This is a genomic window from Streptomyces sp. NPDC079020, assembly GCF_044542225.1.
Lineage (GTDB): Bacteria > Actinomycetota > Actinomycetes > Streptomycetales > Streptomycetaceae > Streptomyces.
This window is the reverse complement of sequence record NZ_JBITUB010000001.1, coordinates 624,691-680,899: the sequence shown is the minus strand read 5'-3', so window position 1 is coordinate 680,899 and position 56,209 is coordinate 624,691. Positions and strand designations below refer to the sequence as shown.

General features: G+C 70.5%; 53 protein-coding genes, 1 tRNA gene and 3 pseudogenes (2 of these 57 running past the window's edge). 28 read left to right on the top strand and 29 right to left on the bottom strand.

What is annotated here, in order from left to right:
- A protein-coding gene (locus ACIGJO_RS03095) for a MarR family winged helix-turn-helix transcriptional regulator (protein WP_399951193.1) crosses the window boundary here: on the bottom strand, positions 1-156 show its 5' portion. 282 nt of this gene lie to the left of the window's left edge; only the first 156 of its 438 coding nucleotides appear in the window; its start codon is at positions 154-156; its stop codon lies off the left edge, out of view.
- 137 nt (positions 157-293) lie between these two features.
- On the opposite strand from ACIGJO_RS03095, the gene ACIGJO_RS03090 reads away from it, so the two are divergent.
- The 4 genes from ACIGJO_RS03090 (at position 294) to ACIGJO_RS03075 (ending at position 3,441) form a co-directional block, all read left to right on the top strand.
- Entirely contained in the window at positions 294-1,313 is a 1,020-nt protein-coding gene (locus tag ACIGJO_RS03090) for an NADP-dependent oxidoreductase (RefSeq protein ID WP_399951190.1), read from the top strand.
- Positions 1,314-1,477: 164 nt separating this feature from the next.
- Entirely contained in the window at positions 1,478-1,906 is a 429-nt protein-coding gene (locus ACIGJO_RS03085; protein ID WP_399951187.1) for an organic hydroperoxide resistance protein, read from the top strand.
- Between the two features lie 81 nt (positions 1,907-1,987).
- Entirely contained in the window at positions 1,988-2,818 is an 831-nt protein-coding gene (locus ACIGJO_RS03080; RefSeq protein ID WP_399951184.1) for an EI24 domain-containing protein, read from the top strand.
- A gap of 14 nt (positions 2,819-2,832) precedes the next feature.
- Positions 2,833-3,441, top strand: a complete 609-nt coding sequence (locus ACIGJO_RS03075) for a LysE family translocator (protein WP_399951180.1) — start codon at positions 2,833-2,835, stop codon at positions 3,439-3,441.
- Between the two features lie 33 nt (positions 3,442-3,474).
- Here the strand turns inward: ACIGJO_RS03075 and ACIGJO_RS03070 are convergent, their stop codons facing one another.
- From ACIGJO_RS03070 to ACIGJO_RS03060, 3 genes are all read right to left on the bottom strand, one after another.
- Positions 3,475-5,457, bottom strand: coding sequence for a flavin monoamine oxidase family protein (locus ACIGJO_RS03070; RefSeq protein ID WP_399951177.1), 1,983 nt, complete (start codon positions 5,455-5,457; stop codon positions 3,475-3,477).
- A 164-nt stretch (positions 5,458-5,621) separates the two neighbouring features.
- Positions 5,622-6,653, bottom strand: coding sequence for an aldose epimerase family protein (locus ACIGJO_RS03065; RefSeq protein WP_399951174.1), 1,032 nt, complete (start codon positions 6,651-6,653; stop codon positions 5,622-5,624).
- A gap of 11 nt (positions 6,654-6,664) precedes the next feature.
- On the bottom strand, positions 6,665-7,588 hold the full coding sequence (locus ACIGJO_RS03060) for an SGNH/GDSL hydrolase family protein (protein WP_399951171.1): 924 nt from the start codon (positions 7,586-7,588) through the stop codon (positions 6,665-6,667).
- A 372-nt stretch (positions 7,589-7,960) separates the two neighbouring features.
- Here ACIGJO_RS03060 and ACIGJO_RS03055 point away from each other — a divergent pair, with 372 nt between their 5' ends.
- The gene (locus tag ACIGJO_RS03055; RefSeq protein ID WP_329943410.1) at positions 7,961-8,455 is read left to right on the top strand and encodes a DUF3145 domain-containing protein; all 495 of its coding nucleotides are present in this window, start codon (positions 7,961-7,963) and stop codon (positions 8,453-8,455) included.
- A gap of 69 nt (positions 8,456-8,524) precedes the next feature.
- Here the strand turns inward: ACIGJO_RS03055 and fabF are convergent, their stop codons facing one another.
- The 5 genes from fabF to ACIGJO_RS03030 form a co-directional block, all read right to left on the bottom strand.
- Positions 8,525-9,787, bottom strand: coding sequence for a beta-ketoacyl-ACP synthase II (gene fabF, locus ACIGJO_RS03050; protein WP_399951167.1), 1,263 nt, complete (start codon positions 9,785-9,787; stop codon positions 8,525-8,527).
- 79 nt (positions 9,788-9,866) lie between these two features.
- Positions 9,867-10,115 (bottom strand): acyl carrier protein, encoded by a 249-nt coding sequence (locus ACIGJO_RS03045; protein ID WP_399951164.1) that lies wholly within the window; start codon positions 10,113-10,115, stop codon positions 9,867-9,869.
- 63 nt (positions 10,116-10,178) lie between these two features.
- Positions 10,179-11,180: a ketoacyl-ACP synthase III gene (locus tag ACIGJO_RS03040; protein WP_399951161.1), complete on the bottom strand. Its 1,002-nt coding sequence runs from the start codon at positions 11,178-11,180 to the stop codon at positions 10,179-10,181.
- Between the two features lie 13 nt (positions 11,181-11,193).
- Positions 11,194-12,108, bottom strand: coding sequence for an ACP S-malonyltransferase (locus ACIGJO_RS03035; RefSeq protein ID WP_399951158.1), 915 nt, complete (start codon positions 12,106-12,108; stop codon positions 11,194-11,196).
- Positions 12,109-12,197: 89 nt separating this feature from the next.
- On the bottom strand, positions 12,198-13,397 hold the full coding sequence (locus tag ACIGJO_RS03030) for a PucR family transcriptional regulator (protein WP_399951155.1): 1,200 nt from the start codon (positions 13,395-13,397) through the stop codon (positions 12,198-12,200).
- A 58-nt stretch (positions 13,398-13,455) separates the two neighbouring features.
- Here ACIGJO_RS03030 and ACIGJO_RS03025 point away from each other — a divergent pair, with 58 nt between their 5' ends.
- Positions 13,456-14,112 (top strand): pirin family protein, encoded by a 657-nt coding sequence (locus ACIGJO_RS03025; protein ID WP_399951152.1) that lies wholly within the window; start codon positions 13,456-13,458, stop codon positions 14,110-14,112.
- A gap of 126 nt (positions 14,113-14,238) precedes the next feature.
- On the opposite strand, the gene ACIGJO_RS03020 is transcribed toward ACIGJO_RS03025, so the two are convergent.
- Positions 14,239-14,577, bottom strand: a complete 339-nt coding sequence (locus tag ACIGJO_RS03020; protein WP_399951149.1) for a DUF397 domain-containing protein — start codon at positions 14,575-14,577, stop codon at positions 14,239-14,241.
- Positions 14,537-15,386 (bottom strand): annotated as a pseudogene (locus tag ACIGJO_RS03015) (Scr1 family TA system antitoxin-like transcriptional regulator). Before ACIGJO_RS03015 ends, ACIGJO_RS03020 begins: the two are co-directional and overlap by 41 nt.
- An 85-nt stretch (positions 15,387-15,471) precedes the next feature.
- On the opposite strand from ACIGJO_RS03015, the gene ACIGJO_RS03010 reads away from it, so the two are divergent.
- Positions 15,472-15,954, top strand: a complete 483-nt coding sequence (locus ACIGJO_RS03010; RefSeq protein WP_399951146.1) for an ATP-binding protein — start codon at positions 15,472-15,474, stop codon at positions 15,952-15,954.
- On the opposite strand, the gene ACIGJO_RS03005 is transcribed toward ACIGJO_RS03010, so the two are convergent.
- Positions 15,920-16,735, bottom strand: a complete 816-nt coding sequence (locus ACIGJO_RS03005; protein ID WP_399951143.1) for a serine hydrolase domain-containing protein — start codon at positions 16,733-16,735, stop codon at positions 15,920-15,922. The two genes, ACIGJO_RS03010 and ACIGJO_RS03005, sit on opposite strands and share 35 nt — an antisense overlap.
- A gap of 221 nt (positions 16,736-16,956) precedes the next feature.
- Between ACIGJO_RS03005 and ACIGJO_RS03000 the strand changes: the two genes are divergently transcribed.
- A complete protein-coding gene (locus ACIGJO_RS03000; protein ID WP_399951140.1) occupies positions 16,957-17,418 on the top strand; it encodes a MerR family transcriptional regulator in 462 nt (153 codons plus the stop codon).
- Complete coding sequence (locus tag ACIGJO_RS02995; RefSeq protein WP_399951137.1) at positions 17,418-18,431, top strand: aldo/keto reductase; 1,014 nt, start codon at positions 17,418-17,420, stop codon at positions 18,429-18,431. The genes ACIGJO_RS03000 and ACIGJO_RS02995 overlap by 1 nt, the downstream gene beginning before the upstream one ends.
- A gap of 119 nt (positions 18,432-18,550) precedes the next feature.
- Here ACIGJO_RS02995 and ACIGJO_RS02990 read toward each other — a convergent pair whose 3' ends face one another.
- The 7 genes and pseudogenes from ACIGJO_RS02990 to ACIGJO_RS02960 all read right to left on the bottom strand — a co-directional run.
- Entirely contained in the window at positions 18,551-19,759 is a 1,209-nt protein-coding gene (locus ACIGJO_RS02990) for an acyltransferase (RefSeq protein WP_399951134.1), read from the bottom strand.
- Positions 19,756-20,907 carry an alpha/beta hydrolase gene (locus ACIGJO_RS02985; protein WP_399951131.1) on the bottom strand — a complete coding sequence of 384 codons (1,152 nt, stop codon included), beginning with the start codon at positions 20,905-20,907 and terminating at the stop codon, positions 19,756-19,758. Before ACIGJO_RS02985 ends, ACIGJO_RS02990 begins: the two co-directional genes overlap by 4 nt.
- Before the next feature lie 340 nt (positions 20,908-21,247).
- Positions 21,248-21,937: a response regulator gene (locus ACIGJO_RS02980; RefSeq protein WP_399951129.1), complete on the bottom strand. Its 690-nt coding sequence runs from the start codon at positions 21,935-21,937 to the stop codon at positions 21,248-21,250.
- Positions 21,934-23,265, bottom strand: coding sequence for a sensor histidine kinase (locus ACIGJO_RS02975; protein ID WP_399951126.1), 1,332 nt, complete (start codon positions 23,263-23,265; stop codon positions 21,934-21,936). Before ACIGJO_RS02975 ends, ACIGJO_RS02980 begins: the two co-directional genes overlap by 4 nt.
- Before the next feature lie 117 nt (positions 23,266-23,382).
- Positions 23,383-24,351 (bottom strand): DUF4429 domain-containing protein, encoded by a 969-nt coding sequence (locus ACIGJO_RS02970; protein ID WP_266930381.1) that lies wholly within the window; start codon positions 24,349-24,351, stop codon positions 23,383-23,385.
- 87 nt (positions 24,352-24,438) lie between these two features.
- Positions 24,439-25,650: an alpha/beta hydrolase gene (locus ACIGJO_RS02965; protein ID WP_399951123.1), complete on the bottom strand. Its 1,212-nt coding sequence runs from the start codon at positions 25,648-25,650 to the stop codon at positions 24,439-24,441.
- 245 nt (positions 25,651-25,895) lie between these two features.
- A pseudogene (locus tag ACIGJO_RS02960) lies at positions 25,896-26,543 on the bottom strand (TetR family transcriptional regulator); the annotation flags it as partial.
- A 256-nt stretch (positions 26,544-26,799) separates the two neighbouring features.
- On the opposite strand from ACIGJO_RS02960, the gene ACIGJO_RS02955 reads away from it, so the two are divergent.
- Positions 26,800-28,296 (top strand): MFS transporter, encoded by a 1,497-nt coding sequence (locus ACIGJO_RS02955; protein WP_399951722.1) that lies wholly within the window; start codon positions 26,800-26,802, stop codon positions 28,294-28,296.
- 187 nt (positions 28,297-28,483) lie between these two features.
- Positions 28,484-28,927, top strand: a complete 444-nt coding sequence (locus ACIGJO_RS02950; protein WP_399951120.1) for a peptidase inhibitor family I36 protein — start codon at positions 28,484-28,486, stop codon at positions 28,925-28,927.
- A gap of 90 nt (positions 28,928-29,017) precedes the next feature.
- Here the strand turns inward: ACIGJO_RS02950 and aceE are convergent, their stop codons facing one another.
- The gene (gene aceE / locus ACIGJO_RS02945) at positions 29,018-31,759 is read right to left on the bottom strand and encodes a pyruvate dehydrogenase (acetyl-transferring), homodimeric type (protein WP_399951117.1); all 2,742 of its coding nucleotides are present in this window, start codon (positions 31,757-31,759) and stop codon (positions 29,018-29,020) included.
- A gap of 482 nt (positions 31,760-32,241) precedes the next feature.
- Here aceE and ACIGJO_RS02940 point away from each other — a divergent pair, with 482 nt between their 5' ends.
- From ACIGJO_RS02940 to ACIGJO_RS02915, 6 genes are all read left to right on the top strand, one after another.
- On the top strand, positions 32,242-32,679 hold the full coding sequence (locus tag ACIGJO_RS02940) for a DUF3052 domain-containing protein (protein ID WP_266930372.1): 438 nt from the start codon (positions 32,242-32,244) through the stop codon (positions 32,677-32,679).
- A gap of 146 nt (positions 32,680-32,825) precedes the next feature.
- Positions 32,826-33,284 carry a peroxiredoxin gene (locus tag ACIGJO_RS02935; RefSeq protein WP_399951113.1) on the top strand — a complete coding sequence of 153 codons (459 nt, stop codon included), beginning with the start codon at positions 32,826-32,828 and terminating at the stop codon, positions 33,282-33,284.
- Positions 33,285-33,525: 241 nt separating this feature from the next.
- Positions 33,526-34,101, top strand: a complete 576-nt coding sequence (locus tag ACIGJO_RS02930; RefSeq protein ID WP_266930369.1) for a TerD family protein — start codon at positions 33,526-33,528, stop codon at positions 34,099-34,101.
- 219 nt (positions 34,102-34,320) lie between these two features.
- Positions 34,321-34,896, top strand: coding sequence for a TerD family protein (locus ACIGJO_RS02925; RefSeq protein ID WP_329943392.1), 576 nt, complete (start codon positions 34,321-34,323; stop codon positions 34,894-34,896).
- A gap of 70 nt (positions 34,897-34,966) precedes the next feature.
- On the top strand, positions 34,967-36,118 hold the full coding sequence (locus tag ACIGJO_RS02920) for a DUF475 domain-containing protein (RefSeq protein WP_399951109.1): 1,152 nt from the start codon (positions 34,967-34,969) through the stop codon (positions 36,116-36,118).
- 222 nt (positions 36,119-36,340) lie between these two features.
- Positions 36,341-37,075 (top strand): Tellurium resistance, encoded by a 735-nt coding sequence (locus ACIGJO_RS02915; protein ID WP_399951106.1) that lies wholly within the window; start codon positions 36,341-36,343, stop codon positions 37,073-37,075.
- Between the two features lie 57 nt (positions 37,076-37,132).
- On the opposite strand, the gene ACIGJO_RS02910 is transcribed toward ACIGJO_RS02915, so the two are convergent.
- The gene (locus ACIGJO_RS02910) at positions 37,133-38,119 is read right to left on the bottom strand and encodes a TerD family protein (RefSeq protein WP_399951103.1); all 987 of its coding nucleotides are present in this window, start codon (positions 38,117-38,119) and stop codon (positions 37,133-37,135) included.
- Between the two features lie 214 nt (positions 38,120-38,333).
- Between ACIGJO_RS02910 and ACIGJO_RS02905 the strand changes: the two genes are divergently transcribed.
- The 3 genes from ACIGJO_RS02905 to ACIGJO_RS02895 are packed head-to-tail and all read left to right on the top strand — an operon-like array spanning position 38,334 to position 43,028.
- A complete protein-coding gene (locus tag ACIGJO_RS02905) occupies positions 38,334-39,497 on the top strand; it encodes an HpcH/HpaI aldolase/citrate lyase family protein (RefSeq protein WP_399951100.1) in 1,164 nt (387 codons plus the stop codon).
- A gap of 10 nt (positions 39,498-39,507) precedes the next feature.
- Entirely contained in the window at positions 39,508-42,114 is a 2,607-nt protein-coding gene (locus ACIGJO_RS02900; RefSeq protein ID WP_399951097.1) for a phosphoribosyltransferase, read from the top strand.
- Positions 42,111-43,028, top strand: coding sequence for an HAD family hydrolase (locus ACIGJO_RS02895; protein ID WP_399951094.1), 918 nt, complete (start codon positions 42,111-42,113; stop codon positions 43,026-43,028). Before ACIGJO_RS02900 ends, ACIGJO_RS02895 begins: the two co-directional genes overlap by 4 nt.
- A gap of 157 nt (positions 43,029-43,185) precedes the next feature.
- On the opposite strand, the gene ACIGJO_RS02890 is transcribed toward ACIGJO_RS02895, so the two are convergent.
- From ACIGJO_RS02890 to ACIGJO_RS02875, 4 genes are all read right to left on the bottom strand, one after another.
- On the bottom strand, positions 43,186-43,404 hold the full coding sequence (locus tag ACIGJO_RS02890; protein WP_351863199.1) for a zinc ribbon domain-containing protein: 219 nt from the start codon (positions 43,402-43,404) through the stop codon (positions 43,186-43,188).
- Between the two features lie 79 nt (positions 43,405-43,483).
- Positions 43,484-44,062: a DUF4383 domain-containing protein gene (locus ACIGJO_RS02885; protein ID WP_399951089.1), complete on the bottom strand. Its 579-nt coding sequence runs from the start codon at positions 44,060-44,062 to the stop codon at positions 43,484-43,486.
- A 280-nt stretch (positions 44,063-44,342) separates the two neighbouring features.
- The gene (locus ACIGJO_RS02880) at positions 44,343-45,719 is read right to left on the bottom strand and encodes a hypothetical protein (protein ID WP_399951086.1); all 1,377 of its coding nucleotides are present in this window, start codon (positions 45,717-45,719) and stop codon (positions 44,343-44,345) included.
- A 71-nt stretch (positions 45,720-45,790) separates the two neighbouring features.
- Positions 45,791-46,537 carry a hypothetical protein gene (locus ACIGJO_RS02875; RefSeq protein ID WP_399951083.1) on the bottom strand — a complete coding sequence of 249 codons (747 nt, stop codon included), beginning with the start codon at positions 46,535-46,537 and terminating at the stop codon, positions 45,791-45,793.
- A 368-nt stretch (positions 46,538-46,905) separates the two neighbouring features.
- Between ACIGJO_RS02875 and ACIGJO_RS02870 the strand changes: the two genes are divergently transcribed.
- Positions 46,906-46,980 (top strand) — tRNA-Val (locus tag ACIGJO_RS02870).
- 349 nt (positions 46,981-47,329) lie between these two features.
- Positions 47,330-48,385 carry an HNH endonuclease gene (locus ACIGJO_RS02865; RefSeq protein ID WP_399951080.1) on the top strand — a complete coding sequence of 352 codons (1,056 nt, stop codon included), beginning with the start codon at positions 47,330-47,332 and terminating at the stop codon, positions 48,383-48,385.
- Between the two features lie 357 nt (positions 48,386-48,742).
- Here the strand turns inward: ACIGJO_RS02865 and ACIGJO_RS02860 are convergent, their stop codons facing one another.
- Positions 48,743-49,030, bottom strand: coding sequence for a hypothetical protein (locus ACIGJO_RS02860; protein ID WP_399951077.1), 288 nt, complete (start codon positions 49,028-49,030; stop codon positions 48,743-48,745).
- 501 nt (positions 49,031-49,531) lie between these two features.
- Positions 49,532-50,720, bottom strand: a pseudogene (locus tag ACIGJO_RS02855) (helix-turn-helix domain-containing protein).
- Positions 50,721-50,840: 120 nt separating this feature from the next.
- On the opposite strand from ACIGJO_RS02855, the gene ACIGJO_RS02850 reads away from it, so the two are divergent.
- Positions 50,841-51,392, top strand: coding sequence for a flavoprotein (locus ACIGJO_RS02850; RefSeq protein WP_399951074.1), 552 nt, complete (start codon positions 50,841-50,843; stop codon positions 51,390-51,392).
- A 707-nt stretch (positions 51,393-52,099) separates the two neighbouring features.
- On the opposite strand, the gene ACIGJO_RS02845 is transcribed toward ACIGJO_RS02850, so the two are convergent.
- Positions 52,100-53,059 carry an NAD(P)H-dependent flavin oxidoreductase gene (locus tag ACIGJO_RS02845; RefSeq protein WP_399951071.1) on the bottom strand — a complete coding sequence of 320 codons (960 nt, stop codon included), beginning with the start codon at positions 53,057-53,059 and terminating at the stop codon, positions 52,100-52,102.
- 162 nt (positions 53,060-53,221) lie between these two features.
- Here ACIGJO_RS02845 and ACIGJO_RS02840 point away from each other — a divergent pair, with 162 nt between their 5' ends.
- The 4 genes from ACIGJO_RS02840 (at position 53,222) to ACIGJO_RS02825 (ending at position 54,997) form a co-directional block, all read left to right on the top strand.
- Entirely contained in the window at positions 53,222-54,022 is an 801-nt protein-coding gene (locus ACIGJO_RS02840) for a helix-turn-helix domain-containing protein (RefSeq protein ID WP_399951068.1), read from the top strand.
- Positions 54,023-54,109: 87 nt separating this feature from the next.
- Positions 54,110-54,328, top strand: coding sequence for a hypothetical protein (locus ACIGJO_RS02835; RefSeq protein WP_329943374.1), 219 nt, complete (start codon positions 54,110-54,112; stop codon positions 54,326-54,328).
- Between the two features lie 5 nt (positions 54,329-54,333).
- On the top strand, positions 54,334-54,678 hold the full coding sequence (locus ACIGJO_RS02830) for a hypothetical protein (protein ID WP_399951063.1): 345 nt from the start codon (positions 54,334-54,336) through the stop codon (positions 54,676-54,678).
- A gap of 97 nt (positions 54,679-54,775) precedes the next feature.
- A complete protein-coding gene (locus ACIGJO_RS02825) occupies positions 54,776-54,997 on the top strand; it encodes a DUF2277 domain-containing protein (protein WP_399951060.1) in 222 nt (73 codons plus the stop codon).
- Positions 54,998-55,005: 8 nt separating this feature from the next.
- Here ACIGJO_RS02825 and ACIGJO_RS02820 read toward each other — a convergent pair whose 3' ends face one another.
- The gene (locus ACIGJO_RS02820) at positions 55,006-55,701 is read right to left on the bottom strand and encodes a DedA family protein (RefSeq protein ID WP_399951057.1); all 696 of its coding nucleotides are present in this window, start codon (positions 55,699-55,701) and stop codon (positions 55,006-55,008) included.
- Between the two features lie 199 nt (positions 55,702-55,900).
- Here ACIGJO_RS02820 and ACIGJO_RS02815 point away from each other — a divergent pair, with 199 nt between their 5' ends.
- Positions 55,901-56,209: the beginning of a superoxide dismutase family protein gene (locus ACIGJO_RS02815; protein ID WP_399951054.1), read on the top strand. Its footprint extends 456 nt past the window's final position; 309 of the gene's 765 nt are visible here — the first part of the coding sequence; the start codon lies at positions 55,901-55,903; its stop codon lies off the right edge, out of view.

The window sequence follows — 56,209 nt, the reverse complement described above, 5'->3', positions numbered from 1 at the left end:
CATCGGCTCCAGGGCGAGCAGCCCGAGCACCCGCGCCTGCGCTCCGGTGAGCGAGTGCGTGGCCGCGGCCCGGTCGTACTCCTCGTAGTAGCGCGCCACGACGGTGCCGATGAGCTCGACGACCTCAAGGGTCAGGGGGTCTGTACGGGTGGCCATGGCACCCAGGGTACCCATTTACTTGACAACATGAAATATCCAGGAGCATGGTTGTTTCATGTCCTGAAGCTTTTTCCCGGGCGGGAGCTTCCCGCCGGTGAGGCATTTCCGTACGACATCGAGGAGACCCCGAGCCCATGTCTGCAGCTCTTCCCACGTCCAGCCGTGAATGGCACCTTGTCGCCCGTCCGCACGGCTGGCCCACGGCCGAGGACTTCGCGCTGCGTGAGGCCCCGGTCACCGCTCCGGCCGAGGGCCGTGTCCTCGTCCGCAACAAGCACTTCTCGGTCGACCCGTACATGCGGGGCCGGATGAACGACGTGAAGTCGTACACCGCGCCCTTCAAGCTCGACCACCCCATGGACGGCGGCGCGGTCGGCGAGGTCGTCGCGTCGAACGCCGAGGGCTTCGCCGTCGGCGACCACGTGCTGCACGGTCTCGGCTGGCGCGAGTACGCCGAGGTGCCCGCCGAGCACGCCGTGAAGGTCGACCCCGACCTGGCCCCGCTCTCCGCCTACCTCGGGGTGCTCGGCATGACCGGCCTCACCGCGTACGCGGGCCTCCTCGATGTCGCCTCGTTCAAGGAGGGCGACGCGGTCTTCGTCTCCGGCGCGGCGGGCGCGGTGGGCAGCCAGGTCGGCCAGATGGCCAGGCTCAAGGGCGCCTCGCGCGTCATCGGTTCGGCGGGCTCCGACGAGAAGGTCCGGGTCCTCGTCGAGGAGTACGGCTTCGACGCCGCGTTCAACTACAAGAACGGCCCGGTCCTCGACCAGCTCAGGGCCGCCGCCCCGGACGGGATCGACGTCTACTTCGACAACGTCGGCGGCGAGCACCTGGAAGCCGCGATCACCACGCTCAACGTGCACGGCCGCGCCACCATCTGCGGAATGATCGCCCAGTACAACGACACGGAGCCGGTCCCCGGCCCGCGCAACATGGCGCTGATCATCGGCAAGCGGCTGCGGCTCCAGGGCATGCTCGTCACCGATCACGCCGAGCTCCAGCCCCGGTTCGTCGAGGAGGTCGCCGGCTGGCTGGCCTCGGGCGAGCTCAAGTACAACGAGACCGTCGTCGAGGGCATCGAGAACGGCTTCGACGCCTTCCTCGGCCTGCTGCGCGGCGAGAACACCGGCAAGATGATCGTTTCCCTCGCCTGACCGCCATCCCCGGTCCGCCTGACCACCGCCCCCCGGTCCGCCTGACCACCGCCCCCCGGTCCGCCGATCCCCACCCGGCCCGTTCGGCACACCCGTTAGTCTCATCCCAGGCCGTCGCGATCGTGGGCGCGAGTCGCGGCGCATCAGCAGGAGGAATCCTCAGCATGACCACGCAGAACATAGCCGTTGCCTACACCGCCGTCGCCACCGCGGAGAACGGCCGTGACGGCCGTGTCTTCTCCGACGACGGCAACCTCGACGTCGTCGTCAACCCGCCGAAGGCCATGGGCGGCAGCGGCGCCGGGACCAACCCGGAGCAGCTCTTCGCCGCCGGCTACAGCGCCTGCTTCCAGGGTGCCCTCGGCGTCGTCGCCCGCCAGGAGAAGGCCGACATCTCCGGCTCGACCGTGACCGCCTCGGTCGGCATCGGCAAGAACGAGGACGGCGGCTTCGGCCTGGAGGTCGCGATCACCGCCTCCATCCCGAACGTCGACGCGGCCACCGCCCGGTCGCTCATCGAGAAGGCCCACCAGGTCTGCCCGTACTCGAACGCGACCCGCGGCAACATCAAGGTCGAACTGTCGGTCGCCTGACCGGTACGCCCGGCCGAGGGCCGCACACCCGCGACGGGGGTGCGGCCCTTGTCCTTGCCGTGCGCAAGTACCCTGACGCCCATGAGTGATCTCGGGGCGGGTTTCGGCTACTTGATGAAGGGGCAGCGCTGGGCTGTCCGGCACGGACGATGGTTCGGATTCGGGCTGCTGCCCGGACTGGTCACCCTCGTCGTCTACGTGGGTGCGCTGGTCGGACTCGGCTACGGCGCCGACGACTTCGTCGCCTGGGCCACCCCGTTCGCCGACGACTGGTCCTCGCCCTGGCTGGGCCTGCTGCGCAACACCCTGGTGGTGCTGGTCTTCGTCTTCGGCCTGTTCCTCGCGGTCATCACGTTCACCGCCGTGACACTGCTGGTGGGCCAGCCCTTCTACGAGTCGCTCTCCGAGGAGGTCGACCGCAGCGAGGGCGGCGAGGTCCCCGAGTCCGGTCTGCCGCTCTGGCGCGACCTGTGGATCTCCGCCCGCGACTCCCTCCGCATCCTGCTGCGCGTCGCCCTGTACGGGATCATCCTCTTCGCCCTCGGCTTCATCCCGGTCGTCGGACAGACCGTCGTCCCCGCCATCGGCTTCTGCGTCTCGGGATACTTTCTCTCCGAGGAACTGACCGCCGTGGCCCTCCAGCGCCGCGGCATGGTCCTCAAGGACCGGCTGGTCCTGCTGCGCGGCCGCCGGATGCTGGTGCTCGGCTTCGGCGTCCCGCTCACGCTCGCGTTCCTGGTCCCGTTCGTCGCCGTGTTCCTGATGCCGGGCGCCGTCGCCGGAGCCACCCTGATGGTCCGCGACCTCGTGGCGCCCGGGGGAACGGACGGGGACGGCGCCGCGCAGGCGACCGCCGCCCCGGCGCCGGTGACGCCTCCGGTGCCCCACCCCCACACCGCCCACGGCAGCTGAGTGGAGCCGCGGCCATGACCGAACTGCTCGCCGTCGCCGTCATCACCGTTCTCGCCGTCATCAGTCCGGGTGCCGATTTCGCGATGGTGGTCCGCAACAGCTATCTGTACGGCCGCACCACCGGACTGTTCGCGGCGGCCGGTGTCGCCGCGGGCGTCCTGGTCCACGTCACGTACACGATGCTCGGCGTCGGACTGCTGATCGCCTCGTCGACGGCCCTGTTCACCGCGATCAAGCTGGCCGGTGCGGCGTATCTCGTCTACATCGGGGTCCGCACGTTCCTCGCCCGCGGCGATCTGGAGGTCGACCTGGAGTCGAAGCCGGAGCTGTCCCGCTTCGGGGCGCTGCGCACCGGCTTCCTCACCAATGCCCTGAACCCCAAGACGACGCTGTTCGTCGTGTCGACCTTCACCCAGGTGGTCGGCCCCGGCACCGGCTACTGGCAGCAGGCGGGGTACGGGCTGTTCATGTCGGTCGCGCACTTCGGCTGGTTCGGCCTGGTGGCGGTGTTCTTCTCCCACTCGCAGCTGCGCACGGCGATGCTCCGCCGGCAGAAGGCACTCAACCGGGGCATCGGCTCGGTGCTCGTGGGGCTCGGTGTGACCCTGGGCCTCGCCCGCTGACGGCGGTCTCCTCCCAGGGTCTCCGGGCACCGGTCAGGCGCTGTTGACCTCCAGCGCGGTGCGCACGGCCGACTCCAGCGCCCCCTCGATCCACGCGGGCTTGATCGAGGTGTGGCAGCCCGCGAAGTGCAACGGCCCCTCGGCCGTGCGGACATCGGGGAACAGCTCGGTGTGCTGGCCGGGCAGGAGTACGGACGCCTCGCCGTACGCGTACGGGTCACGCATCCACGACTGGGTCCGGCCGACGCCCGTGTAGAAGACCTCGATGCGCTGCCCGTAGACCTCCTGCATCCCGGCCAGGGCGCGCGGGTAGCGCTCGTCCTCGTCCAGCGAGTCCCACTTCAGGGCGTCGTCGGCCCAGCTGTAGGAGGCGAGGACGACGCCGCCGGGGCTGCGGTCGACCGGGTGGGAGGGCTGGAACATGAAGCGGTTGGGGTTGTCGGTCACCGAGCCGCCGCCGAAGACATGGGCCGCCTCGGGCTGGTTGCGGGCGGTGGCGCGGCACGCGGCGTAGTGCACGCGCTGGCCGTCCGGGACATGGCCGGGCGGTACGACGGGGTGGGAGCCGAGCAGCGAACCGTCGGCGGGCGCGCGGCCGAGCCGGTAGGCGTCGTACAGTCCGGGGCGGACCCGCTCCAGCTGCTTCTTCCAGTCCTTCTCCTCGAACTCCCACCAGCGCATGCTGAATTCGAGGAGCACCTTGGTCGCCGCGTCGTAGTGGATCTCGGTGACGGCCCGCCGCTTGCCGTACGACATGAGCGGCCGCACCGGGATGTGGCGCAGCCCGGAGAACGGCACGGTGATGATCGCCCGGTCGCCGGTGAACGTCTCCCGCACCACCGGCCCGTCGCGTCCCTCGGAGACCGTCTCGACCCGGACCCCGTCCGGTCCATGGCTGATCCGGGTGGCCCGGCGGTCCAGCCGCACCAGGTCCTTCACCCGCCCGTACATCGCGTCGACCAGCTTGGACGTGCCGTCGGGCAGTTCGAAGAACGCCGTGTCCGGGCTGATCAGCGAGGCCCCGATGAAGCTGTGCACAAAGGCGAGATGGAGCCGCGAGGTCATGTTCTCGACCGTGCCGATGAGGTCGATGGTGCGCACGTCGAGCCCGGCCGCCTCGGTCAGGAAGCGGTACATCGACCAGTGCCCGTACTCGTGGATCACCTCCGCCCAGGCCTTGACCAGGTTCGCGCCGTTCTTGCCGTCGATCTTCTCGCGCACGGGCGCGAACGCCTCCCGCACGATCTGTGAGGCGGTCCTGTCCTCGAATTTCGCGGGCACCCCGAAGGAACGGTTGACCGCCTGCGGCTTCTTCGCGTAGTCGGCGCGGCGGACCCGGATGCCGTTGACGTGGATCCAGGTGCGGTTGGCGGCCCGGCCGTCGCCGTCCACGTCGACCAGGTGGAAGCGGCGGCGCTTCAGATCGAAGCTGTCGATCAGACCGGTGACCAGCGGGTGGCTGTCCGGGATGCGCATCGCCCCGGCCTCGGCGTACTGCTTCGGGTCGGCGAAGGGCGCCTTCGCGTTCTCGTGGCCGCCGGCGCGGAAGGTCTTGATCCGGCCGCCGACCCGGTTGCCGTTCGCCTCGATGACGGTGACCGAGTGGCCGGCCTCGCGCAGCAGATGGGCCGCGGTCAGACCGGCCGGTCCGGCGCCGATGATCAGCACCTTCTTGGCGCCGCCGCGGGGCCGGGGCAGGCCCTTGCCCAGCAGGACGTCGCGGTAGCGGGGGACCAGCGGCTTGTCGTGCTCGTCCCGCACCAGGATCGCGCGGGCCACGGTGAGACAGTCGGCCCAGTCGGCCCGGGGCGCCGCCGGAGCGGCCGGAGCGGCGGGGGCCGCCCCCGCGGCACCGGCGGGGGCCGCGGCGGCGGGTACGGCGCTCGCGGCGGTCGCGGCGAGGGCCGCGGCCCCGGCGGCCGCTCCGGCGACCACCCGGCGCCGAGAGGGCTTCTCCGGGGAGGAGTTGGGGGAGGAGGAGCCGGAAGTGGGGGAATCGGCAAAGGAGTTACGCATACGGATCACCCTGGCGTCCCCGCACCGCGCCGGCGCACGAAAACGCCCCCTACCCGCGGTAAATCACTCGCAGGGGATCCTTGTCGATCTTTCTTGCTATGGCATGAGCCCTGGTCACCCCGTGTGCCCGACGGCAACCGGGGCCCGCAGGCCCCGCGCCCGGGTCAGCGCACCGAGAACCCGTACACGGTGCTCGACACGAACTCCTCACCCGGCCGCAGCACCGTGCTCGGGAACTCCGGGCGGTTCGGGGAGTCCGGGAAGTGCTGGGTCTCCAGCGCGATCCCGGCGCACGGCCCGAACGGCTGACCGTCGAAGTGGTCGGCGGTGTACAGCTGGAGCCCCGGCTCCGTCGTGCGTACGGTCAGCACCCGCCCCGACCACGCGTCGTACAGCTCCGCCGCGAAGGCCTCCCCCGCGGGGGTCTCCCCGGCGGAGGTGCCCGCCGCGGCCCGGTCCAGGACGAAGTTGTGGTCGTACCCCGCGCCCACCACCCGCGTCCGGCGGAAGTCGAACCGGGTCCCCGCCACCGGCGCGAGTTCGCCCGTCGGCACCGCCTCGCCGTCCACCGGGGTGATCCGCCCGGCCGCGATCCGCAGCTGCTGCCCGAGCGCGCTGCCGCTGTCGGCCCCCGCCAGATTCCAGTAGGTGTGGTTCGTGAGGTTCAGCACCGTCGGGGCGTCGGTGCCCGCCCGGTACCCGATCCGCAGTGCCCCGCCCTCGTCGAGGCGGTACGTCACCGAGAGCGCGAGCCGCCCGGGAAAGCCCTCCTCGCCGTCCTCGGCGACCAGCGACAGCTCCACCCCGTCCGGGACCTCCCGGGCCCGCCACACACGCTTGTCGAAGCCGCGCGTGCCGCCGTGCACATGGTTGCGGCCCTCGTTGCGCGTCACCCGGTGCGCGGTGCCGTCCAGGACGAACCCGGCGCCCGCGATCCGGTTCGCGTACCGCCCGACCAGCGCCCCGAGATACGGCCCCGGGAACTTCTCGTACGACGCGACGTCCGGCAGCCCGAGCGCCACCCCGGTCCGGGTGCCGTCCCGGCCCGGCACCTCGACCGACTGCACGATCGCGCCGTAGGTCAGCACCCGCACCCGCGTCCCGTCCCGCTCCAGGGTCCAGCGCCGGACACCGGTGCCGTCCGCGAGCGCGCCGAAGTCTTCCGTCCGTATGGCCGTGGGCCTGCCCGTCGTCATGATCCCGGACCCTACGCCGGAGGCTCGCCGGCCGTAACGTTGCGGTAGGCGATTTCTGCCAGCCTGGCCTGTCCGTCCCGTCCCGGGTGGAACCAGTCCCACTGGCTGAGCTGCTCGCCGGTGAACCGGTAGTCGAAGACCGCCCCGCCGTCGTACCGGCAGCGCCGGTCCTTCGCGCAGACGTCGCGCAGCACGTCGTTGTACGCGACCACCCGGTCCTGCACCGCGTCCCGGCGGGCCACCGCCGCCGCGTCCATGCTGTCCGCGTCGCCCAGCATCGACTTGCAGATCCCGAGCTTCCAGATCTGCTTGCCGAGCTCGTTGGTCCGTCCGGTGGACCACAGCCGCTTGAGGTCCGGCACGCTCGACACATACACCTGCGCCTTCGGCGCCGTGGCGCGCAGCTGACGCATCGACGCCTCGAACGACGCCCGGAAGTCCGCCACCGGGGTCATGACCGCGACCGAGTCCCGGCAGGCGTCGTTGGCGCCGATCATCACGGTCACCAGCTCCGGCTTCTCCTTCGCCGCCAGCGCCATCTGCTCGGGCAGCTGGGCGATCCGGGCCCCCGACACCGCGTGGTTCCAGCTGCTCGCGGCAGCCTTCGACGCGCCGAGCAGCCGCACCGCGAGAGAGCGCACCCCGTCGTCCGTGCCGGTCGCCCAGGACACCTCGGGGCAGTCGGCCAGCACCGAACAGGCGTCGAAACCCCGCGTGATGGAGTCACCCACGGCCGCGACGGACGCCGGACGGCGATTCCAGTCAGGGGTGGGGGAGGGGGACGGAGAGCCCGCGCGTGACGAGGCCGGTGTGTTTTTCGCGGTCTGATCCGGGCCACCGGTGCAGCCGGCCAGCGCGGCGGCACCGAGCATTGACGCTGCCGTCAACACGGCGGCCGCGGTACGCGAACGAGGGCGTATCGCACGCTCCGGCATCCCTGGTCCTCTCCGGTCATCCATTGGTTTATGCCTCTGGTCATGCTCCCCGGCAAAGCCCGCAGCCCCAGGTCACGGGCGTGCGCGCCCTGCCGGGTGAAAGCTTGGTGATTCATGGGCCCCGGACCGACGGTACGTCACACGTCCGGCCCCGGCGCACGGTAGCTTTTCCCCGTCGAACCAGTGACGCCCAGTCCACCCGCGTACGCGTGGGGGGTTCCGGCAATTACCTCACGTCACATACTGTCCCTTTTCAGGAGATTAACTCCCGATGCTGTTTACTGATGACAACCTCGGTAACTGGCCGAAAAGAGACGGTACGGGCATGAGGCCGCTGGGGAAGGCGTACCTCGTCCCACACTGGAGGTCCCGGTGACGACACGTGGAGTCCTGTACGTTCACTCCGCACCGCGCGCGCTGTGCCCACATGTCGAATGGGCGGTAGCGGGTGTTCTCGGTGTGCGGGTCCAGCTGGACTGGATCAGACAGCCGGCCGCCCCCGGCACCTGGCGGTCCGAATTCTCCTGGAAGGGCCGGCCCGGCACTGCCTCGCAGCTCGCCTCGGCGCTCCGGGGCTGGGATCTGCTGCGCTTCGAGGTGACCGCCGAGCCGTGTCCCACCGCCGAGGGCGAGCGCTACAGCTCCACCCCCGAGCTGGGCATCTTCCACGCCGTCACCGGCATGCACGGGGACATCCTGGTCCCGGAGGACCGGCTGCGGGCCGCGCTGGCCCGCTCCGTGCGCGGCGAGAGCGATCTGGAGGCGGAGATCGCCAAGCTCCTCGGCAAGCCCTGGGACGACGAACTGGAGTCCTTCCGGCACGCCGGGGAGGGCGCGCCCGTCCGCTGGCTGCACCAGGTGGTGTGAGAGCCGCACACGGCTGTGGCCCGCCTCCCCGGACGGGGGAGGCGGGCCACAGCCGTGTGCGCGGGTGCGTCAGACCGAACGGAACGCCAGGACCACGTTGTGGCCGCCGAATCCGAACGAGTTGTTGATCGCGGCGATCGGCCCCTCGGGCAGCGGGCGCGGCTTGTCACGGACGACGTCCGCCTCCACCGCGTCGTCGAGGTGCTCGACGTTGATGGTCGGCGGGGCCATCCGGTTGTACAGCGCCAGGACCGTGGCGACGGTCTCGATGCCGCCCGCGCCGCCGAGCAGGTGACCGGTCATCGACTTGGTCGCGGAGATCGCGACATGGTCGAGATCGTCGCCCAGGACCTTGCGCAGGGCCTTGATCTCGGCGATGTCACCCTGCGGGGTCGACGTGGCGTGCGCGTTGAGGTGAACGACCTCGGACGGCTTGAGGTCCGTCGAGTCGAGCAGGTTCTGCATCGCGGCGGCGATGCCGCGCCCGGTGGGCTCGGGCTGCGCGATGTGGTGGGCGTCCGCGGACAGCCCCTGGCCCAGCACCTCGCAGTAGACCCTGGCGCCACGTGCGGCGGCGTGCTCCGCGGACTCCAGGACGACGACACCGGCGCCCTCGCCGAGGACGAAGCCGTCGCGGGCCGTGTCGTACGGGCGGGAGGCCTTCTCGGGCTCGTCGTTGCTCTTGGACATCGCCATCATGTTGGCGAACGCGGCGATCGGCAGCGGGTGGATCGCCGCCTCCGTGCCACCCGCGACGACCACGTCGGCGCGGCCGGTGCGGATCATCTCGACGGCGTAGCCGATGGCCTCGGCGCCCGAGGCACAGGCGGAGACCGGGGTGTGGACACCGGCCTGGGCGTTGACCTCCAGGCCGACGTTGGCGGCCGGGCCGTTGGGCATGAGCATCGGAACGGTGTGCGGGGAGACGCGGCGTACGCCCTTCTCCTTCAGCACGTCGTACTGGTCGAGCAGGGTGATCACGCCGCCGATGCCGGAGGCGATGACCGTGCCCAGACGCTCGGGGAGGACCTTCTCGTCCTCACCGGCCTTGCCGGTGAAGCCGGCGTCCGCCCACGCCTCGCGGGCCGCGATCAGCGCGAACTGCGCCGAGCGGTCCAGCTTGCGGGCGAGCGGACGGGGCAGGACATCGCCCGGGTCGACGGCCGCGAGGGCGGCGATCCGGACGGGCAGTTCGGCGAAACGCTCGCCTTCGAGGGGCTTGACGCCGGACCGGCCGGCCATCAGACCTTCCCAGGTCGATGCGGAGTCGCCACCCAGCGGAGTGGTTGCGCCGATACCGGTGACGACCACGGTGCGATTGGTCGGGATCACTGGAAAATCTTCTCCACGTGTAGAGGGTCGTGAATCAGCGGCGCCACCGCCGGGTGGCGACACACGAACCGGGGCTGGATCAGCCCTGGTGCTTCAGGATGTACTCGGCAGCGTCGCCGACCGTCTTGAGGTTCTTGACGTCCTCGTCGGGGATCTTGACATCGAAGCGCTCTTCGGCGGCGACGACGACCTCGACCATGGACAGCGAGTCGACGTCCAGGTCGTCGGTGAAGGACTTGTCCAGCTGGACGTCCTCGACCGGGATACCGGCGATCTCGTTGACGATGTCGGCGAGACCGGTGACGATCTCTTCCTGGGTGGCGGCCATGTTGGCGCTCCTTCGATGGTTTTCTTCAGGGTTCGGGTGTCCGGACCAAAAGGTCCGGTGTGCCTAGGGGAGGGTAACGACCGTCGCGGCGTAGACGAGACCCGCCCCGAAGCCGATGACGAGCGCGGTGTCGCCGCTCTTCGCCCGACCGGTCGCCAGGAGCCGCTCCATTGCGAGCGGAATCGAGGCGGCGGACGTGTTGCCGGTGGTTTCCACGTCACGGGCGACCGTGACGTGCTCCGGCAGCTTCAAGGTCTTCACCATCGAGTCGATGATCCGCATGTTGGCCTGGTGCGGAATGAAGACGTCCAGGTCTTCCGGTGCGATCCCGGCCGCGTCCAGCGCCTGCTGGGCCACCTTCGCCATCTCGAAGACGGCCCAGCGGAAGACCGCCTGACCCTCCTGCGTGATGGCCGGGAACTTCTCCGGACGCGTCGCGTGGAAATCGTCCCAGGCCACGGTCTGCTTGATGGTCTCGGACTTGTCGCCCTCGGAACCCCAGACCGTGGGGCCGATGGCCGGCACCTTGGAGGGGCCGACGATCACGGCACCCGCGCCGTCGCCGAACAGGAAGGCCGTCGCGCGGTCCTCCAGGTCGGTGAGGTCGCTGAGCCGCTCCACGCCGATCACCAGGACGTACTCCGCCGAGCCTTCGATGATCATGCCCTTGGCGAGCGTCAGACCGTAGCCGAAGCCCGCGCAGCCGGCCGAGATGTCGAAGGCGGCGGGCCTGCCCGCGCCGATCCGGTGGGCGATCTCGGTGGCGATGGCCGGCGTCTGCTTGAAGTGCGAGACGGTGGAGACGACGACCGCGCCGATCTGCTCGGGCGTGATCCCCGCGTCGGCGATCGCCTTGCCCGAGGCCTCGATGGACATCGCGGCCACGGTCTCCTCGTCGGAGGCCCAGTGGCGGGTGGCGATGCCGGAGCGCGAGCGGATCCACTCGTCGGACGAGTCGATCGTTTCGAGGATCACCTCGTTCGGCACGACACGGGTGGGGCGGTAGCCGCCCACGCCCATGATGCGTGCGTACGGGGCGCCCTGGCTGGGCTTGATCTTCGACATGCTCTCGGGCTCCTTAGGCGCCCGCGTGCTCGGAGATGAGCGCGCGTGCCGCGTCGAGGTCGTCGGGTGTCTTGAGCGCGAGGGTCTTCACGCCGGGCAGCGCCCGCTTGGCGAGCCCGGTGAGGGTGCCGCCGGGGCACACCTCGATGAGCGCGGTGACCCCGAGCGCCTGGAAGGTCTCCATGCACAGGTCCCAGCGGACCGGGCTGGCGACCTGGCCGACGAGCCGGGAGATGATCTCGGTGCCGGTGGCGACCGTCCTGCCGTCCGCGTTGGAGACGTACGTCACGGTCGGGTCCGAGACCTTGAGGTCCTCGGCCGCCGCCCGCAGCTTCTCCACGGCCGGAGCCATGTGGTGCGTGTGGAACGCGCCGGCCACCTTGAGCGGCACCACACGGCGCACGCCCTCGGGCATGTCCGCGACCAGCGCGGCGATCTGCGCGGCGGTGCCCGCGGCGACGATCTGGCCGCCGCCGTTGACGTTGGCCGGGGTCAGCCCCAGCTTCTCCAGGTGGGCCACCGATACGTCGGGGTCGCCACCGAGGAGCGCGGCCATGCCGGTCTCGGTGACCGCGGCGGCCTCGGCCATGCCGAGCCCCCGGGTCCGTACGAGACGGAGCGCGGCCTCGTCGTCGATGACACCGGCGAGGGCGGCGGCGGTGATCTCACCGACGCTGTGACCCGCGATGACACCGGGGGAGGCGTCCAGGGCGGCGGCCGAGAGGAGACCGGCGGCGACGAGCAGCGGCTGGGCCACGGCCGTGTCGCGGATCTCTTCGGCGTCGGCCTGTGTGCCGTAGTGGGCAAGGTCGAGCCCGATGGCGTCGGACCAGGCCGCGATGCGGTCGGTGGCACCGGGGAGGTCGAGCCAGGGAGTCAGGAAGCCGGGCGTCTGAGCGCCTTGGCCGGGAGCGACGAGTACGAGCACCCTCACACTCTCTCTTGCGGACGGTCCGATACGCCCGTGGGGACAGGGACGAAGAACCGTCGGGGGAATTGTTGAAGTCCAACAAAAGTCTAGGACTGAGGATCCGCCGCCGCCAAGCGCCCGAGGATGAGGGCGATTCGCAGCGTGAACGCCGAGCGCACATCGGAGGGTGACCAGCCGGTGACGTCGGTCACACGTCGTAGCCGGTAGCGCACGGTGTTGGGGTGAACGAAGAGCATCCTGGCGGCGCCTTCGAGGCTGCTCGCCTGCTCCAGATAGACACTCAGGGTCTCCAGCAGCGCCGAGCCCGCTTCCTCCAGCGGTCTGTAGATCTCCTCCACCAATTGGTCCCGTGCGGCGGGGTCACCCGCCATCGCGCGCTCCGGAAGGAGATCGTCCGCGAGTACCGGGCGCGGTGCGTCCTGCCAGGCGGAGCACGCCTTCAGCCCGGCCGCCGCGGCCTGCGCGGACCGGGTGGCGGCGAGCAGGTCGGGCACCACGGGCCCGGCGACCACGGGGCCCGCCGCGTACGGGCCGATCAGACCCTTGGCGACCTGGAGCGGATTGTCGCTGCCGCCCGCGATGACGACCAGCCGGTTGCCCAGGACACCGGTCAGGACCTGGAGCTTGGCGTGCCGAGCGGCACGCCGGATCGCCTCCACGGTCAGTTCGCTGTCGCCGTCGGGCGCGGTGCCCAGGATGACGCAGACATGTTCGGGGGAGTTCCAGCCGAGCGCGGCGGCCCGGGAGACGGCCCCCTCGTCGGCCTCGCCGGAGAGCACCGCGTTCACCACGAGCGATTCCAGCCGGGCGTCCCAGGCGCCCCGGGCCTCGGCGGCCTGGGCGTACACCTGGGCGGTCGCGAAGGCGATCTCCCGCGCGTAGACGAGCAGCGCCTCCCGCAGCACCGACTCGTCCCCGGGCGCGGCGACCTCCTCGATCGCGGCCTCCATGACCTCGATGGTCGTCCGCACCATCTCGACGGTCTGCCGCAGCGTGATCGCCCGGGTCAGCTCGCGCGGAGCCGTGCCGAAGACATCGGTGGAAATGGCCTGCGGGGTCTCCGGATGCCGGAACCACTCGGTGAACGCGGCGATACCGGCCTGGGCGACCAGACCGATCCAGGACCGGTTCTCCGGGGGCATGGCCCGGTACCACGGCAGCGATTCGTCCATGCGGGCAATCGCGTTCGCGGCCAGCCGGCCGGAGGACTGCTCCAGCCGTTTCAGGGTCGCGGCATGCAGGTGGGCGTCGGGTGCGGCGGGCTGCTCAGGATCGGGTCGGGGCACGTACACAAGATTGCCCTATCGGGGCAGGTGGTCGGGGGGCCGGGCTACCGTGGCACCTGTGATTTCCGTACACAGGTCCGAGAGCCGTTACGAGGGCGGGGACGCGGAGGCGGGCATCGCCTCCCTGCACGCTTTCTCGTTCGGGCGTTTCTACGACCCCGACAACCTCCGCTTCGGCGCGGTCCTGGCCTGCAACGAGGAGCGCCTGGCCCCCGGCGCGGGCTTCGACGAGCATCCGCACAGCCACACGGAGATCGTCACCTGGGTCGTCGAGGGCGAGCTCACCCACCGCGACTCCGCCGGTCACGCCACCGCCGTACGCGCCGGTGACCTTCAGCATCTGAGCGCGGCCGCCGGGGTACGCCATGTCGAACGCAACGACGGGGACGTCCCGCTGACGTTCCTCCAGATGTGGCTGGCACCCCTGGAGCCGGGCGGCGAACCGTCGTACGAGGTCGTCCCCGGGATCGCCGACGCCACCCCGTACGCCCTCCCGGGAGCGGGGGCGATGCTCCATGTGCGCAGACTCGGTGAAGGCGAACGGACAGCGGTGCCGGACGCGGCGCGCCTGTACGTGCACGTGGTACGGGGCCGGGTCGCCCTGGGCGGCGAGGAACTGGGCCCCGGAGACGCGGCCCGGATCACCGGATCGAAGGACCTGGAAGCGGTCGCGGAGACGGCGGCGGAGCTGCTGATCTGGGAGCTGCGGGACTGAGAGCGGGCGGGTGACCCCTGATCGGGACCCAGTACCTCCGCGACCAGGACCCGGCGCCCGTGTGCCTCGCTTCGGGGCGGTCGGCGCGGGGCGGCCGGGTCAAACCGGGTCAGCCGGGTCGGCCGATCAGCGCAGCCCGTCCACGAACGCCCGCCAGGCGTCGGCACCGAGGACGATGACGGGCCCGGTCGGGTTCTTGCTGTCGCGGACGGGGACGGAACCGCAGGAGGCGTCGGCCATTTCGACGCACTCACCGCCGGTGTTGCCGCTGTACGACGACTTCTGCCAGGCGGCGCCGCCGGTCACGGTGCATTCGACGCAGTCGCCGCCGGTGTTCCCGCTGTACGAGGACTTCCGCCAGGCGGCCCCGCCGGTGACCGTGCATTCGACGCACTCGCCGCCGTTGGTGCCGCTGTACGACGATTTACGCCAGCGCGTTCCTGTCAGGTCGTGACTGGTCCCCATAGCGTTCCTCCATCACACGAGCGATCAGAGTCGCCGAGTCCTCGGGGGAGAGGGCTGTGGCTTGCAGTCGAGCGTAGCCGACCGAACGTTCCTTGATCACTGATGGGTTGGCGGTCATACGGCCTTCGTCGTAGCCGTCCACGTAGAACAGGTCCGGGTCTTCGTCGAACCGCAGCAGCGTGAACGACCCCATCATTCCGGTGTGCTGGCCGACTGTGAATGGGAGCACCTGGATCTGTACCCAGGGATCCTGCCGGAAGCCCAACAGATGAGCCAGTTGCCTGCGCATGACATCGCGTCCGCCAACTGACTGGAGCAGCGCGGCTTCGCTCAGGATGATCCACAGTGCGGGCGGATTCTCCCGCCTCAGAACCCGCTGACGGTCCAGCCTGGCCGCCACCATCTCATCGACCTTGGTCGGATGATCGACGCCGATCAGTGCCCGTGCGTACTCTTGCGTCTGTAACAGTCCGTAGACCAACTGCGCCTGGTACGTGGAGATGTACGCGGCGCGCGCCTCCATCTCTGCGTACGGCTGGAACCAGCTCGGCAGTTGGCTGCGCAGGACCAGGCCGATCAGCCGCGAGAACACCCCGTCCGTACCCAGTGCCGCGTCCAACCGCTCCGAGAAGTCGCGGGTGGGGACCTTCTTCGTCGTCTCGATCTGGCCGATCAGCGAGCCCGTGCAGAAGATGATCGCGCCCAACTGGCTCTGTTTCAGGCCGTGTGCCTCGCGTTGGCGGCGTAACTCCCATCCGTAGTAGTCCAGGGGGGGAGGCGCTGGGATCGAGACATTGGATGTTGGCCACTGCGGGGGACCTCCGGCGTTCAACGCCTGGCGGCGTTCGTTTCCGTACGTAGCCGAGCGTAGCCAGTTGCTCGCACCATGGTGACATGAATCATGCAACTGCACTCCTGTCCGGTGCCGGGGAGCCCGCCTACCGTGCCGACTTCGCGATGGGCGAGCACTCGGCCCGGCACCTGCGCAGCATCCTGCGCACGTACCTCACCGGCTGGGCGCTTCTCGATGTCGCCGACGCGGCGGAACTCGCGCTCACCGAGCTGATCGCCAATGTCGTCCGGCACGTACCGGGGCGTCGCTGTCAGACCTTCGTCTTCCTGCTGCCGGGCGGGGACGGGGTGCGCGTCGAGGTGGCGGACGGCTGCCCGGAGGAACCCGCCGTCGCTGTGCGTGACGTGCTCGACGAGGGCGGCCGGGGGCTGCTCCTGGTCGACGCCGTCACCGACAAGTGGGGCGTGGAGGCGCGGCGGGACGGCTGCGGCAAGACGGTGTGGTTCGAGTGCATGTCGTCCGTCCCGCCGAGCGCCGCCCGCGCCCCGGTTACGCCGCCAGCTCCCTCAGCACCGCGTCCGTGAACGGGGTCCACACCTCCGCTGCCCACGGGCCGAAGGCCTGGTCGGTCAGGGCGACGCAGGCCGCGCCCGCGACCGGGTCGATCCACAGGAACGTACCGGACTGGCCGAAGTGGCCGAAGGTGGCCGGGGACGAGGAAGTGCCCGTCCAGTGCGGGGACTTGGAGTCCCGGATCTCGAAGCCGAGGCCCCAGTCGTTCGGGTTCTGGTGGCCGTAGCCGGGCAGCACGCCCTTGAGCCCCGGGTGGACGACGGTCTGGGCTTCGAGGACCGTACGGGGGTCCAGGAGGCGGGGGGCCTGGACCTCGGCGGCGAAGCGGACCAGGTCGTCGACGGTCGAGACGCCGTCGCGGGCGGGCGAGCCGTCCAGGGTCGTCGACGCCATGCCGAGCGGTTCCAGCACGGCCTGGCGCAGATACTCGGGGAACGGGATGCCGGACGCCTTGGCGATGTGGTCGCCGAGCACTTCGAAGCCCGCGTTGGAGTACAGCCGCCGGTTGCCGGGGGGCGCCGTCACCCGGTGCTCGTCGAAGGCGAGGCCACTGGTGTGCGCGAGGAGGTGGCGCACCGTGGAGCCCTCGGGCCCCGCCGGTTCGTCCAGCTCGACCGCCCCCTCCTCGTACGCCACCAGCGCCGCGTAGGCCGCCAGCGGCTTGGTGACCGAGGCGAGGGGGAAGCGGTGCGCGGTGGGGCCGTGCGAGCCGAGGACCGTGCCGTCCGCTCGTACGACGGCCGCCGCCGCCGTGGGGACCGGCCAGGTGTCGATGAGTCGCAGGCTCTCCATGTCCCCGAGCCTAACCGGCGCCCGGCCACCCTCCTCCGCCGCCGTCCCCCGCCGGCCGTCGGGCCGCATTCCTTCACGTCCCGGCGTGCGAACGGTGTCCCAGGGCTTCGGGCTTCCGGGCCTTCGGGCCTTCGGACTTCCGGGTTCTCGGGCGATCCGACCTTCGTGGCTCACGGTCTCCGCTTGCTTGGAGTGCACTCCAAGGTTTTAGCGTGGAGGTCATGACGGTGATGGAGAGCACTTCCGTACGGACGGACGCCTGCGTGGCTGCCCCGAAGGCGCATCCGCGCCCCGAGGGCCGGGACCACTACACCATCAGCGAGGTCGTCGCCTTCACCGGGCTCACGGCGCACACCCTGCGCTGGTACGAGCGGATCGGGCTGATGCCGCACGTCGACCGCTCGCACACGGGTCAGCGCCGGTTCAGCAACCGTGACCTGGACTGGCTGGGCTTCGTCGGCAAGCTGCGGCTGACGGGGATGCCGGTCGCCGACATGGTCCGGTACGCCGAGCTGCTGCGCGAGGGCGAGCACACCTTCGAGGAGCGCCAGGAGCTGCTGGAGTCGACCCGCCGCGATGTGACGGCGCGGATCGCGGAGCTCCAGGACACCCTCGCCGTCCTCGATCACAAGATCGACTTCTATGCAGGCGCCCGTCGGGCGCCGGAAAGGCCCAGTGCCTGATGACTGACAACAGGATCGCGACCACGGAGCTCGGCAACGGCGGACCGCGGGTCGGCGTACAGGGGCTCGGCTGCATGGGCATCAGCGAGTTCTACGGGGACACCGACGAATTCGCGGCCCGCGACACCCTCGAAGCGGCGCTGGAGGCGGGCGTCACGCTCTTCGACACCGCCGATGTGTACGGGCGCGGGGCCAACGAGGAGTTCCTCGCCCCGTTCGTCGGCGCGCACCGCGACGAGATCACCCTGGCCACCAAGTTCGGCATCGAGCGGACCGACGACCCGGTCTACCGCGGGGTGCGCAATGACCCCGCGTACATCGGGCAGGCCGTCGAGGCCAGCCTGCGCAGGCTGAACACCGAGGTCATCGACGTCTACTACATGCACCGCCGCGACCCCCTCGTACCGCTGGCCGAATCGGTCGGGGCGATGGCCGAACTGGTCCGGCAGGGCAAGGTCAGGGAGCTCGGGCTGAGCGAGGTGACCGGCGCGGAACTGCGCGAGGCGCACGCCGTGCACCCGATCGCCGCCCTCCAGTCCGAGTGGTCGCTCTTCAGCCGGGACGTGGAGGTCAGCGCGGTCGGCGCGGCGGCCGAGCTCGGCGTGGCCTTCGTGCCGTACTCGCCGCTCGGCCGCGGCTTCCTGACCGGGGCGTTCGCCGACGCGGGCAAGGAACTGACGGACGGCGACTTCCGGCAGGCCCAGCCGCGCTTCACCGGCGAGAACGCCCGGAAGAACGCCGCGCTGCTGGAGCCCGTGCACAGGATCGCGGCGGCGCACGGGGCCACGGCCGCGCAGGTGGCCCTCGCCTGGGTGCAGCAGCGCGCCGGGGCGCACGGCCTGAGCGTGGTCCCGATCCCGGGGACCCGTAAGCGCAGCCGCCTGCTGGAGAACGTCGCGGCGACCCGGCTCACGCTGACGGCCGAGGAGCTGGCCGCGCTGGAGCCGATCGCCGGGCAGGTGGCGGGGGACCGCTACCCGGACATGAGCAGCACCTCCGCAGCGCGCGAATAGCACCTGCCGGCGTTGCCCCGGGCCCTCCGGCGTCCCCGGGCGCTGTGTGCGGCCGCGCGGTCGCGCGGCGCTCCGGGGCGGGGTGAGAGCGCCCGGTCGTGCCGCGCACCCGGCCCCGCTCACGCCAGTCCCAGCGCGAACGCCGTGAACCCCGCCGCCAGCAGCCCCGCCAGCGCGCGGCGGGCGTTCGCGGCGCGGGTGCCCGCCTGCCAGGGCGCCTCGAAGCGGCGCGCGTACCGGGCGATCAGCACCAGCAGCCCGGCGAACAGCGGCATCCACGCCAGCCGGGCCAGGATCCAGCCGATCGTGTCGGGACCGGTCGTCAGCCCCGGCACGGCCCCGGCGAACGACGCCGGGACGGCGGCCGCGAGCATCGCCGTCTGGTGCCAGCACAGGATCGTCATCGCCGACAGATTGATGACGACGACCGGCGCCCACAGCAGCGGGCGGCGCAGCAGCCGGCCGATCCGGTCCCTCAGCAGGATCGCCGCACCGCTCTGCGCGGCGGCCAGCGCCAGCACCAGCAGCGACGGCGGATGCGAGTTGGTGCGCGCCTCGCCGGGTACGCCGACCATCGACGCCGGGTAGTGGAAGGCGAGCAGCAGCGCCGCGAACAGCACACCGCCGCCGACGAGCAGGATCCTCGCGCCCCGCCTGCCGATGCGCCCCTCGCCCCAGGACACCCCGAGCTGATACGCGAAGAGCCAGCCCGGCAGGATGTTCAGCAGGCTCAGCCAGGACGGTACGGAGTCCGCGAGCGGCCCGTAGCGCAGGGAGTCCACGACGGCGACCGACGCCAGCAGCGGCACGGCGGCCCAGCCGCCCATCCTCCTCGCGGCCCGGATGCAGAGCGGGGTGAGGGCCGTGACCACCGTGTAGACCCCGACGAACCAGAGCGGCTGGATCACCAGCGTCGACCCGGTACGCAGCGTGTCACCGGGCACCCCGAGCGCGTACAGCACCGGGATCAGCGCCGCCCAGACCGCGGTCACCCCCAGTACGGGCCTGCCCAGCCGGGCCAGCCGGCCGCGCAGCCAGGCGCCGGTCGTGGACTTCCGGCGGCGGTAGGAGATCACCGAGGCGTACCCGCCGACCAGGAAGAAGATCCCCAGCATCTGGAGCACCCAGCTGACCGGGGCGAAGAACCCGAACGTGGAGAGCGGGCTCGCGTTGTGCAGGGCGCCGCCGTCGTCGAGCGTGAAACCGCCGAGCAGCCAGTGCCCGGTCGGTACGGCGAGCAGGGCCAGGGCGCGCAGACCGTCCACGGCCCGGTCGCGATGGGCGGGGGTGCGGGCGTCGACGCGCGCCGCGAGCTGCTTGAGGCTCATCGTCCGGCTCCGTCCGCGATCGTGGTGCGGCCGGCTCCGTCGGCGACGGCCGTTCGTTCCGACCCGTTGGCGACCGTGGTTCGTTCCGAGCCGTTGGCGACCGTGGTTCGTTCCGGCCCGTCCGCGATCGCGGCGAGGGCGCGCAGGGAGTCCGTCCCGGGTACGAAGTAGCCGGTGTGGCCTTCGGCGTCCTCCGCGGGGACCCGGCGCGCCCCGAACCGCGGATCGGCCGGATCGCTGCCGTGTCCCAGACCGGCGAACTCCACGTTCGGTACGTCGTCGATCCAGTCGGTGGCGTCCTTCGCCGCCCAGACCCGGGCCCGGGTGCGCAGATCGCCCACGTCGTCGGCGCGCATCCCGGGGGAACCGATCACCACCAGGTCGGAGGCGCGCAGCCGGGGCGCGGCGAGACCGCAGACCACGGAACCGTAGCTGTGGCAGAACACGGCGGGCTCGGGCAGCCCGTCGGCCGCCAGCCCCTCCGCGAACCGGGTCAGCCGCTGGGCCCCGGCCTTCGCCAGGCCCCCGGTCGCGGCATCGAGACCGACGCCCACCGGGGTGGTGTACCCGGCCCAGGCGACGACCGCGGTGCCCGCACCGCTCTGCGCGTACAGGGATCTCGCCATGCCCGCCGGAGTGCCGTACACGTCGTTCGTCCGGTCGAAGGTCCCGGCGTCGATGTCGGAACCGGGCACCACGACGGACACCCGGCGCGCCGACCGCAGGTCCCCGAACACCTCGGCGACCTGGCCCCGGCCACGCGGGTCGAACGCGAGGATCCGCCGCCCGGGGGCGGCGAGACTCCGGTACCGGGGGTCGTCGGCGGCCCTCAGGGACAGGGCGTTGGCGCGGTAGCGCAACTCCACCGGGACACCGTCGAGATTGCCGACGACGAGCGGGTGGCGCACCACCAGCCGCTGCTGCTCGGCCGCACCCAACCCCCGGAAGAACCGGGCGACTTCACCCGGAGTGGCCCGCCCCGGATCGGGCAGTTCCTGCCCCCGTGTATGGTCCGCCCGCCAGGACGCGCTGCCCGGCGGTGGCCCGGTCACGGCCGCCTGCGCGTCCCCCGACACCCACCCCGCCGTCCCGGCCACCACGGTGGTCGCCAGTGCGACCGCGACCAGGGTCCTCGCGTATCGACGCATCTCGCCCTCCCTCTCCGGCTGTCGTACGCCGATCGGCGCGACGGAGAGGAAGGTAGGAGGACGACGGGTGAGGAGGCGTCACACCGGGGAGCCACGTGCGAAGTGATACCTGGGTAGGGGGTGTACGACATGGGGCCCGGGACCGGCGGGGCGGGGCGGGGCGGGGGCGTGCGACGGTCCGTGCGGGCTCCGGAAACGGCCCGCGCGGAGGGCCGTACGGCGGTGCGGGGCCGGCCACGCCCCCCGGTGGCCTTCCCCCGCGCCACGCCCCCCGGTGGCCTTCCCCCGCGCCACGCCCCCCCGGTGGCCTTCCCCCGCGCCCCGCGTCCCCCGGTGGCTCCTACGCCCCCGTGTCCCCCGGGGCCACCAGCCCCGACTCGTACGCGAAGATCACCGCCTGCGCCCGGTCCCGCAGGTCCAGCTTGGCCAGCACCCGGCCGATGTGCGTCTTCACCGTCTGCTCGGCCAGCACCAGCCGCGCGGCGATCTCCTGGTTGGACAGCCCCCGCGCGATCAGCTCCAGCACCTCGCTCTCGCGCGGGGTGAGCCCGTTCAGCCGCAGCGCGGGCCCGCCGCGGGACGCCCCGGACGGCCGCTGGGCCGCGAAGTCCGCGATCAGGCGCCGTGTCACGGAGGGCGCCAGCAACGCGTCGCCCGCCGCCACCACCCGTACCGCCGAGATCAGGTCGGCGGGCGGGGCGTCCTTCAGCAGGAAACCGGACGCACCGGCGCGCAGCGCCTCGTACACATAGTCGTCCACGTCGAAGGTGGTCAGCATCAGCACCTTCGGCCGGTGCACCACACCCACCGGCGGGTTCAACAGCTCGCGGGCCGCCGCCAGTCCGTCCATCTCGGGCATCCGGACATCCATCAGCACCACGTCGGGATGCGCGTTCCGGCTGACCTCGACGCCCTGGCGCCCGTCCGGCGCCTCGCCCACCACATCGATGTCGCTCTGCGCCGACAGCAGCGCCGCGAACCCCGCGCGCACCATGGCCTGGTCGTCGACGATGATCACGCGGATGGTCACGATTCCTCCGAAGTCTGCTGTGCGGACGGGGCTTTGGCCGGGGGCAGCGGCAGCCGGGCGGCCACCCGGAATCCGCCGTCGGGCAGCGGGCCCGTGTCCAGGGTTCCGCCGGTCAACCGTACGCGCTCACGCATCCCGACCAGCCCGTGCCCGGTCCCCGTCGTCTCCAGCGGCGAACGGGCGTGCTCCGCGGGGCTGTTGACGACCAGCACCGTCAGATGACCCGCGCCCGCCGTGATGGACACCCGGGTCCGCGCCCCCGGCGCGTGCCGGATCACATTCGCCAGCGCCTCCTGCACGATGCGGTACGCCGACACGTCCACCGCCGGTGGCACCTCGCCGAGGTCCGCCGCCAGCGACAGTTCGGCCGGCAGCCCCGCCCGTACCGTCGCCTCCACCAGCTGCTGCACCCGGTCCAGGCCGGGCTGCGGAGCGCGTTCGCCCTCCGTGCCATCGCTGCGCAGCACCGACAGCAGCCGCCGCATCTCGCCCAGCGACTCCCGCGCACTGGCGGCGATGGACGTGAACTCCTCGCGCGCCTCGTCCGACAGTCCGTCGATCCGGTACGGGGCGGAGTCGGCCTGCACCGTGATCACCGACATGTGGTGCGCGACCACGTCATGCAGCTCACGGGCGATCCGGGTCCGCTCCTCCAGGAGGGTGCGCTGTGCCCGCTCGGCCTCGCTGATGGTCTCCTGCTCGGCGAGCCGGCGCTGCGCCTCGCCCCGTTCCCGTACCGCGGCCCCGATCACCAGCATGACCGCGCCGAGCATGAACACCAACAGCGCGCTGCCGTTGCTGCGCTCGGGATCGACCCGGTGCAGCACCAGGCCGGCGGCACCCGTCAACAGCCAGACACAGACCACGGTCCGCCGGGTCTCCCGCAGCCCGATCGCCAGCAGCACGAACATATAGGCGACGATCACCGGAGGGGGCCACGGCCAGATGTCCAGCTTCCCGGCCGGCTGCGCCAGGAGGACGAGCGCACCGAGGATGTCGGAGGGGAAGATGATCCACCAGGCCTGCAGGGGCCGGTGCGCCAGCATCAGCAACGGGGCGGCCTGGCCGACGGCCAGTGCTCCGGCCACACCCCCCGGTACGTCGTACCGCGTGGTCAGGACGTTGATGGTGATCGGGATGAAGCTCGCGGCGAGGGCGAGCACCACCACGTACGGAGACAGCCGCTGCCACCGTTTCGGGGCACCGGCCAGCAGCGGTGTGGGCGGATGGGACGCGTGGGACAGCCCGTGGGCGAGCTCGCGCAGATTGCGGCGGGCGGCGCTCAGCAGGCCATCGGCGGGCGGCGGCCCGGCGGGGGAAGTGGACATGGCCCGATCAGCGTAGGCAGACGACCCGGAACCCGGCGTCATACCGGGGTGCCGGACCGCCGCCCGGCCACTCATACCGGGGTACGGGGTCGGGTCGGAGCCGCGCCCCGGCCGGGGCTACAGCTCCGCGAGCAGCTGCGCCTTCTTCGCGCTGTACTCGTCGTCCGTCACCAGACCCGCCTGGTGCAGCTCCCCGAGGTGCCGTATCCGCTCGGCGATGTCCGCGGGATCGCGCCGCCCGGCACCGACCAGGACCGGGGCGGGTCCGACCGGTGCGGTCTGCGATCTGCGGACGGATTCCAGTACGGCGGCGGCGAAGGGCAGCGACTCGTGGACCGGGCCGTAGCCGAGGCCGAAGAGCACCGCGGCCGGATCCTGGTCCGCACGGGCCGAATGGCCGGAAACCGCCCGGCCGGTCCCGGGTGCGGTGCCCGCCGCGGCGACGGGTCCGGCCGGGCCACAGGCCTCGCCCAGGCCGCTCGCCCCACCGTGGCCCACCGCCACCGCCGTACGGGGCACGAGCCGGAGGTAACCGTCGAGCGCCTCGGGCGAGCGCCACTCGACCCCGCACAGTTCGGCCACCGGGAAGGTCTGGTCGCCGGCCTTCCACTTGGCGCTGGAGGCTCCGGTCCACGACCACCGGAAGGAGATCCGCTCCCCGTCGAAGCTGGCCCTGCCGTCGTACGCCTTGAAGTTCATCGGGGCCTCGGGGGCAGCGACGAGGAAGCGGTCGGCGGGCAGCCCGTCATCGGGTCCGAGCAGCGCGCGCAGCTCGTCCGCGTAGTACTCGGCGAGGACCTCCCGTTCCGCCGGAAGTACCAGGCGGTACGGGTCGCACCCGTCCTTCAGCTGTCCCGCCGCAGCCTCCAGGAGCGGATCGGCGCCCGGTCTCGGCACCGCACGAAGAACCACCGTGCCCCGCTTGCCTGGGGTCAGCGTCACCGACGACAACGCCGCATGCGGGATGCGGCGTTCACGCAGACTCTGGAAGAGCTTCGGCGTGCGGATACCCCGTTCGAAGCGGATGAGCAAGGAGTCGGTGTCGAACTCCCAGGTGGCATGAATTCCGGCCAGCACATCACCCATGCGCCTCATCGTATGCGGCACAGCCCCGCCCGTCCCCCCTCGGCGTCAAGACCGAATCAATCGGAAGCCCACCACTCTCCACGCGCGTCAGGTTTCCCGCCGACCGGAAATACCGCTGCGGCACGCGGTGTCCGCGTCCGCACAGCTGACCGATCCGTACGCGCCGACGCCGATCGCGGCGAAGTTGCTGAGGCTCTCGGTGCCCGGCTCGAAATAGCCGCTGTGGCCGATCGCGTCCCCCGCCGAGACGATCCGGGCCCCGAAGTCGGGATCCACCGGGTCGGCACCGTGCCCGATCCCGCCGACCGCGAGGTACGGCACGTCCTGGATCCAGTCGTCACGGTCCCGCATCGCCCACACCCGGGCGTCGGTCTCCAGCTGCTCGGCACTGTCGGCCCGCATGCCGGGGCTGCCCGCGACCGCGATGTCGGTCACCCGGGAGGGCACCTCGTGGGCGGCGACCCCGCAGAGCACGGAGCCGTAGCTGTGGCAGAAGAGCGAGACGGCCGAGGTGCCCGGCAGCCCGCTCACCATGGCGTTGAGCCGGACCGCCCCGTCCGCCGCGAGCCGGCCGAGGGCCGCGTCCATGCCGATGCCCGCGGGGGCCGTGTAGTCGGCCCAGGCGATGACGGCGGTACGGGCTCCGGGGCGGACGGCGCGCTCCGCCCCGTACAGCGACTGCGCCATGCCGACCGGTGCCGCGTACTTGCGCCTGGCCGTCCGCTCCAGCGTCAGCAGACTGGTATCGACACCCGGCACGACGACGGAGACCCGTTCGGCGCGGTCGAGATCACCGAACACCTCGGCGGCGCGGCCCTTTCCGGACGGATCGAAGGACAGGATCTGCCGGCCCTCGGCGAGCATCGACCGGAAGCGCTCCATCCGGCGCACGGCTTCGCCGCGGCCGTCCGGGGAGAGTGTGACGTCGTGCGTTCGCCGCCGTTCCACGGCCTGTGCCTGTTTGAGGGCCAGCCGGTTGGCGTGGTAGCGCACGGTGACCGGGACGCCGTTCAGATTTCCCACGACCAAGGGGTACTTGTCCGCCAGCGAGACCTGCTGTCCGGCGGTCAGCGTGGCGAAGAAGTGGGCCAGCCGGTACGGCGGCGCGGAGACGTCCGGCAGCGCGTGACCGGCTATCCGGTCCCGGGCCCACGAGGCGAGCGCGATCTCGCGTGGCTCGTCGGAGCGTTGATGGCGTACGGCGGTCCAGCCCGTGGTCGCCAGCATCACGAACACGACCGCGACGGCGAGCAGCGCGCGCCATGCGGTCAACGTGGGGGAGGAGTCGAAGGAATTCACTGCTCCACACCCTAGGAGACGTGCGACGAACGTCGTTACGAGGGTGACGCACATCACCCGGCTGCGAGGAATCGGCGTCGCCGGCCCTCACGTTCCGTAGGTGCGGCCCGTACGCTCCGCCGTGCTCAGGACCCCGGACGCCGCTTCCGGTGCCCGGTCCCCGCCGCGGCGGACGCGTGGGTGTGAGGTCCGTCATGGCCGGGGGCGAGAGGTGCGGCACAGTGCGGACCGCGGGTGGGAGCGTCCTGGCGCCAGTCGCCCGCGAGTGCGGGGGCGAGCTGGTCCAGGTAGATCCCGGTCAGGTCGCGCAGGGACTCCACGCTCGGGTCGTGCCCCCGGCCCCACAGCTGTCCGGCCACCCGCATCACGCCGGAGAACGCCGCGACGGCCACCCGCGGCCGGGGGTCGCTCGTCACATCGAGCCCTTCCCGTTCCGCGATCAGGCGGGCGATCTTGTCCTCCAGATCGATGCAGCGCCGCAGATGGGCGGCGAGCAGGGTCGGGTTCGATTCGATCAACTGGTAGGTCCGCATATGGAGGTCGACCGTGACGAGCTCCTCGATGGCCTCGCCGATACTGTTCCAGGCGCGCATGACGGCCCGGCGCATTGCCTCGAAAGGGGCCTCGTCGGCAGGGCGTTGACGCAACTCCGACAGGAAGTGGGACTCCACCATCTCCTGGACGGCGAAGGCGACCTCTTCCTTGCTCGCGAAGTAGCGGAAGAAGGTGCGCTGGGACACCTCGACCGCGTCGACGATCTCGTCGACGGTGGTCCGGTCGTATCCCTGGGTCGTGAAGAGAACGAGGGCGGCGTGCACCAGGGCATCGCGGGTGCGCTGCTTCTTGCGTTCACGCAGCCCTGCCGGGTGCTCGGTGTGCTGCCCGTCCGTCACTTACTCGTCCTCTTTTCGCCTTTTGTGCTGTTCAGTTCAGGCCGATTGGCCTGCCCTGCCTGTGAGTTACGTGACAGTTACTGACTTGTGAATTGGTTTGTCAACTGTCAGTGGCTGTCACTAGTCTCCCCGTATGACTAGTCAGACCACCGTCGAGAAGGCACCGCGGGAGCCGGACGACAGCGCCGTACCCGCACCGGTCAAGGGGCTTCGCGGCCACCCCTGGCTGACGCTGTTCTCCGTCGCCATCGGCGTGATGATGGTGGCGCTCGACGGCACTATCGTCGCGATCGCCAACCCCGAGATCAAAAAGGATCTCGGCGCCTCGCTCGCCGACGTCCAGTGGATCACCAACGGATATCTGCTCGCACTCGCCGTCGCCCTCATCACCGCCGGCAAGCTCGGCGACCGTTTCGGTCACCGCCAGACGTTCCTGATAGGCATCGCCGGTTTCGCCGTGGCGTCCGGCGCCATCGGTCTCTCCAGCGAGATCGGTTTCGTCATCGTCTTCCGGGTCCTTCAGGGCCTGTTCGGCGCGCTGCTCATGCCGGCCGCCCTGGGCCTGCTGCGGGCCACCTTCCCCGCCGAGAAGCTGAACATGGCCATCGGCATCTGGGGCATGGTCATCGGCGCGTCCACCGCGGGCGGCCCGATCGTCGGCGGTCTGCTCGTCGAGCACGTCAGCTGGCAGTCCGTCTTCTTCATCAACGTACCGGTCGGCGTCATCGCGCTCGTCTTCGGCCTGGTGATCCTCAAGGACCACCGCGCCGCCAACGCGCCGCGCTCCTTCGACATCGTGGGGATCCTGCTGCTCTCGGGCGCGATGTTCTCCCTCATCTGGGGGATCATCAAGGCCGGTGAGTCGTGGGGCTGGACCGATGGCAGGACCATCGGCTTCCTCGGACTCGCGATCGTCCTCTTCCTCGTCTTCGGCTTCTGGGAGACCAAGGTCAAGGAGCCGCTCGTCCCGCTGGGGATGTTCCGCTCCGTCCCGCTGACCGCGGGCGCCATTCTGATGGTGCTGATGGCCTTCGCCTTCATGGGCGGCCTGTTCTTCGTGACGTTCTTCCTCCAGGGCGTCCACGGGATGAGCCCGGTCGACAGCGGTCTGCACCTGCTGCCGCTCACCGCGATGATGATCGTCGCCTCCCCGGTCGCCGGCATGCTGATCACCAAGTTCGGCCCGCGGGTGCCGCTGGTCGGCGGCATGGTGTGCACCGCCGTGGCGATGTTCGGCATGACGACGCTGAGCGAGAGCACCGGAACCTTCGGCATGTCGCTCTGGTTCGCCCTGCTCGGCTGCGGGCTCGCCCCCGTCATGGTCGGCGCCACCGAGGTCATCGTCGGCAACGCGCCGATGGAGCTCTCGGGTGTGGCCGGAGGCCTCCAGCAGGCCGCGATGCAGGTCGGTGGCGCCCTGGGCACCGCCGTTCTCGGCGCGGTCATGTCGGCCAAGGTGAGCGCGGACTTCGCGGGCAACTGGAAGGACGCGGGCCTGCCGGGTCCGATCGACCCCAAGCTCGAAGAGGCGGCGGAGTTCGGCATCGTTCCCGCCGAGGAACTGGGCAAGGCGCCCGGTATGACCCCGGACGTGATCGACCGGATCGGCGGGGTCATCCACGACACGTTCATGTCCGGCATGGGCCTGGCCTTCACCGTCGCGGGCGCCGTGGCCGTCGTCGCCGCCGTGGTCGCCACGTTCACCAAGCGCGGCGCCAACGCCGAGGCGGGCGCCGGAGTCGGCCACATCTGACCTGCCCGACGGCGCGTAAGCGCCGGCACGGCACGCGTCAACACAGCGCCATGGACAGCCCCGCCGGACCTCTCCGGCGGGGCTGTCGCCTATCAGGGTGATCGGGCCCTGCCCCCCTTCCCAGGGCCTTGTCCGGCGGGTCAGGGTGCGGACAGAAGATCCGCACGACAACGGGGGTTGATCCACCATGCGTACGACCGTTCTCGCCCTGGCCGCCCTGGCCGTCACCGCGCTCGTCCCACCGGCCGTGGCCATGGTCCCGGCCGGGGCCGCGCCGAAGGTCGCTACCGCGCCGAAGCCCGCTACCGCGCCGAAACCGGCTACCGCCCCGAAGCCCGCCGGAGTCGCGCTCGGCAGCTGCGGGGCCGGGCAGCTCTGCCTCTGGCGGAAGCCCGACTTCACCGGCGCCCGGCAGATCCATGAGCTGTCCTCCGTCGACATCGAGAGCTGTGTCCCGCTGCCCGCGGGCAGCGACGCGCAGTCGCTCGCCAACCGCACCGGGCGGCCCGTCACGACGTACCAGTCGGCGGAGTGCGCGGAGACGGCCGAGTTCGAGACGTACCCGGGCGGCGGCACCTGGACGCCCCGCTCCCCGTACGGGGTCAGGGCCTTCAAGATCTGGGAGAACTGACGGGCGCGGGAGCGGCCCGGTACGCCGAAGGGCGGCGGGACCAGTGGCCCCGCCGCCCTTCGGTATGTGCGCCTACGTGTGCCTGCCGGCTCAGGCGTCGCCGCCCGCCGCGCCCGGATCGGCCGCGGCCACATCCAGGAGGTCGTAGCGGTCGACCGCCGTCTTCAGCGCCGAACGGTCGATCTTCCCCTCCTTCGCGAGCTCCGTGAGCACCGCGAGGACGATCGACTGCGCGTCGATGTGGAAGAACCTGCGGGCGGCGCCGCGGGTGTCGGCGAAGCCGAAGCCGTCCGCACCCAGCGACTGGTACGCGCCGGGCACCCAGCGCGCGATCTGGTCCGGCACCGCACGCATCCAGTCCGAGACCGCCACGAACGGGCCCTCGGAGCCGGACAGCTTCCGCGTGACGTACGGCACGCGCTGCTCCTCCTCGGGGTGCAGCAGGTTGTACCGCTCCACGTCCACGGCCTCGCGGCGCAGCTCGTTCCAGGAGGTCGCCGACCAGACGTCCGCCTTGACGTTCCACTCCTCGGCGAGGATGCGCTGTGCCTCCACCGCCCACGGGACCGCCACACCGGACGCCATGATCTGGGCCGGGATCTGGCCCCGCTCGCCGCTGCTGAAGCGGTACACGCCCTTGAGGATGCCTTCGACATCCACGTTCTCGGGCTCGGCCGGGTGCCGGATCGGCTCGTTGTAGACGGTCAGGTAGTAGAAGACGTCCTCGTTCTCCTCGGGCGTCCCGCCGTACATCCGCCGCAGACCGTCCTTGACGATGTGCGCGATCTCGTACCCGAAGGCCGGGTCGTACGCGACACAGCCCGGGTTCGTCGAGGCGAGCAGCTGCGAGTGGCCGTCGGCGTGCTGGAGACCCTCACCGGTCAGCGTCGTACGGCCGGCGGTGGCGCCCAGCACGAAGCCGCGCGCCAGCTGGTCGGCCATCTGCCAGAACTGGTCGCCGGTGCGCTGGAAACCGAACATCGAGTAGAAGACGTACACCGGGATCAGCGGCTCGCCGTGCGTCGCGTACGCCGAACCGGCGGCGATCAGCGAGGCCGTGCAGCCCGCCTCGGAGATGCCGTCGTGCAGCATCTGGCCGGTCGGTGACTCCTTGTACGCGAGCAGCAGATCGCGGTCCACCGCCTCGTACTGCTGGCCGAGCGGGTTGTAGATCTTCGCGCTCGGGAAGAACGCGTCCATGCCGAAGGTGCGGTACTCGTCGGGCGCGATCAGCACGAAACGCTTGCCGATCTCCTTGTCCCGCATGAGGTCCTTCAGGATGCGGACGAACGCCATGGTCGTGGCGATCGACTGCTGACCCGAACCCTTCTTCGCAGTCGCGTACGTCTTGTCCTCGGGCAGGGCCAGGGGCTTCGACCGCACGACACGGGTCGGGACGTAACCGCCCAGACCCTGGCGGCGGTCGTGCATGTACTGGATCTCCTCCGAGTCGCGGCCCGGGTGGTAGTACGGCGGGTAGCCCTCGTCCAGCTGCTTGTCCGTGATCGGGATGTGCAGCCGGTCGCGGAAGCGCTTGAGGTCCTCGACCGTGAGCTTCTTCATCTGGTGGGTCGCGTTGCGGCCCTCGAAGTTCGGTCCGAGGGTCCAGCCCTTGACCGTCTGCGCGAGGATCACGGTCGGCTGGCCCTTGTGGGCCTTGGCCGCCGCGTACGCCGCGTAGACCTTGCGGTGGTCGTGCCCGCCGCGCCCCAGGTGCAGGATCTGGTGGTCCGACATGTCCTTGACCATGTCGCGCAGCCGGGGGTCGTCGCCGAAGAAGTGCTCACGGATGTACGCACCCGTCTCGGTGGCGTACGTCTGGAACTGCCCGTCCGGCGTGGTGTTCAGCTTGTTGACCAGGATGCCCGTGCGGTCCTGCGCGAGCAGCGGGTCCCAGGTGCGGTCCCAGACCAGCTTGATGACGTTCCAGCCGGCCCCGCGGAACTGCGACTCCAGCTCCTGGATGATCTTGCCGTTGCCGCGTACCGGCCCGTCGAGGCGCTGGAGGTTGCAGTTGACCACGAAGGTCAGGTTGTCCAGGCCCTCACGGGCGGCGATGGACAGCTGTCCGAGCGACTCGGGCTCGTCCATCTCGCCGTCGCCCAGATAGGCCCACACATGCGACTTGGAGGTGTCGGCGATGCCGCGCGCCTCCATGTAGCGGTTCATCCGCGCCTGGTAGATCGCGCCGAGCGGACCGAGGCCCATCGAGACGGTCGGGAACTCCCAGAAGTCCGGCATCAGCCGCGGGTGCGGGTAGCTGGACAGGCCGTTCGGCGCCTTCGACTTCTCCTGGCGGAAGGCGTCGAGCTGCGCCTCGTTCAGCCGGTCGAGCAGGAAGGCGCGGGCGTAGATACCGGGGGAGGCGTGCCCCTGGAAGAAGATCTGGTCGCCGCCGTCGCCCTGGTCCTTGCCGCGGAAGAAGTGGTTGAAGCCCACGTCGTACAGCGAGGCGGAGGAGGCGAAGGTGGCGATGTGACCGCCGACCCCGATCCCGGGACGCTGGGCGCGCGAGACCATCACGGCCGCGTTCCAGCGGGTCGCGTTGAGGACCTTGCGCTCGATCTCCTCGTCGCCCGGGAAGAACGGCTCGTCCTTCGTGGCGATCGTGTTCACATAGTCCGTACTGCGCATCTCCGGCACGGCGACGCGCTTCTCCCGCGCGCGCTCGATGAGCCGGAGCATCAGATAGCGGGCCCGCTCACGGCCTCGCTCGTCGACGGCGGCGTCGAGGGAGTCGAGCCATTCCTGGGTCTCTTCGGGATCGAAGTCCGGGACCTGGCTCGGAAGGCCGCCAATGATGATCGGGTTGCGATCGGATCCGGAAGCCACGCTGTTCCTTCGCTGTTCGGTGCTGCTCTACGGGGCCTGGTTACGGGGAACGTACCCCCGGGACATCTGCTGTGCGCCGCCTCCATCGTGTACCGCGAGGGCGTAAACGTCATCTCTACCGCGGGGTAACCATGAGGTTCCGAACGGTCACGTCCGGGGCACGAGTATGGGCAGCACAAGGATGGGTCGGGCCAAACCGCAACCATACGCCCAAGCCGTCCAAGCGTTCCCAAAGGCTGTTCGGATCCGAATGCCGGACCGAAACGGCATAAGCTGAGGAAGGACGTATACGGATTGGGCGACATCGAAGGCCCCGAGGGAGACCGCCCGGAGTTGCGGTGACGTGGCAGGGAACGTCACCGTTTAGGCGGTCTCGGACGCTGGGTACTTGCGCGATTCGCCGAGCCCGTGTGGACTACGGCCAACGCCCCGCGCACGCGCGTGGCTGAAGCATTTTCCGAAACATGATCAGGAGGCAACCCGTGAGCGCGACCGCGGACCACGCGGAGGAGCGGACCAACCCGGCTGCACGCCTGGGGTTCGAGCCCGGACAAGTGGTCCAGGAGATCGGCTACGACGACGACGTCGAGCTGGAGCTCCGTGAGGGCATTGAGGCCACTACCGGCCAGGATCTCGTCGACGAGGAGTACGACGACGTCGCCGACGTCGTCCTGCTCTGGTTCCGTGACGAGGACGGCGACCTTACGGACGCGCTGGTGGATGCCATTGGTCTGCTTGAGGACGGCGGAACGGTCTGGCTGATGACGCCGAAGACCGGCCGTGACGGATACGTCGAACCGAGCGACATCAATGAGGCTGCCCAGACAGCCGGCCTCGCTCAGACCAAGAGCATCAGTGCGGGCAAGGACTGGACGGGCAGCCGTCTGGTCACCCCCAAGGGGGCCAAAGGCAAGCGCTGACCCGCTCTCTCATCACCCGGGGCCCCCGGCGGCGATCACGCCCCCGGGGGCCTTCGTACGTGCCGTCGCCCCGCCCATGCGTAGGGTGGGTGCCACCCGGACGGCTCAGTCCGGTCAAGCGGTGACGTAGCGAAGGGACGCGTTCCATGGCGATCGAGGTCGGCACCCAGGCCCCGGATTTCGAGCTGAAGGACAACCACGGCCGGACCGTGAGGCTCTCGGACTTCCGGGGCGAGAAGAACGTGGTGCTGCTGTTCTACCCGTTCGCCTTCACCGGCGTCTGCACGGGTGAGCTGTGCGCGCTCCGGGACGAGCTGCCGCAGTTCGAGAACGACGACACCCAGCTCCTCGCCGTCTCCAACGACTCCATCCACACCCTGCGGGTCTTCGCCGAGCAGGAGGGCCTGGAGTACCCGCTGGTCTCCGACTTCTGGCCGCACGGCGCGACCTCGCGTGCGTACGGCGTCTTCGACGAGGAGAAGGGCTGCGCGGTGCGCGGCACCTTCATCATCGACAAGGAGGGCGTCGTCCGCTGGACCGTGGTCAACGGTCTGCCCGACGCGCGTGACCTCAAGGACTACATCGCGGCGCTCGCGGCGATCTGATCCCGGAGCCGCGACGATCCGATCCGTGAGCCTTTGATCCCCGGATCCGTGAGCCTCCGATCCCCGGATCCGTGAGGCTCCGGTCCCGGGAATCGCGGGGCTCCGGACCCGGAATCGCGACGCCCGGCCAAAAGCCTGTTTTGGCAGGGAACCGGTCACTAGGATCCAATCGTTGATCCGATACCAACGCACGACGGGGACGCTGGTGTCTGCCGGCCCCTGAAAACCTATGGGAGGACTCGTGGGAGTCAGCCTCAGCAAGGGCGGCAACGTCTCGCTGACCAAGGCCGCGCCCAACCTGACCGCGGTCATCGTCGGTCTGGGCTGGGATGCCCGTACCACCACCGGTGGTGACTTCGACCTCGACGCCAGCGCCCTGCTGACGAACGCCGAGGGCAAGGTCGGAAACGACGGGAATTTCGTTTTCTTCAACAACCTCAAGAGCCCCGACGGTTCCGTGGAGCACACCGGTGACAACCTCACCGGTGAGGGCGAGGGTGACGACGAGGTCGTCAAGGTGAACCTGGCCGGTGTGCCGGCCGATGTGGACAAGATCGTCTTCCCGGTCTCGATCTACGAGGCCGAGAGCCGTCAGCAGAGCTTCGGCCAGGTGCGCAACGCGTACATCCGCGTGGTCAACCAGGCCGACAACACGGAGCTGGCGCGCTACGACCTGAGCGAGGACGCCTCGACCGAGACCGCCATGGTCTTCGGCGAGCTGTACCGCAACGGGGCGGAGTGGAAGTTCCGCGCCATCGGCCAGGGCTATGCCTCGGGTCTGCGCGGCATCGCGCAGGACTTCGGCGTCAACGTCTGACCGACGCCCGGTGACAGCTCCGCGGCAGCGCTGAGCCGCCATCAGCACCACCCCGTCCGGCGCCGCACGATGTGTGCGGCGCCGGACGTGCTCAACAGGGCGTTCACCCGCCCGCCATCCGGGCGCGCACGCGCTCGTGAACCGGGCGCGCACGCGCCCTCGCTCACCCGGGCGTCCGAGCGTCCGGCGACATCGTCCAACGACTCGGGGAGGACACACATGGGCGTCACGCTCGCCAAGGGAGGCAATGTCTCCCTCTCCAAGGCCGCTCCCAACCTCACCCAGGTGCTGATCGGGCTCGGCTGGGACGCACGGTCCACCACCGGAGCCGACTTCGACCTCGACGCCAGCGCGCTGCTGTGCCAGTCGGGACGGGTGCTCGGCGACGAGTGGTTCGTCTTCTACAACAACCTCACCAGCCCGGACGGCTCCGTGGAGCACACCGGTGACAACCTCACCGGTGAGGGCGACGGCGACGACGAGTCGGTCATCGTGCACCTCGACCAGGTACCCGCCCACTGCGACAAGATCATCTTCCCGGTCTCGATCCATGAGGCGGACAATCGCGGGCAGACCTTCGGGCAGGTCAGCAATGCCTTCATTCGTGTGGTGAATCAGGCGGACGGCCAGGAACTGGCGCGCTACGACCTGAGCGAGGACGCCTCGACGGAGACCGCGATGATCTTCGGAGAGCTCTACCGGTACAACGGCGAGTGGAAATTCCGTGCGGTGGGGCAGGGGTACGCGTCGGGGCTGAGAGGTATCGCTCTAGACTTCGGGGTCAACGTTTCGTAAAACCGCGCACGGCGCGGGGGAGCCCCGTACACACCTGGGGAGACCCTTACATAACACGATGGGGTAGCCAGTGGTTCTGAAAACCTTCGGCTGGTCGTTCGCGGTCACCGCGATCGGTCTGGTCGCAGCGGCGTTCTACGGGGGGTGGCAGGCATTCGGCATTGTGGCGATCCTGTCGGTCCTGGAGATCTCGCTGTCCTTCGACAACGCGGTGATCAACGCCGGAATTTTGAAGAAGATGAATGCCTTCTGGCAGAAGATCTTCCTCACGGTGGGTGTGCTCATCGCGGTCTTCGGTATGCGGCTGGTCTTCCCCGTCGTGATCGTCGCCGTCAGTGCACAGCTCGGTCCGATCGAGGCGATCGATCTTTCTTTCAACGACCCTGACAGGTACAAGGAACTGGTCACGGACGCGCATCCGTCGATCGCCGCCTTCGGTGGCATGTTCCTCTTGATGATCTTCCTCGACTTCATCTTCGAGGACCGTGACATCCAGTGGCTGCGCTGGATCGAGCGCCCGCTCGCCAAGCTCGGCAAGGTCGACATGCTGTCGGTCTGCATCGCGCTGATCGTGCTGCTGATCACCGCGCTGACGTTCGCGACCCATGCCCACCAGCACGGTGGCGGGCACGCGGACAAGGCGTCGACCGTCATGCTCTCGGGTATCGCGGGTCTGATCACGTACCTCGTGGTCGGCGGGCTCTCCGGCTTCTTCGAGAACAAGCTCGAAGAGGAGGAAGATCGCGAGCACGAGGCCGAGGAAGAGGCCAAGAAGGCGGGCAAGTCCGTCTCCGCGGTCGGCCTCGCCGGCAAGGCCGCGTTCTTCATGTTCCTCTACCTCGAGGTCCTGGACGCGTCCTTCTCCTTCGACGGTGTCATCGGCGCCTTCGCCATCACCAACGAGATCGTGCTGATGGCCCTCGGCCTCGGTATCGGTGCCATGTACGTCCGTTCGCTCACCGTCTATCTGGTCCGTGAGGGCACGCTGGACGACTACGTCTACCTGGAGCACGGCGCCCACTACGCCATCGGCGCGCTGGCCGCCATCCTGCTCGTCACCATCCAGTACGAGATCAACGAGTTCATCACCGGCTCCGTCGGCGTCGTGCTGATCGCCTGGTCCTTCTGGTCCTCGGTCCGCCGCAACAAGGCGCTCGCCGCGGCCGGCGGCGACGGGGGCGACAGCTCCGGTTCCAAGGCGGAAGTCTCCTCCGGGGTGTGACCCGGTAGGTATTGAGGAACGCTCTCTGCGGGGCGGCCCACACGGCGACGGCTCTCCGGCGAAATCCGGACCCGGCCCGGTGGCCGCCCCGCGGTCATGTGCCCCGGTGGCCGCCGTGCGCTCTGCGGCGCCATGGGGACAGCGGGGCAGCAGGGACAGCAGGGGTACGTGCGGGGGCGGGGGCCGGGCAGCGGCCGCGCCACGATTCATATGGGGGTTGGGATGGGCTTCTTCGACGGCGTGTGGCCGGGGCGCGCAGCACAGTTCGAGTCGGGCAACTCCGCGACGAGTTCCATCGTGCTCTCCAAGCGGAACGCCACGGTCTCGCTGAACAAACAGGGCGCGCTCTCCGGCAACCTCCGGGTGAACCTGTCCTGGCGGATGCGGAGCTCGGACATCTCCGGCAGATCGAGCGAGGGCGGCTCGCTGCTGCGCCCGTTCAAGCTCTTCAAGCCCGATGTGGTCCAGGCGCACACCCAGGGCATGGTCAACGTCGACCTGGACCTCGGCTGCATGTACGAACTCCAGGACGGCACCAAGGGAGTCGTCCAGCCCCTGGGCAACCTGATAGGCGATCTGAACGCCCCGCCGTACATCAGGCTCAGCGGCGACGACCGCTTCGGGGCGCCGTCGGGGGAAACGGTCTACGTCAATCTCGACCAGCGCGACCAGATCAAGCGGCTGCTGTTCTTCGTCTACATCTACGACCAGACGCCCGCGTTCGACCGTACGCACGCCAAGGTGACGCTCTACCCGGGCAACGGCCCGCGGATCGAGATCGAGCTGGACGAGCGCGCCCCGCAGGCCCGCTCCTGCGCCGTCTTCACCGTGGAGAACGTCAAGGACGAGCTCATCGTGCGGCGCGAGGTGAAATTCGTCTACGGCTTCCAGTCGGAGCTGGACCGGATGTACGGCTTCGGGATGCAGTGGGGGCGCGGCTACAAAACCCGGACCTGAGCACCGGTGCCGACCGGCGGCCGGACGCGTGGTCCGGGTGCTCAGCGGCCCGGCGGCTCAGGAACGGACGAACTGGGGGCCCTGCGGGGGCAGCGTGAAGTGCGGATCCGGTGCGTGCGCCGCGGCCGCCGCGGGCTGCGGGTAGCCGTATCCGGACGGGGCGGCCGCGGGCTCGGACTGCGGATAGCCGTATCCGGGCGTGTATCCGGGCGCCGCGGCGGCGGGCTCGGGCTGCGGATATCCGTACGCGGGCGGGGCGGAAGCCGGTCCGGGCTGCGGGTAGCCGTACGCGGGCGGGGCGGAGACGGGCTGTGGGTAGCCGTACGAGGGCTGGTGGTGCTGGACCGTGGCATGGGAGTCGGGGCCGAGCGGGTGGGCCGTGTACGGCCCGTGTGCGGCTTCCTCGGGGGCGGTGGCCTGCGTCTGTCCCTCGGACCGCGCCTGCGCCTGTGCCGCCGTGTCGGCCCGGCCCTGCGCCTGCGCCTGTGCCTCCGACTCGTCGACCGAGATCCCGAAGGCGGTGGCGAGCCCGATCAGACCGGTCGGATACCCCTGTCCGACCGCCCGGAACTTCCAGCCCTCCCCGCGCCGGTAGAGCTCGCCGCAGATGATGGCGGTCTCCTCCCCGGTCTCCGCCCTGACATCGAACACGGCCAGCGGCTCACCGTCCGCGTAGGCGGCGTCGAACAGCAGAATCCGCAGGTCCCGGACCTGCTGGAAGGCCGCGCCGTCGGAGGAGGCGGCGATGACCACCTGGTCCACCGAGGGATCGAGCGCGCTCAGATCCGCCTCGATCGTGTCGGTCAGCCCATCGGTGACGCTGCGCTTGGGCAGCCGCCGTACCAGGCCGGAGGGGTGCCGGGGCTGGTTGTAGAAGACGAAGTCCTCGTCGGAGCGCACACGGCCGGAGGCGCCCAGCAGCAGGGCGGAGGCATCTACATCCGGAACCCCGGCCCCCGGGGTCCAGCGCAGCACGGCCCGTACGGCCATGGCGTCGAGGGGGACGTTCGAGCCCTTCAGCATCGCGTGCGTCATGCCCGTCATCCTGCCTGCTGGGCGCCCGTGCGGACAACGCGGGGGGCACAAGTCCATGGGCCCGGCGGGAGCCCGTGAGAGGCGTGACGATACCTGGCGGCGCAGGGGGGCAATGGGCGGGTAACCGGAAATTCATGCACATGGGGAACTGTTGACACCCGTCCATACGTACTATTACCGGCCATACATTCGTCCGGCCGGTCAGGCAGTTCGGGGGAAACCAATGCGTCATTTCGGGCATATCTCGCCCGCCGCCCGAGAGGGTCTGTTCCTTCGCGAGCCGTGCGAATTCAACGCGGACTCGCCCGCCAGGCTGCTCTCGGTCGCCCTGGGGGCCACGCTCTACTCTCCGGCCACCCGGCCGGCACTCGCCGACGATGTGATCAAGCAGGTCCGGCGCGGCGTCGTCTCCATGGTGCTCTGCCTGGAGGATTCGATTAACGACGCCGAGGTGGCCGACGCCGAGGCGAACCTCGTCACGCAGTTCACGGCGCTCGCCGAGGCGTCCGACGAGATTCCGCTGCTCTTCATCCGGGTCCGCGAGCCGGGTCAGATCACCGACCTGGTCGACCGGCTCGGCGCCTCGGTCCGCATGTTGTCCGGATTCGTACTACCGAAGTTCACGGAGGAACGGGGCGGGCTCTTCCTGGAAGCCCTCTCCGCGGCGGAGGCGGCCTGCGGGCAGCGGCTGTTCGCCATGCCGGTTCTCGAATCGCCCGAGCTGCTGCATCTGGAGACGCGGAGCGAAACCCTGCGCGGAATCGCCCGTTCCGTGGACAAGTACCGGGACCGGGTCCTCGCCCTGCGGCTCGGCGTCACCGACTTCTGCTCGGCCTACGGTCTGCGCCGGGCGCCCGACATGACGGCGTACGACGTCCAGATCGTCAGTGCCGTCATCGGCGATGTCGTCAATGTCCTGGGCCGGGCGGACGGCACGGGCTTCACGATCACCGGACCGGTGTGGGAGTACTTCCGCGTCCAGGAGCGCATGTTCAAACCGCAGCTCCGCCGCAGCCCCTTCCTGGAGGGCCGCGCCGAGGAACTGCGTACGGCACTCATCGAGCACGACCTGGACGGCCTGCTGCGCGAGATCGGGCTCGACCGGGCCAACGGACTGCTCGGCAAGACGTGCATCCACCCCTCGCACGTGGCCCCCGTGCACGCGCTGTCGGTGGTCAGTCACGAGGAGTTCAGTGACGCGGAGGACATCCTGCGGCCGGAGAGCGGCGGCGGGGGTGTACTGCGTTCCGCGTACACGAACAAGATGAACGAAGTGAAGCCGCACCGGGCCTGGGCCGAGCGGACACTGCTGCGGGCCGAGGTCTTCGGTGTGGCGAGGGAAGACGTCGGTTTCGTGGAACTGCTGGCCGCCGGGCCGGCGGACTGAGCGTGCATCGATGAGCGAGCGCGCGACGGGAGAAGAGGCCGTGGACGTGGTGTGGTCGGGCAGCTGGGTTGCCGAGCGACTGGGAGTCGAACTGATCGGCGACCGGGAGCTCCCGGAGATGCTGGGCCTCGCCCTGCGCCGCAACCCCAAACGGGCGCATCTGCTCGTGTCGAACGTGCTGGGCAAGCATGTGCCGCAGCGGCCCTCGGTGGTGTACGGCGCCGGGGTCGAGCTGGGCGAGCGGGTACGGGCGCTCCTGGGTGACGCCGAGGCCGGCCGCGCGGTCGTCCTCGGCTACGCGGAAACGGCCACCGGCCTCGGCCACGCCGTCGCGGACGGCCTCGGGGCCGCCCCGTATCTGCACTCGACGCGGCGCCCGGTGGCGGGAGTGGCCAGGGCGGGCGGATTCGAGGAGTCCCACTCGCACGCCACGTCGCACCTGCTGCTGCCGGAGGACGGGACACTGCTGGCGGGCCCCGGCACCACAGGCACCTCCGCACCGCTGGTCCTGGTCGACGACGAGTTCTCGACCGGCAACACCGTGCTCAACACCATTCGCGTGCTCCACGAGCTGTGTCCCCGCGAGCGGTACGTCATCGTGGCCCTGGTGGACATGCGTGCGCCCGAGGACCATGACCGGCTGAACGCGTTCGCCGCCGAGATCGGCGCCCGGGTGGACCTGGTGGCGCGGAACTCCGGGACGGTCGGCCTGCCGGACGGAGTCCTGGAGCGCGGCCAGGCGCTGGTGGCGGAACAGGAGACGGCCGCTGCGACGGACGTGATGGAGACGGCGGCGGAGCCGGCAACCACGGTGACGGAGGGGGAGTCGGCAGCCACCGTGACGGAGGCGGCAGCGACGGCCCCGGCTTCGGCGACAGCGGCAGCGACGGCCCCGGCTCCGGCGACAGCGGCTCCGGCGCCCGCACCCTGCACCCGGATACCCCTGGAGTGGCCCACCGGCGTCCCGGACGGTGGCCGGCACGGCTTCACCCCCGCTCACCGGGCGCTCCTGGAACCGGCCCTCCCCGGCATGGCGGCCCGGATCGCCGACGCGCTGGGCGACGCCCGCCGCGTACTGGTCCTCGGCTTCGAGGAGCTGATGTACGCGCCGCTGCGCCTCGGCACCGCGCTGGAGGCGCTCACCGACGCCGAGGTGCGCTACTCGACCACGACCCGCTCGCCCGTCCTGGCCGTGGACGACCCCGGATACGCGATACGGAGCCGGCTGGTCTTCCCGGCCCACGACAACCCCGCGGACGGCCCCGGCGACCGGTACGCGTACAACGTCGCGGGGGCCGGCTTCGACGCCGTCGTGGCAGTCGTCGACTCCACCGCCGACACCCCCGAACTGCACGCCCCCGACGGCCTGCTCGCCCGGCTGGCGGCCCACACCGGCCGGGTGCTGCTTGCCGTCGTCCCCTCGTACATCCCCTCACGCGCTCCCGCGCACGCCCCCGACCGGCAGGAACCCCCCATGCTGCCCGAGCCCCTGCGCGGCCCCGACTTCTCCTCCTACGCGCCCGCCGACATCGGCTGGCTGCTCCAGGACCTCTCGGGCACGGAGCTGGAGGCGCCCACCGAGGAGCGCGAGGAGGCGATACAGAGCGGTGGCGCGCACTACGCCGAGTCGCTGCCCGTGGAGTACCAGCCCAGCCCCGAGTACCAGGCCCTGTTCGAGGCGGCCCTGGACACCTCGGCCGCACGCATCGCCCGAGCGGTCGGCACCGTCACCGAGACGGTCCTCGCGGAGCGCGGACCGCGCCCGGTGCTCGTCTCCCTGGCCCGTGCCGGCACACCGGTCGGCGTCCTGATGCGCCGCTGGGCCCAGCACCGGCACGGCCTCGACCTGCCGCACTACGCCGTCTCCATCGTGCGCGGCCGGGGCATCGACGCCAACGCCCTGCGCTGGCTGGCCGCCCACCACGACCCGGCCGACGTCGTGTTCGTCGACGGCTGGACCGGGAAGGGCGCCATCACCCGCGAACTGGCGGCGGCACTCGCCGAGTTCGAGGGCTTCAACCCGGAGATCGCGGTCCTGGCCGACCCGGGCGGCTGTGTGCGCACCTACGGCACGCGCGAGGACTTCCTCATCCCGTCCGCCTGCCTCAACTCCACGGTCTCCGGCCTGATCTCCCGTACGGTGCTGCGCGCCGACCTGGTCGGCCCCCACGACTTCCACGGCGCCAAGTTCTACCGGGAGCTGGCCGGCTCCGATGTGTCCGGCCACTTCCTCGACACGGTCGCCGCACGCTTCGACGAGGTCGCGGACGAGGTCGACGCCGACGTCAAGGAACTCCTCACCGCCGACCGGGCGCCGACCTGGGAGGGCTGGGAAGCCGTCGAGCGCATCAGCGAGGAGTACGGCATCCACGACGTCAACCTGGTCAAGCCGGGCGTCGGCGAGACCACGCGCGTACTGCTGCGCCGGGTCCCGTGGAAGATCCTCGCCAGGCGCGGCGCGGGCGCCGACCTCGAACACATCCGGCTCCTCGCCGAACAGCGCGGTGTCCCCGTCGAGGAGGTCGACGAACTCCCGTACACCTGTGTGGGTCTGATCCACCCCCGGTACACCAAGGGCGCTACCGGCGCGGACGGCAGGGCGGTGACGGAGAAGTGACCACCGCCCCGACGCTGGTCGCCAGCGACCTCGACCGCACCCTCATCTACTCCGCCGGAGCGCTCCACCTCACGATGCCGGACGCCGAGGCGCCCAGGCTGCTCTGCGTGGAGGTGTACGACCACAAGCCCCTGTCGTACGTGACGGAGACGGCGGCCGGGCTCCTCGACGACGTGGCCCGCTCGACGGTCTTCGTACCGACCACCACCCGCACCCGCGAGCAGTACCACCGCATCCGGCTCCCCGGCCCGGCTCCGCGCTACGCCATCTGCGCCAACGGCGGACACCTCCTGGTCGACGGGGTCTCCGACCCGGACTGGCAGGCACAGGTGGCCGGACGCCTGGCCGACGAGTGCGCCTCGCTCGCCGAGGTCCGCGCCCACCTCGTCGCGGCGGCCGACCCGGCATGGCTGCTCAAGGAGCGGGTCGCCGAGGACCTCTTCGCCTACCTCGTCGTGGAGCGCGCGCTGCTGCCCGAGGGCTGGGTGAAGGAACTGGCCCGGTGGGCGGACAGCCGGGGCTGGACCGTCTCGCTCCAGGGCCGGAAGATCTACGCCGTCCCCAGGCCCCTCACCAAGAGTGCCGCGATGCGGGAGGTGGCCCGCCGCTGCGGCGCGACGCTCACCCTCGCCGCCGGTGACTCGCTCCTCGACGCGGACCTGCTGCTGGCCGCCGACCGCGCCTGGCGCCCCGGCCACGGCGAACTCGCCGACAGCGGCTGGAGCGCTCCGCACGTGGACGTACTCGACGAGCGCGGGATCGCGGCGGGCGAGGAGATCCTGCGCCGCTTCCTGGGCGCGGCGCGGTCGGCCGATTCCGGAGCGGATTCCGGAGCGGATTCCGGAGCGGATTCCGGAGCGGATTCCGGGGCGGATTCCGGAGCGGACTCAGCCGCTCGGGGCGTGCCCGGATAGTCCCGTCGCGCCCGTACGGGGCCGGTGGTACGCGTACGGGACCGTCGCGACCGGCGTACGCCGACAGGGGCTGGCCCTACGTGTACGCGGGGCGCCCGTACGCGTACGCGGGGCGCGCCCGATACGCGTACGGGGGCCGCTCCTACACGTACGGGGGTCAGCCGCAGCACCCGCCGCCGCAGCAGCCACCGCCGCCACCGCCTCCGCCACCGGAGGCGGAAGGCGCGGCCGACCCGCCCACGGCGACGGCGGAGAGCAGCTTCACGGTGTCGTCGTGCCCGGCAGGGCAGGCGGCGGGGTCGGAGGACTCGGCCATCGGACGGCTGAGTTCGAACGTGTCTCCGCAGGTGCGGCAGCGGAATTCATAGCGAGGCATGGCCCCAGGCTAAAGCCAACGCCGGTACGGGGCTACGCCCGAACCGGCCCCGGACGGCGCGTCCCCGGGCACCGGACCCCTATTTCCGGGCCTCGGGCATGACCAGCGGCGGGCGCCTGCGGCGTGCCTCGTATGCGGCCTGCTCCGGATGGCGGGCGCGCCAGTAGGGGTTGTCGTGCGGCAGCCCGCCGCTGACCCTCCCGTACATCCCGAAGAACATCAGCATCACGCCGACGACAAAGCTGAACAGCACGTTCTGGATGCGGAACGCGAGGAAGTTCAGCCCGGTGTCCAGGAGCGCGAGGTTCACGAACCCGCTGAGGATGAAGGCGATGCCCAGGACCATGTTGAGGGTCGAGGCGAAGTTGCCGCCGATGACCATCCCGGCGAAGAGCAGCAGCCCGACGCAGATGGACAGCACGCTGAGCGCACCGTTGGTGTTGAGGCCCGCGACCGTGTCGCCGCCGGTGTCGAAGAAGCCGACCTTGTCGATCAGCCCGAGGATGCCGAAGGCGAGCAGCACCAGCCCGGTCAGCCCCGCGCCGATCCGGTAGACCTGACTGAGCCGGTGGTCGACCGGCAGATGCTCGTCGAGCCGGGTGCCGGTGCGGCGCCGAACGGAATGCGGCCGTCCCAGGTGAGGTGCGTGTATGGCCATGTCGCGCTCCTTCGGCCTCCATGAGGGCGGGCACTTCCAGGATCGGCCACGCAGGACAACCGTACAAATCGGCTGGCAGGGCTGTGGAGCAGGGCGGGGCGGGGCGAGCGGGGGCGGGGTACGGCGTGGCGGGCCGGGGCCGGTGCGGGCTGCTCAGCCACGGAACCGCACAGCGACGTGCCCGGCGACTGCCTCCAGCACCGTTCAGCCCCCGCCGCCACTCAACCGCCACCGACACTCAACCGTTCGACCGCCGGCGCCGCTCAGCCTCCAACGCTGCTCAGCCGCCGGCACCGCGCTCCTCGCGGATCTCGGAGACGACCCGGGCCGCGGTCTGCCGCACGGCTTCGGTCTCGGTCAGGAAGTGCCAGTAGTCGGGGTGACGCCCCTCAAGGCCACTGATCGCACGCTCCAGCCGGGCCACGGCGTCGTCCAGCGGACGGGCATGACGCGGATCGGGCGTGTTGCGCCCGGCCATGGCCAGCCGCTGGGCGTCCCGGACGGCGAACCGGGTCCGCTGGATCTCCTGCTGCGGGTCCTTGGCCACGGCGTCCAGCCGCTGCAACCGGTCACCGGCGGCGGACACCGCCTCATCGGTCGCGTTGAGCAGGGCCCGGACCGTGCTCAGCCGGGAGGTCGCGTCGGCCCAGTGCTGCTCCTCGCGGGCCTTCGCGGCCTCCGCGAGCTTCTCCTCGGCCTGCCGGACATTCACCGAGGCCTGCTCCGGGACGGGCTGGAGGTCCTGCCAGCACGCGGCCGTGAACCGCCGGCGCAGCTCGCTGAGCACCGGCTCGACCGACCCCGCGCGTGTGGTCAGCGCCTGGGCCCGGGTACGCAGCGACACCAGCCGCCGGTCGATCTCGGCGGCCCGTTCCGGCAGCCGCTCGGCCTCGGCACGTACGGCTTCCGCGTCACGCAGCACCGTGTCGGCCCGCTGGAGTGTCTCTGCCACACCGTGCCGTCCGGCTCCCTGGTTGAGCTTGGTCAGCTCCGGGGCGAGGGCTGCCAGCCGGGTCGCGAGGTCGTCGGCCCGCAGCCCCGAAGCGCGTACCGCGTCGAGAGCGTTGCTGGCACCGAGCAGCGCCTGCCGGGCCCGCTCCACGGCGGGGGCGAGCCGGGCGAGCTGGGTCTCCGCACTGCCGAGCAGGGTGCCCAGCCCCTGGGCGAAACGGTCCAGCTCGCCCTTGACCCGTACGAGGTCGTCCTTGGCCCGGGTCAGCTCGGTCCGGGCACGGGCGGCGACGGACGGCTCCAGATCGTCCCGGTCGAGGTCGTGCGCGTCGACGGCGGTGATGTACGCGTGGCTGACCTCGTCGATACGACGTCCCAGAGCGGCGAAGTCCTCGGCCGCCTTGCGCCCGCGCGAGGAACTGTCGACCGCGGTGATCGTCTCGATGGAGATCTGGAGATCGCGCTGAGCGGTGTCCAGCTCGTAGAAGGCCTCGGCGGCAGCGTCCTTCGCCGCCTGGGCGTCTGCGCGCTGATTCTCCCCGCGCCCGCCGAACCAGCGGCGCGTACCGCCACCGGCGAACGACGCGGGCAGCACGGCGGCGACGAGGGGCACCGGCAGCAGCATCAGCGCCAGGACGTCCCGGAACCCCTGGACGGCGGAACTCCCACCCGCTCTAACCTGCGGCCGCGCGTGTGTCGCCGTCACATCCCTCTCCCGTGCCGTTTCGCCCTGCCCGGTACATTCTCCCACCAGGTAAGGACGAACACACGGGCCGGTTAGTTCGCGCTTCGCACGGTGACTTGTCCATTGTCGGTGCGGACCTTCACCACATGGGTGCTGGTGTCGCTGCGCGGCACGTCCACGGAGACCGTGCCGTTGTCGGTCGTGGCACTCACGGCGTACGCCGGATTTCCGGCGGGCAGGTCGATGGTGACGCCTCCGTTGTCGGTCACGGAGTCCACCAGATCCGGCACACCGCTGAACTTCAGCCGGACCGATCCGTTGTCCGAGCGGGTGATCACGGACGTCGCGGAGATCCTCTCCGCGAGGACGGACCCGTTGTCGCTGCCGAGCTTCAGCGGCCCGCGGGCATCCCGGACGACGACTCCGCCGTTGTCGGAGAACAGCTCAAGAGGGGTGGCGAACCCGGAGGCACTCACCCGACCGTTGTCCGCGTCCACCTTCACGGTCACATCGCGAGGCACCTTCACCCGGTGCCGGGAGACACAGTCGCTGCTCACGGCATCGCAGGTCACCCCGAGCGTCAGGGTGTCGCCCTTCATCCTCCAGACGGGATCGGGCCCGCTCCCCAGCATCACCCACCCGTCGACCTGCCGCTCCACCTCCACCCGCCGCACATCGGCGGGTACGAGCTCGACGCTGGAGTTCTCGGCCGCGATGGTCAGCGTCCTGCCCGTGAGCCCGAACGACTTCCGCTCGACCGGAGCATCGTCGAGATTCGTACCCCCGCAGGCGCTGAGCACCGCGGCGAGCAGGACGACCCCACCGGCCACGACGAACACCCGCCCCAGAACAGCCCCACGGGACCGCGATCCCGCACGGCCCCCAGGGGTGGCAGGAGTGCCCCTGTCACCCCTGTCACCCCTGCCACCCCTGTCACCACTGCCGCCACTGCCGGAACCGGTACGGAATGCCACGGTGATCGTTCCCCCAGGATGATGCCGCCGAGCGCTGCCGCCCGCCGCGGCGCTGCTGCCGGTGCGGCCTCCACCGTATGCACCGCCCCCACCACCGGGAATCCGGACGGCTACCGTCTCCGGGGTAGGGCTATCCCCCCGCCGCCCGGGGACGACATCGCCGCAGGGACCCGGGGCCGTGGAACCGTTTGTGAGCCGGGGCCCCGGGCCATGTACGCTGTTGCCTCATCCACGGGTGCGTAGCTCAGGGGTAGAGCGCTGCTCTTACAAAGCAGATGTCGGCAGTTCGAAACTGCCCGCGCCCACCAGCACAAAGACCCCCAGCCGATCATGGCTGGGGGTCTTTGACATCCACTTCTGACATCAACGGGCGCGGTCACCCACGGTCGGGCCGCTGCCGCTTCAGCATGCGGTCCAGGTGGCTTACGGCCTCACGCTGGGTGTCCTGGATGACGTGGGCGTAGATGTTCATCGTGACAGCGATCTGACTATGCCCCGGCGGAATCATGGGCATGGTGAAGACCGGGAGGTGGGGCACCGTTCGCGGTTGCCAGCACAATCGCGGCGAGCGTCGTGGGCTCCTGTCCCAACCAGCTTCGACCTGGGCAGAGCGTCGTCATCTGACCGACTGTCAGTGACGGACCGTACGCTTCTGCCATGCGCAAAGGTGCGATCAGCCAAGACGGTGTTCTCAAAGCTATTGCAGAGTATGACGAGTTGGGTCGTGACCGGTTCCTGTCCACGTACGGGTACAAGCCGGCGACCGGGTACCTCCTCCTGCATGAGGGCCGGACATACGACTCGAAGGCCATCGCCGGCGTGGCCCACAAGTTCGATCAAGGCCGGGAGCTGAGGCCGGATGAGTTGAGTGGGGGAAGGTCGCACGCCGCAAGGTGGCTCGCCCGACTCGGCTTCGTGATCCGTTCCTCCCGGAGCCCCGACTGGACGCGTGACGAGATCATCCTGGCCTGCGACTTGGCGATGGCCAACGGATGGAAGCGACTGGAGTTCAACGACCCACGCGTGATCGAGCTGTCCGCGCTGCTGCAGACCATGCCGATCCATCCTGAGGAACTACGGAACGAGCTGTTCCGGAACCCCAACGGCGTAGCTCGCAAGACGGTTGACATAACTTCCCGGCACCCGGACTACTCAGGAAAGCCCACGAACGGCAACGCGCTCGATGTCGAAGTCATGAACGACTTCCGCGCCCGGCCGGCTCAGATGGCGGAGGTGGCCCAGCGCATCCGGCGCGGCCTCACTTCCGGCGAATTCCTGGAGCTGCCCCCGGAGGCCGAGGCGGAAGACGACTACAGCGCGCCCGAGGGCAGGTTGTTGATACGCCGCCACAGGAGCCGCGAGCGAGACAAAGGGTTGCGCAAGAGGAAGATCGATGCGGTGCTGCGCCAGGGCCGCCAGCTCGCTTGCGAGGCATGCGGCTTCGACTTCGAGAAGGTCTACGGTGACCGCGGAAGCGGGTACATCGAGTGCCACCACGTCGTTCCGCTGCACGAGGCCGGCGAAGGCCGCACCAAGCTCAGCGATCTCGCCCTCATCTGCGCCAACTGTCACCGCATGATCCATCGACGCGCGCCATGGCCGACCCCTGGGGAGCTGCGAGCCTCCATAGAGCAGAAGCACGCAGACGACAGGCGCGCTGCTGAAGCGCTGACGCTACAGCCCAGGGCTGGTGTGCAGAAGTCGAACTCATGAGCTGATATCCACTGCCAACGTCAACGGCGGTGCACAACGGCAGTCCTGGAGGACCTTGGACAGCAGCCGAGGTCGGGGCCGTCATGGTGCGCGACCTGCTCTGGCCGAACCTATCCAGTAGATTCTGGCGGTTCGAAATTGTCCGCGCCCACCAGGGATAGGCCGCAGGCTTAAAGATTGCTTGGTCCCCCAACCGCGGTGGGGGGTCTTCCCGTGGTCATGGTCCACTCGGAATCCACATTTCCCGGGGGCGGACGTCCGTCGCCGCTCGTTCGAGGGGCGAGAATCCGTGCCCACGGCACGTAGGCCACTGGGCGGGGAGGGGCGGGCGCGCCTCCCCGTGAGCCTTATGGCCGGTCAGCTGTGGCAGAGGCAGGCGCAGTCAGCCCGCCGGTGGGTGTGCCCGTCCGCCAGGTGCGGCAGGGCAGCAGCTCGGCAGTGCGCGCTGTGCGTGTCGCTGCGTAACTCCTCGGCCATAGCCAACAGGTCGTCCAGCCGGGTCTCCGCAGCGGCGGCCTCGGCAAGTTCGGTGTTGGTGATGGGGTCGCCGCGCCACAGGAGCGTGATCCCGTGCTCGGGGCAGCGGGCCATGGTCGCGGTCTCGACGGGGAACGGGTGCACACCGTTGCGGTGGTGACAGTTCATCCCTCGCTCCTCTGCGCTCCGTGGCAGACACAGGCACAGCGCAGGCGCTCCGCGACGGCCCCGCCCACGACGACGGCGCGATTACCGGGGCAGTGCTGGTGCCCTGCGGGCCAGGACCGGTCAGTGGCGACCCTGCACTCCGGCGACCGGTACCCGGGGCGCTGCCCGGCGGCGGCAGTCTTCACCGGGCCACCCTCCGCCCCGCACAGGCCAGCGCGTCCAGGCACTCACGGGGGAACCACGAGTACGCGGCACCGGTGGCAGGCCGGACCCGCTGCTCGCCGAGGTCGACACCTAGGCCGGTGCCGAGTGGGGTCGCGCACCACGTACACGCCGTACCACGTTGCTGCTGCTCCGACAGTGTGCTGACTGGTGGTAGGTCCTTCACGGTCATCGTGGCGTCCCCGGCTCGTCGCTGATCAGGTGAGACCAGCGTGGCCCGCAGGGAACAGCACAACGCTCACAGTTTCGTGAGCGTTGGCAGGTCAGCGAGTGAGTGTCCTACAGGCCGATCCACGCGGCCATGTGGCCAAGGGTGTCCGGCGTGCGGCGGGAGAGATGCACGAGCCCGGTGATGGTCTCCCTGGCCCCCGGGTGGTATCGGGTCTGCTCGGGCGCCGTGTGGCGGGCGTCGATGATGCTGCCGAGGGCGGCTTCGGTCCGGCCGGTCTCCATCTCGGAGCGCGCCCGGTCGATCAGGAAGTGGGCGCGCCTGGACGTGGCAAGACCGGCCGGGATCCTGATCTTTCGCGCCTGCTTCAGCGCTTCGTCGTACTGCCGCATCTCCACTGCAGCCGACATCTTGTGCAGGGCCACGTTGGTCGGGCCGAAGCTGAGCCAGTGGACGTCGGACGCGTCGCCCGTCGCCTTGGCACACTGCCACGCTTCGGCAATGTGGGTGTCGACTGCCGACTTCTGGTCGGCTCGTGCGACGATGACGGACGCCCCGAGATGGAGCTGTCCAGTGACCGCCATGGACTCCCTGGTCTGCTCGGCAGCACCGACGATGCTGTGCCCGGCGGCGACGAGGCGCTGCCCGATCGTGTACTCGCCTTCACGGAAGTAGACCAGGGCCCGCATGTACTGACGGATAGCCGCCAGGCACGGGTCAGAGGCACGCTGTGCCGCCCAGTCCATACGGTCCAGGGCGACGCTGGAGAGGTCGTAGTAGCCGAGCTTCACCGAGATGTCGTGCGCGGTGCGGTACGTCGAGGCAAGGGCCTGCCACAGCTCCGTTGACTGCGCACGCCAGGCTGCGGTGGTGAGCTCGGAGATGGTGGCGGGCAGGAGCCGGGCAGCGTTCCGCAGGTGCGTTGCTCGCACCTGGGCGCAGAGGTCTTCGGCGTTCGCGATGAGCTGCTCGGCAGGTCGATCGGGGATGGCGTCGTCGGCCCCCAGGTCGTACAGGTCGAGGGCTTCACGGATCGGGCGGACCAGTTCGGCGAGGCGGTCCTGCTGCAATTCGGTCACGTAGGGCTGTCCCGTCAGCACGGTGACGTCGATCCGCAGGGCATGGGCCACAGCCGCCAAGAAGTCCAAGTTGGCTGGCTTCGCGCCGCACTCAACCTGATTGAGGAGGCTGTACGAGTACGGCAGCAGGTTCGCGAGCTGCCGTTGGGTCAGCCTGGCGAGTTTCCGCTGCTCTTTGATCCGGGCAGGCACCTGTGTGGTCGTCGTCCAGTCTGGGCATACTGGTCTCCGTTCCTGACTCGACATCTGGAACGGTACCCGCGCGCCTGCGCGCTGGATCCTGCATCGCCCCCGATACCGCCCGGTTCGGGGGCGGTTGCCTGTGTGGTCGACTGACTGCATGAGGACTCTGTACCTGTTTGGCTCGGCTGCCCCGCCTGTCTTCGAGGTTGCCGAGGTCGTCGAGAACGCAAGGGCCCGAGGGTGGGATGTGTGCCTGGGGTTGACGCCCACAGCGGCCCGGTGGCTGGAGGCGGATCTGCCGAGCCTGGAGCAGCTGACCGGGCACCCGGTGCGGTCGGAATACAAGCGGCCCGGAGAGCCTGACGTCTGGCCGAAGGCGGACGTGATCCTGGCCGCTCCGGCCACGTTCAACACCGTCAACTCGTGGGCGTTGGGCCTGACGTCCAACTTCGTCGTCGGGGTCCTCGCGGAGGGCATCGGGAAGCGAATTCCCATCGTGGCGATGCCGTGCGTGAACGTCGCCTACGTGCAGCACCCCGCTTTCGACCGGTCGGTGGAGACACTGCGCGGTGCCGGGGTGACGGTGCTGTACGGCGAGCGCGGCTTCGTGCCCAACCAGCCCGGAGAGCGGCTCGCCTACCCCTGGCACCTGGCCCTGGACGCAGTGACGACAACTGCCCGGCACCCCGAGCCCCCGGCCGACGCCTGACCCCAGACAGCACGAAAGCCCCCTCCGCCCGAAGGCGAAGGGGGCAACCCCCGCAACGCGGGGACCACTCCGGCTCCTTGAAGTCGTCACCGATCTGGACGGGACCATCCCCGCGCGTGCGGGGACCACGTGCCAGGCCGAACGAGAGCGCCGCCCCGTGAAGGACCATCCCCGCGCGTACGGGGACCACCCGCGTACGGAGCGGTCTTTCTCGGCCATCGGGGGCCATCCCCGCACCTGCAGGGACCACGACGACTCCCACACACCACGGCACCCTGTTGAGGGACCATCCCCGCACCTGCGGGGACCACGGTTTTGCAAAGTCACGTGACGCAGCAGGCGAGGGACCATCCCCGCACCTGCGGGGACCACAATTCCTGACCTGCGGGTTTACGCGTCCAGACCACAAGAACTGCTGATTTCACTGCCCCGGATGCTACCGGTGACGGTCATGCTGCTGCAGGGGTCACGGGTACTTCCGGCGGCTGGGATCCAACGCGGCTGGCGGCGGCGACGTACTCGGACAGGGCACACCATCCCGGCGGCACACCAGCGCATCCGGATCGGTCGGCGGCGGCTGGAGACGTACCCAGCCGGGCACGCAGGGCCGCCCCACCGGGCCACGCTCACGGAGGCTCTCGTGCCCGTGCCCGACTCTTACCCGTACCCGCAGCGTCACCACCGCCGGCCGCGTCACATCCTCACTGTCAGTCGTGCGCCGCTCTGGCCAGGGCCTCCTGGGCCTGGGCGGCCATGGTGGTGACCACGGTCTCCGCCGAGGGCAGGTCGGTGATGAGGTCGACGGCCTCGCCCGCCCAGACCGGCTGTGGGGGCACCGTGCCGCGTGCCACGCCGTCCTCGTACTCCTGACGGGCCCCGGGGTCGGCGGCGAGTTCGGCCTCCCGGCCGCGCCAGCGGTCCAGGTAGGGGTGGCCGAGGGTGCGGGCGGGGTACTTCGACGGCCAGCGGGAGCCGCGTGCGATGTCCAGTACGGTGCTCAGCTCGGTGTCCTGCCCCCGGCCCGCGATGATCGCCGCAGTGATCGAAGGATCGACCAGGGCCTCGGTGGTGGCCTGGAAGCGGGTGCCGACGAGTGCTCCGGCGGCTCCCAGCACGAGGGCCGCCGCCACGCCGCGTCCGTCCGCGATCCCGCCCGCCGCGAGCACCGGCACCGGACCCGCGAGATCCACCACGGCGGGCACGAACGGCAGGGTGGACCGGCCGCGTGCGGCTCCGTGTCCGCCGCTCTCCGTTCCCTGCGCCACGATGACATCGGCGCCGAGGTCCACGGCCTGTCCGGCCTCCTCCAGATCGGTGACCTGAAGGATCAGCAGAGCCCCCGACCGGCGGATCCGCTCCGCGTACGGGCTCGGATCGCCGAAGGACAGCATCACCGCGCGAGGGCCGTGGGCCAACGCCGTCTCCACCGCGGCGAGACCGATACCCCAGGTCAGGAATCCGATGCCCCACGGCTTCCCCGCGCCTGCGGCGATCGGCACCTCACGGGCCAGCCACTCCGCGTCCCCGTACCCGCCGCCCAGAATCCCGAATCCGCCGGCGCGGGAGACGGCTGCCGCCAGCGCTCCGCCGGCGGACCCGCCCATCGGAGCCAGCGCGATCGGATACCGCACACCGAGCATCTTCGTGAACGCCGTGGACAACGCCATGCCCCCATCATGCCGTAACGTCCGCCGGGCAAGGCCGCCAACGCGATATCCGGCCCCCGAGGACCGGACGCGGCCCGGAGCCGGTCGGGCACGGGCACCCGTGCGGGGCCCAATCCGCCGTAGTGCCAGGCCATTTCGCGTTGAGGACATACCGTGGGGCACATGACTGAGGGCGTTGTGTCGGCCGTTCCCGCCGGGGTCGGCGCGATCGTTGTCGGAAGCCTTCCGCTGGTGTCCGGGCAGTGGTTCGTCCCGCACAGTCATCCGCAGCACCAGTTGGCCTGGGCGCGGCGCGGGGTGCTCGGGGTCGCCGTCGGTGATGCCTACTGGGTCCTGCCACGCACACGGGCGCTGTGGCTGCCCGCAGGGGTCGTCCACCGGACCGGCGCGACCCGGGACGCGACATTGTGCAGTCTCTACCTCGAACCGGACCGGTGCGATCAGAACTGGACGGAACCCACCCCGGTCGGCGTGGACGGGCTGCTGGCCCATCTGATCGGCTACCTCGGCCGGGACGACCTGGCCGACGACGAGCGGTTGCGGGGCGAGGCGGTGGTGCTGGACCTCCTGCGCCCGCTGCCCGCCGTACCCATCGATGTGCCGGAGCCCGCCGACGACCGCGTACGCGCCGTGGCCGACGCGCTGCTCGTCGATCCCGCGGACCTCCGGAGCCTGGAGGCGCACGCACGGGCCGTCGGGGTGAGCCGACGCACCCTGACCCGGCTGTTCGTCCATGACACCGGAATGAGCTTCGACCGCTGGCGCACCCATGTGCGGCTGCGTGCGGCCCTTCCGCTCCTGGCCGAGGGCCTGCCCGTCTCCCGGGTCGCGCACATCGTGGGGTACGCGACACCGAGCGCCTTCCTCGCGGCGTTCCGGCGGACGGTGGGGACGTCCCCGGGCCGCTATCTCCACGGCGAACCACCGGCCGATGAATCCGCTGCCCGGCGGTACGACGGGTGACCAGGACGGACCGGCCGCCGTTCCGGCCGGTGCACGGTCCCTCCCCGCCGGGATGCGGTCCGGCTGTGCTCAGGGCACCGTGGAGGCATGGCCGGACATCCGCCCGTGATCGTTCATCCGCCTTCGCCGACCGGTGGGCGGCGAGTGACCGTGCGCGGTCAGATCGTGGGTCTGGCGCACGGGCGGGGCGATGTCGCCGCGCTGCTCAGGGAGGCCGGACTCGCCGCGGGCGAGGATGAGGCCGTGGAACTGGATCAGCCGGACCTGATCGAGTGGCGAGGCGGCGACCTCGAAACCTGGAGGTGATCCCCGTGAAGCTCCGACGTGTGCGACGGGGATGCGCTTCCATCGAACCGCCTCCCGGCTACTACACCGCGAACGGTGAGCCGCCCGATGCCACGCAGCGCGGTCTCATCCTCGACTGGGTGGTCAACCAGCGGATCGCGAGCGGGTGGCGCGTGGAGTCACGGTCCGGGGCGCAGGTGGTGCTCGTGCGCGGGCAGCCGGTGAACCATGTGCTGCACGCCATTCTGACGGTCTTCTCCTGCATGCTGTGGAGCGTCGTGTGGCTGGGGGTGGCCGTGACGAATCGTGTCGAGCGCGTGGCCCTCACCGTTGATGCCCAGGGGCACATCGTCACCGTCAACGCGCCGTGACCGGCTGGGCGCGGGAGGCACAGGGCGGTGAGGAACAGCCACGGGGGCGGTGGGGAGCGGCGAAGCCGTTGTCAGTGGTGCGGTACACACTGGAGGTATGTGCCGAAGCATCAAGACCCTACGTCCGCCGGCCATCCCCGAAGAAGCCACCGAGGAGGACATGCGCGCCGCCGCCCTTCAGTACGTACGCAAGGTGTCCGGGTTCCGGGCGCCCGCCGCGCACAATCAGGAGGTCTTCGACCGGGCCGTCGACGAGATCACCGCCGCCACGATGAAGCTGCTCGACGGGCTGGAGGTGCGTGGCGCCGCACGGGCGTGACGCGGCTGTCAGGAGCGGGCGGGACCCGGAGCCGATGCCGGAGGTGCCGGTGCGGTTGCCGCCGGCACCGGTGGCTGTACGGGACCGGCCACGGCGGCGGGGCGTCGTACCACGAGTGCCGCCAGCGAGCCCGCCACGAACAGCGCGAGCACCGAGACCGCTGTGCTGAACCATGTCGCGCCCAGCCACTGACCGCCGAAGTAGCCGAGCCCCACGCTGTAGCCCGCCCAGACCACACCGGCCAGCGCCGACCACGGCAGGAATTCCTTCGCCTTGCGGTGGGCGGCGCCCGCGCCCAGCGAGACCACCGAGCGGCCCGCCGGGGCGAACCGGGCGACGACGACGAGAGCACCGCCGCCCCGGCTGAGTGCCGCGCCGAGACGTTCCTGTGCCGTGGTGAGGCGTCGGGAGCGGGCTATGGCGCGGTCCAGCCGTTCACCGCCGCGCCAGGCGAGGCGGTACGCGACGAGGTCGCCGAGCACCGAGGCGGTGGCCGCGCTCAGGGTCAGTACGAGCAGCGACGGCACCTGATGGGTCGCTTCCCCGGCGCCGACCGTGGTGGAGCCCGCGGCAGCCGCCGTGGCGGCGGCGATCACCAGGACGCCACTGGGCAGGAGGGGCACGAAGACGTCCAGAAGCACCGAGAGTGCGACCACCGCGTAGATCCATGGGCTGCTGGTCAGCTCGCCCACACTCTCAAGCACTTACTACTCCCCGATTTCGTGTCAACGCCGCGACGTCGCAGGGGAGCGGCAGGGGCGGCATGGCCAGCTGTACAGCGTACGCCCGCTGTTTACCCGGAGATCGCCAGGAGTGGGTGATGTTGTGCAGCTCACGTACACCTTGGGAGGTCGCTGTCGTTAGGGCCGGAGGGAAGGGCCCGGCGACAACGAGGAGCAGCGGATGACGGTACGAGCAGCGGTACGGGTCGGTCGGGCGGGATCAGGGGCGCTGGCGGTGGCCACGGCCCTGGTGCTGGCGGCCGGCGGTGTCAGCGTCGCGGAGGGGGTGAGCGGTGCGGAGGGTGCCCGCGGTGCGGACAGGACGAGCAGTGCGGACAGGACGAGCAGTGCGGATGGGGTGAACCGTGCGGATGGGGTCAGCGGGGCGGGTGAGGCCAGCAGTGCGGACGGGGTGGGCCGCACCGGCGAGGTCAGTGGTGCGGAGGGGGCGGGGTCCGGTCGTGGTCGTGCGGCGGGCGGTGACGGGACC

Excerpts from the sequence above, each read along its gene's own strand:
- ACIGJO_RS03040 (WP_399951161.1), bottom strand. The coding sequence starts at position 11,180 with ATGTCGAAGATCAAGCCCAGCCAGGGCGCCCCGTACGCACGCATCATG.
- ACIGJO_RS02935 (WP_399951113.1), top strand. The coding sequence starts at position 32,826 with ATGGCGATCGAGGTCGGCACCCAGGCCCCGGATTTCGAGCTGAAGGAC.
- ACIGJO_RS02885 (WP_399951089.1), bottom strand. The coding sequence starts at position 44,062 with ATGGCCATACACGCACCTCACCTGGGACGGCCGCATTCCGTTCGGCGC.
- ACIGJO_RS03070 (WP_399951177.1), bottom strand. The coding sequence starts at position 5,457 with ATGCGTAACTCCTTTGCCGATTCCCCCACTTCCGGCTCCTCCTCCCCC.
- ACIGJO_RS02860 (WP_399951077.1), bottom strand. The coding sequence starts at position 49,030 with ATGAACTGTCACCACCGCAACGGTGTGCACCCGTTCCCCGTCGAGACC.
- ACIGJO_RS02850 (WP_399951074.1), top strand. The coding sequence starts at position 50,841 with ATGAGGACTCTGTACCTGTTTGGCTCGGCTGCCCCGCCTGTCTTCGAG.
- ACIGJO_RS02865 (WP_399951080.1), top strand. The coding sequence starts at position 47,330 with ATGCGCAAAGGTGCGATCAGCCAAGACGGTGTTCTCAAAGCTATTGCA.
- ACIGJO_RS02995 (WP_399951137.1), top strand. The coding sequence starts at position 17,418 with ATGACTGACAACAGGATCGCGACCACGGAGCTCGGCAACGGCGGACCG.
- ACIGJO_RS02840 (WP_399951068.1), top strand. The coding sequence starts at position 53,222 with ATGACTGAGGGCGTTGTGTCGGCCGTTCCCGCCGGGGTCGGCGCGATC.
- ACIGJO_RS02925 (WP_329943392.1), top strand. The coding sequence starts at position 34,321 with ATGGGCGTCACGCTCGCCAAGGGAGGCAATGTCTCCCTCTCCAAGGCC.
- ACIGJO_RS02845 (WP_399951071.1), bottom strand. The coding sequence starts at position 53,059 with ATGGCGTTGTCCACGGCGTTCACGAAGATGCTCGGTGTGCGGTATCCG.
- ACIGJO_RS02970 (WP_266930381.1), bottom strand. The coding sequence starts at position 24,351 with ATGGGTGATGTGCTGGCCGGAATTCATGCCACCTGGGAGTTCGACACC.
- ACIGJO_RS03020 (WP_399951149.1), bottom strand. The coding sequence starts at position 14,577 with ATGGGGACCAGTCACGACCTGACAGGAACGCGCTGGCGTAAATCGTCG.
- ACIGJO_RS02950 (WP_399951120.1), top strand. The coding sequence starts at position 28,484 with ATGCGTACGACCGTTCTCGCCCTGGCCGCCCTGGCCGTCACCGCGCTC.
- ACIGJO_RS02985 (WP_399951131.1), bottom strand. The coding sequence starts at position 20,907 with ATGCGTCGATACGCGAGGACCCTGGTCGCGGTCGCACTGGCGACCACC.
- ACIGJO_RS02890 (WP_351863199.1), bottom strand. The coding sequence starts at position 43,404 with ATGCCTCGCTATGAATTCCGCTGCCGCACCTGCGGAGACACGTTCGAA.
- ACIGJO_RS03080 (WP_399951184.1), top strand. The coding sequence starts at position 1,988 with ATGAGTGATCTCGGGGCGGGTTTCGGCTACTTGATGAAGGGGCAGCGC.
- ACIGJO_RS02955 (WP_399951722.1), top strand. The coding sequence starts at position 26,800 with ATGATGGTGGCGCTCGACGGCACTATCGTCGCGATCGCCAACCCCGAG.
- ACIGJO_RS03010 (WP_399951146.1), top strand. The coding sequence starts at position 15,472 with ATGAATCATGCAACTGCACTCCTGTCCGGTGCCGGGGAGCCCGCCTAC.
- ACIGJO_RS02900 (WP_399951097.1), top strand. The coding sequence starts at position 39,508 with ATGAGCGAGCGCGCGACGGGAGAAGAGGCCGTGGACGTGGTGTGGTCG.
- ACIGJO_RS03075 (WP_399951180.1), top strand. The coding sequence starts at position 2,833 with ATGACCGAACTGCTCGCCGTCGCCGTCATCACCGTTCTCGCCGTCATC.
- ACIGJO_RS03065 (WP_399951174.1), bottom strand. The coding sequence starts at position 6,653 with ATGACGACGGGCAGGCCCACGGCCATACGGACGGAAGACTTCGGCGCG.
- ACIGJO_RS02915 (WP_399951106.1), top strand. The coding sequence starts at position 36,341 with ATGGGCTTCTTCGACGGCGTGTGGCCGGGGCGCGCAGCACAGTTCGAG.
- ACIGJO_RS03085 (WP_399951187.1), top strand. The coding sequence starts at position 1,478 with ATGACCACGCAGAACATAGCCGTTGCCTACACCGCCGTCGCCACCGCG.
- ACIGJO_RS02975 (WP_399951126.1), bottom strand. The coding sequence starts at position 23,265 with ATGTCCACTTCCCCCGCCGGGCCGCCGCCCGCCGATGGCCTGCTGAGC.
- ACIGJO_RS02835 (WP_329943374.1), top strand. The coding sequence starts at position 54,110 with ATGGCCGGACATCCGCCCGTGATCGTTCATCCGCCTTCGCCGACCGGT.
- ACIGJO_RS03060 (WP_399951171.1), bottom strand. The coding sequence starts at position 7,588 with ATGCCGGAGCGTGCGATACGCCCTCGTTCGCGTACCGCGGCCGCCGTG.
- ACIGJO_RS03000 (WP_399951140.1), top strand. The coding sequence starts at position 16,957 with ATGACGGTGATGGAGAGCACTTCCGTACGGACGGACGCCTGCGTGGCT.
- ACIGJO_RS03045 (WP_399951164.1), bottom strand. The coding sequence starts at position 10,115 with ATGGCCGCCACCCAGGAAGAGATCGTCACCGGTCTCGCCGACATCGTC.
- ACIGJO_RS03090 (WP_399951190.1), top strand. The coding sequence starts at position 294 with ATGTCTGCAGCTCTTCCCACGTCCAGCCGTGAATGGCACCTTGTCGCC.
- ACIGJO_RS02990 (WP_399951134.1), bottom strand. The coding sequence starts at position 19,759 with ATGAGCCTCAAGCAGCTCGCGGCGCGCGTCGACGCCCGCACCCCCGCC.
- ACIGJO_RS03005 (WP_399951143.1), bottom strand. The coding sequence starts at position 16,735 with ATGGAGAGCCTGCGACTCATCGACACCTGGCCGGTCCCCACGGCGGCG.
- ACIGJO_RS02905 (WP_399951100.1), top strand. The coding sequence starts at position 38,334 with ATGCGTCATTTCGGGCATATCTCGCCCGCCGCCCGAGAGGGTCTGTTC.
- ACIGJO_RS02825 (WP_399951060.1), top strand. The coding sequence starts at position 54,776 with ATGTGCCGAAGCATCAAGACCCTACGTCCGCCGGCCATCCCCGAAGAA.
- ACIGJO_RS02910 (WP_399951103.1), bottom strand. The coding sequence starts at position 38,119 with ATGACGGGCATGACGCACGCGATGCTGAAGGGCTCGAACGTCCCCCTC.